Below are 57,671 nucleotides of genomic sequence, written 5' to 3' on the forward strand. Positions count from 1 at the left end.
CGCCGACGGCCGACATCAAGAAGGCGTATCGCAAGCTCGCGCGTGAGCTGCATCCGGATAAGAACCCGGACAACGCCAAGGCCGAGGCGCGTTTCAAAGAGGTCTCAGAGGCCTATGACGTCCTCTCCGACGATGCCAAGCGGCGCGAGTACGACGAGCAGCGTGAGCTCTTCGCCGGCGGCGCCTACCGCGGTGGGTTCCCCGGTGCGGGCGGGTCGGCCGGTCCCGGCGGCGGCTCCTTCGATGTCTCCGATCTCTTCGGGAACAACGGTGGTGGTGCCGGGAATCTCGGTGATCTCTTCGGTGGCCTCTTCGGGGGAGCCGGCGCGACGGGTGGGGGTGCCGGGCGTCAGCGCCCGGCGACCCCGGCCCGTGGCCAGGACGTCAATGCGCAGCTCTCACTCGGTTTCGAGGAGGCGGTCAGGGGAGCCACGCTGCCGCTTCAGTTGAGCGGGCCCGGCGCCTGCCAGACCTGCCACGGAAGTGGCGCCAAGCCTGGAACCGCACCCAGCCAGTGCCCGCAGTGTGGCGGCTCGGGGTATGTGAGTCGCAACCAGGGTGCCTTCGGTTTCAGCGAGCCCTGCCGCGACTGCCAGGGAACCGGACGGGTCATCGACTCGCCCTGCCCGGACTGCCGCGGCACCGGAGCCACCAACCAGACGCGCACCATCACGGTGCGGGTGCCGGCCGGCATCCGGGACGGCTCCAAGCTGCGGGTGGCCGGGAAGGGGATGCCGGGCTCGCGGGGCGGGCCGGCGGGTGACCTCTTCGTCACGGTCAACGTCGGGCCGCACCCGATCTTTGGTCGCAAGGGGGACGACCTCACTCTCACCGTGCCGGTCTCCTTCGCGGAGGCCACGCTCGGAGCCACCCTTCGGGTCCCGACGCTGGATTCGACGGTGGCGCTGAAGTTGGCGCCCGGTACCGCCTCCGGACGGACGCTGCGGGTGCGCGGCCGTGGGGTGAGCACCAAGTCCGGCTCGGGTGATCTGCTGGTGACGGTCGAGGTTGCCGTGCCGACCTCGCTGACCGATGCCGAGCGGGCCGCCCTGACCGCCTACGCCGAGCTGGCCACCGAGGATCCCCGGCCGCAGATCAGCGCGGTGCTCGCTGCGCGGGCAACTCCGGCCGCCGCGAATTCCGCCGCGAATTCCGGTGCCAATTCTTCAGCCAATTCAGCCGATGGATTCACCGGGGCGGAGAGTTAGAAATGTCGCACTCTATGCCGGTTCCGGAGGATGCGCCGGTCTTCGTAATTTCGGTTGCTGCTGAGTTGGCCGGAATGCACGCCCAGACGCTGCGCCAGTACGACCGACTCGGTCTGGTGACGCCGGGTCGCACCGGTGGTGGCGGTCGTCGCTACTCGGCGCGCGATGTGGCGCTGCTGCGTGAGGTGCAGCGCCTCTCACAGGACGAGGGCGTCAATTTAGCCGGGATAAAACGGATCATTGAGCTCGAATCGCACGTCGAGGCGCTGCAGCGGCGGGTGACCGAACTGGCCGACGATCTGCGCCGGATTTACGCGGAACTAGATGCCCGACGCGCTCCATCTACGGCCCTGATGGTCTGGAAACCTACCCGGCGATGACTTTTAGTCCGCCATTGTTAACGTCGTGTGACGTCGGGTAAAAATTAGTGGAGGAAAAGAGGCCTGACCACTTGTGAGCTGGCTTACTCGGCAGTAGCTTCGGTCAGTAGCCGCACGGGGCGGTGAAGCATCGAGACGGTTTGTCCGATTTGGTGCTTAGTATCACCGAAGGAGTAGTAAATGGAGCGCACGCTTATGCGTCGAAGAGCCATTAAGTCAGTTGCGGGGGTGACTGTCGTCGGGCTTGCCGCAGGCGTCACGGCCGCACTCATGGGCGGTGGATCGGCCGCTTCGGCCGCCACCATCAACGCCACCATCAACACCACCTGCACGATTCCGGTCGCTGGGGCCGAGGAGTATGCAGCCAACATCAGCGCCACGATCCCTGACACCGCCAAGGTTGGTGACTCGGTAACGCTGCAGAACTTCAAGATCAGCATCCTGCTGAACGTCGCCACCACCGACGCCCTCCAGATCCTGGGTGCTACCACCCTCGAGGGCTCGATCACCGCCGGCGCCACGCTGACCAACGCGTCCCCGTCGAACCTCTCCATCACGGCCACCGTTCCGGTCACGGCCGTTCCGCAGGACCAGGACGCGAACGGTGACGGCCCGGCCTTCACCATCACGGCCACCGGCCCGTCGCCGACAGCCACGCTGACGTCCGCCGGCACCGCCACCCTGACGGCCACCACGGTCGCCGCGGTCTTCAACCCGAAGAACGCCGCTGGTACGAGCGTCCTGCCGGTTGCCAAGCAGAACATCCCTTGCACCTTCGACAGCGGACAGAGCCTCGTCCTCGGCTCGATCCCGGTCGCGGCTGCCGCCACGCCGACCCCGGTCCCGGTGACGCCGAAGCCGACTCCGGTCGTCACCCCGGCTCCGACGCCGGTCGCCACCCCGGTTCCGACTCCGGTCGTCACACCGAAGCCGACTCCGGTCGTCACCCCGGCTCCGACGCCGGTTCCGACTCCGGTCGTCACGCCGAAGCCGACCCCGGTCGTCACTCCGGCTCCGACTCCGGCTCCGACGCCGGGTGGCGGCACGCTGACCCACATCAACTTCACCGCGAACGGCACGATCGGTCTTCCGACGATCAGCGGTTCCGGCAAGGTTGGACCGGGTCTCGTCTCGACGGACGTCAACCTCAAGGGTGGCACCTTCACCGGTACCACGACCCTGCCTGACATCACCATCAACGGCAGCCTCGCCGGCTTCATCCCGCTGACGATCGTCTCGTCCTTCACCCAGCTCGGCCCGCTGACCGGCCAGCTCGCACCTGGTGCGACTGACCTGACGGCCGACCTGAAGGCGAACCTCGGCGTCAAGTCCGTCAAGGCCCTCGGCATCCTGCCGCTGACCTCGGGCAACTGCACCACCGCGTCGCCGGTGAGCATCCACCTCGCGTCCAACGGCAAGGGCCAGTTCAGCCCCTTCACCGGTGGCACCGTGAGCAGCACCTTCGCGATCGGCAAGCTGGCCAACTGTGGTCTGCTCACCGACATCCTGAACGGGATCTTCCCGGGTAACGCCAACACCCTCACGCTGAACCTGGTCACCCAGGACTGAGTGGGTCCCCGCAAGACACCAGCAAGGCAGTAACAAGTAGTTCGTAACACAGCTAGGCCAACGTGGCCGGCACCAGGACCAGGTCCTCGGTGTCGGCCACGTTGCGTTGTGGGGCCTGCTCGTGTGACCTTCCTCGTGTGACCTTCCTCGCGTGACGCTGCGTACCGACAAAAATAACCTTGTGCAGGCAAAGGTTTACTGGTTGTTCGCTGCTGGAAAAAGAATTAAGAAATACTTCATTTCAATTTGTGAGGGTGGGCACACGGCCGTAGCTTCTCCCTAGGCCGCATGGAGCGGCAGAGCAGCGGGTCAGCCCCAGCATCCCGACTGCTCGGCATTCAAAGGAGAGAACCATGGAACGTCCGCTACTGCGGCGAAGGTTGATCAAGTCGGTATCCGGTGTTGCCGCCGTGGCTGTCGTGGGCGGCCTGGCAACAGCGCTGCTCGGCGGTGGCTCGGCGATGGCGTCATCGATCAGCGCCACTCTGAACACCACCTGCACGATTCCGGTCGCCGGCGCCGAGAAGTACTCAGCCGTCGTCAAGGCGACCGTCCCGGACAGTGCCAAGGTCGGTGACACCGTGCAGCTGCAGAACTTCTCGATCAGCATCCTGCTGAACGTCGCGACCACCGACGCGCTGCAGATCCTCGGTGCGAAGACGCTCGAGGGCTCGATCACCGCCGGTGCCTCGCTCACCAACGCCTCGCCCTCGACGCTCTCCATCACCGCCGCCGTCCCGGTCACCGCCGTCCCGCAGACGACGGACGCCAATGGCGACGGGCCGGCCTTCACCATCACCGCCACCGGTGTCTCGCCGACCGCCACCATGACGTCGGCCGGCACGGCCAAGCTGTCTGCCACCACCGTGAACGCCGTCTTCAACCCGAAGAACGCGGCCGGCACGAGCGTCCTGCCGGCAGCCAAGCAGACCATCCCGTGCTCCTTCGACGCCGGGGACAACCTGCTCCTCGGCTCGATTCCGGTCACCGCCGGTACCGCTGCCACGCCGGTTCCGACTCCGGTTCCGACGGCCACGCCGAAGCCGGTTGCTACTCCGGTTCCGACCGCGACGCCGAAGCCGGTTGCTACTCCGGTTCCGACGGCCACGCCGAAGCCGGTTGCTACTCCGGTTCCGACGGCCACGCCGAAGCCGGTTGCCACTCCGGTTCCGACGGCCGTTCCGACTCCCGCCCCGGTCTCGACGATCACGCACATCAACTTCGCCGCGAACGGCACGATCGGCCTGCCGACGGTCAAGGGCTCGGGCAAGGTCGGTCCGGGTCTCGTCTCGACTGACGTCAACCTCAAGGGTGGAACCTTCACCGGCACCACGACCCTGCCGAACATGAACATCAGCGGAACCGTCTTCGGCTTCGTCCCGCTGACCATGGTGGCCTCGTTCAACCAGGTCGGTACCCTCACCGGCAAGCTCGCCGCCGGTGCGACTGACCTCACCGCGGACCTCAAGGCCAACATCGGAGTCCTCTCCGTCAAGGCCGCCGGCATCCTGCCGCTGACCGTCAGCAGCTGCCACACCGCGGCGCCGGTGAGCATTCACCTCGCCTCCAACGGCAAGGGCCAGTTCAGCCCCTTCACCGGTGGAACCGTGAGCAGCACCTTCGCCATCGGCAACCTCGCCGACTGCGGTGCCCTGACCGGCCTCCTGAACGGGATCTTCCCGGGCAACGCCAACACCCTGTCGCTGAACCTGGTCGCCCAGGACAGTTAATACATAGCAAGACCAATAGTTCGCTAGCCAACGTGGCCGGCGTCGGGACTCAGGTCCTCGGCGCCGGCCACGCTGCGTTGCGGCCGTTGGGAGGGCAGGCGGCGGCCAGTGGATCGAGCCGGTGCGGCGAGGTCGAGGACTGTGACGAGACGTACCGATAAAAATAACCTTGTGCAGGCAACGGTTTACTGGTTGTGGGCGCTATTCGTGGAAAAAAGAAATACTGCATTTCAATTTGTGGGGTCCTTCACCCGGCAGTAAATTCTGTGTAGGCCGCATGGAGCGGCAGAGCGATCGACGACCCCCAGCGTCCGGTCAGCTCTAACACTCGGAGGAGATCCCCCATGGAACGACCGCTACTTCGGCGAAGGTTGATCAAGTCAGTGTCCGGCGTTGCCGCCGTCGGACTGGTAGGCGGCTTGGCGACGGCTCTCATGGGTGGCGGCTCGGCGTCGGCCACGACGATCAGCGCCACGCTCAACACGACTTGCACGATTCCGGTTGCCGGCGCCGAGGAGTACTCAGCCGTCGTCAAGGCGACCGTCCCGGACAGCGCCAAGGTCGGTGACAAGGTGCAGCTGCAGAACTTCTCGATCAGCATCCTGCTGAACGTCGCGACCACCGACGCGCTGCAGATTCTCGGGGCCACGACCCTCGAGGGTTCGATCACCGCGGGTGCGTCGCTCACCAATGCATCGCCCTCGGCGCTCTCCATCACCGCCGCCGTCCCGGTCACCGCTGTCCCACAGACGGTGGACAAGAACGGTGACGGGCCGGCGTTCACCATCACCGCCACCGGTGTCTCGCCGACCGCCACCATGACGTCGGTCGGCACGGCGAAGCTGACGGCGACCACGGTGAACGCGGTCTTCAACCCGAAGAACGCAGCCGGGACGAGCGTGCTCCCAGCGGCCAAGCAGACCATCCCGTGCTCCTTCGACGCCGGGGACAACCTGGTGCTCGGATCGATCCCAGTGAGTGCAGCGGCCACCCCGGTCCCGACTCCGGTTCCGACCGCTGTTCCGACGCCGAAGCCGACGGCTGTGCCGACTCCGGTTCCGACGGCTGTGCCGACTCCGGTTCCGACGGCCGTGCCGACGCCGGTTCCGACGCCGAAGCCGACGCCGGTTCCGACGCCGGTCCCGACCGCCGTCCCGACCCCGGTCCCGACCGCCGTCCCGACCCCGGTCCCGACCGCCGTCCCGACCCCGGTCCCGACCCCGGTCCCGACCGCCGTGCCGACTCCGGTCCCGACCGCCGTCCCGACCCCGGTTCCGACCGCTGTTCCGACGCCGAAGCCGACCGCTGTTCCGACGCCGGTCCCGACGGCAGTACCGACGCCGAAGCCGACGGCTGTGCCGACGCCGGTTCCGACCGCCGTTCCGACGCCGGCTGCTACTCCGGCCCCGACCCCGGCGCCGACCCCGGCCAGCACCGTGACGCACATCAACTTCGCGGCGAACGGGACGATCAGCCTTCCGACCGTCAATGGTTCGGCCAAGGTCGGCCCCGGGCTCGTCTCGACTGATGTGAACCTGAAGGGCGGCACCTTCACCGGCACCACGACGCTGCCGAACATGAATGTCAGTGGGAGCCTCTTCGGATTCATCCCGCTCAGCATGGTCGCGTCCTTCAACCAGGTCGGTCCGCTCTCCGGCCAGCTGGCCAAGGGAGCAACCGACCTGACCGCCGACCTCCAGGCCAACATCGGCGTCGTTTCGGTCAAGGCTCTGGGGATCCTCCCGCTCACCTCTTCGGGCTGCCGCACGGCATCGCCGGTGAGCATCCACCTCGCCTCCAACGGCAAGGGCCAGTTCAGCCCCTTCACCGGAGGCAACGTCTCCGCGAAGTTCGCGATCGGCAACCTCACCGACTGCGGTGCCCTCACCGCGATCCTCAACGCGATCTTCCCGGGCAGCAACAACACCATCTCGCTGACCCTGGTCACCAAGGACAGCTAATCGGGTAACAAGTACAGCTAGCGCCTAGCGGCCGGCATCTCGGAGGAATCCGGATGCCGGCCGCTTTGCTATATCCCGACCCGAAATCCCCCGCGCGAAAACTAGTACCTGGTACTGAAGTGGGCGTCTTGTCACTGCATAGCCGAGTTGTGCGACCTGTGCGAGTTGTACAGTCTCGGTGAAGTTTTACGATTTACCGCGAAATGTCTTGTGACGAGCATTACTACGGAGTAACTTTCGGCCCGTGCCGCAACGGGCGGCCCGGTGAGCAGCCACCTTGGCCGGCTCATTGCGTCATAGGGGAGTCCAGCCAAGATGGAAACTAAAAAGAGAAGACGACTGATCCAGTCGGTGTCAGGCGTCGCAGCCGTAGGGCTTGTCGCCGGATTGGCGACCACGCTCGTCGGGGGCACAGCCGCCTCCGCGCAGTCATTCAACGTGCAGCTGGCCGCAAACTGCACCATCCCGGTGGCCGGGGCCGAGGTGTACCAGGCCACCCTGAGCGCGACCCTTCCTGATCAGATCCACGTCGGGGACACCCTTGGCCTCGGAGACCCGAAGATCAGCATCCTGCTGAACACCGCCACCACTGACGCCTTGCAGATCCTCGGTGCGACCACCCTGCAGGGAACGATCACCGCGTCGGCGCACGTGACCAACGTCGACAAGCCCGACCAGTCGATCACCGCCGAGGTTGCTCCGACTGCCGTGCCGCAGGAAGTGGACGCAAACGGTGACGGGCCGCCCTTCACGATCAGCGCCTCGGCCGTCTCGCCGACCGCGACGGTGACATCGCCGGGCGTCGCCACCCTGACGGCGACCACCGTCAGCGCAGTCTTCGACCCGAAGAACGCCGCCGGCACCAGCGTGCTCCCGGTCGCCAAGCGGAACATTCCGTGCACCTTCGTCGCGGGTCAGGACCTGACCCTCGGATCGGTCACGATCCTGCCGGCCGACACCCCGGCCCCGACTCCGGCCCCGACTCCGGTGGCAACTCCGGTTCCGACCCCGGTTCCGACTCCGGTGGCAACTCCGGTTCCGACCCCGGTTCCGACTCCGGTCGCAACGCCTGTCCCGACTCCGGTGGCGACGCCGAAGCCGACCCCGGTTCCCACCCCGGTGGCAACCCCGGTTCCCACCCCGGTCGCGACACCCGTCCCCACCCCGGTGGCGACTCCGGTTCCGACACCCGTGGTTACCCCCGCGCCGACTCCGGTCGTCACGCCCGCTCCGAGCCTGACGCACCTCGACTTCGACGCCAACGGGACGATCACCCTGCCGACGATCAACGGCAAGGGCAAGGTTGGACCGGGTCTGGTCTCGACCGACGTCAACCTCAAGAACGGGACGTTCACCGGCACCACGACGCTGCCCGACATCACGGTCAACGGCAGCCTCTTCGGGTTCATCCCGCTGACCACGGTCGCCTCGTTCACCGAGATCGGCCCGCTGAGCGGCCAGCTCGCCAAGGGAGCAACCGATCTGGTGGCGGATCTCAAGGCGAACATCGGAGTCAAGTCCGTGAAGGCTCTGGGCATCCTGCCGCTGACTTCAGGTAGCTGCCACACCGCCTCGCCGGTGAGCATTCACCTGGCCTCCAATGGCAAGGGTGAGTTCAGTCCGTTCGAAGGGGGCACCGTCACCTCCACCTTCGCGATCGGAAGCCTGACCGACTGTGGCCTTCTCACCGGGATCCTGAACGTGATCTTCCCGGGACCGAACAACAGCCTCTCGCTGAACCTGGTCACCAAGGACAGCTAGTGCGATTAGCGGCAAAACCCACCAGTTAGGCCTCGGCGCCCGCGGAGAACCCGCGGGCGCCGAGTGTTTACGTACCGATGGGTACGTTTTTCGCCCGGATCCACCGCCAAATGTGACCGTCTGAGAGGGCGTGATCGCTCGGGGTGATGAATCGCTCAATTACCCGTCGTAATCGTCTTCGGAACCTTGTGATCTGCCTTACCCGGCAGTAGCTTTCGAGGGGGACCGCACGGGGCGGTCTGGGTTTGGGTGGAGCAGCGCCCGCCTGCTGGTGGAATAAAGGAGCTAAACATGCAACAACCGCTTATGCGGCGAAGATTGATCAAGTCTGTAGCGGGGGTAACCGCACTCGGTCTGGTGTCCGGCGTGACGATCGCACTGGTCGGTGGCGGTTCGGCCGCCTCGGCACTTGCCATTAACGCCGTCGTCCCGACCACCTGCACCATTCCGGTCGCAGGTGCTGAGGACTACGCAGCCAAGATCACCGCCACGGTGCCGGACGGCGCCAAGGTCGGCGACACCGTGCAGCTGCAGAACTTCGCGATCACCATCACGCTGAACGTAGCCACGACTGACGCGCTGCAGATCCTGGGCGCGACCACTCTCGAGGGCTCCATCACCGCTGGTGCGACCCTCTCCAACGCATCACCGTCTGACCTGGGGATAACTGCGACCGTTCCGGTCACTCAGGTTCCGCAGACGCAGGACGCGAACGGCGATGGTCCGGAGTTCGACATCGTCGCCACCGGTCCGTCGCCTTCGGCGACTCTGACCACGGCCGGGACCGCGGTGCTTACCGCGACGACGGTCGCTGCGGTCTTCAACCCGAAGAACGCAGCGGGCACCAGCGTTCTGCCGGTTGCCAAGCAGAACATCCCTTGCAAGTTCGACGCCGGTGACAACCTGGTGCTGGCCTCGATTCCCGTGAGCCCGGCTGACACGCCGACCCCGGTGCCGACTCCGGTTCCGACCGCCGTTCCGACTCCGGTTCCGACCGCTGTTCCGACTCCGGTTCCGACCGCCGTTCCGACTCCGGTTCCGACCGCTGTCCCGACTCCGGTTCCGACCGCTGTCCCGACTCCGGTTCCGACCGCTGTCCCGACTCCGGTTCCGACCGCTGTCCCGACTCCGGTCCCGACCGCTGTCCCGACTCCGGTCCCGACCGCCGTTCCGACTCCGGTCCCGACCGCCGTTCCGACTCCGGTTCCGACCGCTGTCCCGACTCCGAAGCCGACCACGGCTCCGACTCCGGTCCCGACTCCGGTTCCGACCGCTGTCCCGACTCCGAAGCCGACCACGGCTCCGACTCCGGTCCCGACTCCGGTTCCGACCGCTGTCCCGACTCCGAAGCCGACCACGGCTCCGACCCCGGCTCCGACCGCCACTCCGGCTCCGAACCTGACGCACATCGATTTCAGTGCCACGGGCACGATCGGTCTGCCGACGGTGAATGGGACGGGCAAGGTTGGTCCGGGGACGATCTCGACGGATGTCAACCTCAAGGGTGGTTCGTTCACCGGTACGTCCTCGATTCCGGACATCACGGTGAATGCGTCGCTGTTCGGGTTCATCCCGACGACGATCGTGTCGTCGTTCACGCAGGTGGGTCTGCTCACGGGGCAGCTGGCTGCGGGTGCGACGGATGTGACGGCGGATCTGAAGGCCAACCTCGGCGTCAAGTCGGTCAAGGCCCTCGGTGTGCTGCCGCTGACCTCAGGTAACTGCACGACCGCGTCGCCGGTCAGCATTCACCTGGCCTCCAACGGAAAGGGCGAGTTCAGCCCGTTCACCGGTGGCACCCTCAGCAGCAAGTTCGCCATCGGCAAGCTCGCCAACTGCGGCGCGCTGACCGATCTGCTCAACGCGATCTTCCCGGGCAACGCCAACACCCTCACGCTGAACTTGGTCACCAAGGACAGCTGAGTACCGCCGGCTAGATCAGTGCGGTTGCACTAAGAGCTGCACGAAACGCACGAACCGCTAGGCCAACACGGCCGGCACCCGATTGACTGGGTGTCGGCCGTGTTGCGTTTTCCCGGACACACACGTCCTTCAAATTCAAACTTGAGTGGAATAGGCTCAACTTGGAGTAGGTTTCATTTACCGTGGCGCTCCCGCGCTGCACCCCCGAAATCGTCATTCAGGAGACACCTCAGAATGGATCTCACCACCAGAAGCCAGCAGGCCGTCTCGTCTGCCGTGAAGTCAGCGGCTGAGCGCGGCAACCCGGCGGTCGAGCCGGCGCATCTCGCGCTCGCCCTCATCGAGGACGGCGAGGGACTGACCCGACCGCTCATCACAGCCGTTGGAGCCGACCCGACGCGTCTCAATGGTGAGGTGCTGTCGATTGTCGAGACGCTGCCAGCTGCCTCAGGCCCCGCAGTGGGTGCACCGCAGGCCTCGCGGGCGCTGCTGGCGGTGCTCAATGCGGCCGAGCGGGCCGCCGTCGACCGCGACGACGAGTTCGTCTCCACTGAACATCTGCTCATCGCCTTAGCCACCGTGGGTGGCGTGCTCAGCCAACTGCTCGCCCGCAATGGAGTCACCGCGACCGGCCTCGCCGACGCGCTCACGGCGGTGCGTGGGTCGGCTCGAGTCACCAGTGCCGACCCGGAGGGGACCTTTCAGGCGCTGGCCAAGTACAGCATCGACCTCACCGAACAGGCCCGAGAGGGAGCGATCGACCCGGTCATCGGGCGAGACGTCGAGATCCGCCGATTGATTCAGGTCCTCTCGCGGCGCACGAAGAACAATCCGGTCCTGATCGGCGAACCCGGCGTCGGAAAGACGGCCGTGGTCGAGGGATTGGCTCAGCGAATTGTGGCCGGCGACGTGCCGGAGTCGCTGCGTGGACGGCGGCTGATGTCACTCGACCTGGCATCGATGGTTGCCGGCGCCAAGTACCGGGGCGAGTTCGAGGAGCGCCTGAAGGCCGTACTGAATGAGATCAAGGACGCCGGTGGCCAGATCATCACCTTCATCGACGAGCTGCACACAGTGGTCGGAGCCGGTGCCGGCGGCGACGGGGCGATGGACGCCGGGAACATGCTCAAGCCGATGCTGGCTCGCGGCGAGTTGCATCTCGTCGGAGCTACCACGCTGGACGAGTACCGCGAGTACATCGAGAAGGATCCGGCGCTGGAGCGACGGTTTCAGCAGGTGCTGGTCGGTGAGCCTTCGGTAGAGGACACCATCGCGATCCTGCGCGGATTGAAGGGACGTTACGAGGCCCACCACCGCATCGACATCAGCGACTCCGCGCTGGTCGCCGCGGCCACCCTCTCTGATCGCTACATCACGTCGCGATTCCTCCCGGACAAGGCGATCGACCTTGTCGACGAGGCCGGGTCCCGGCTGCGCATGGAGATCGACTCGCGCCCAGTCGAGATCGACGAACTGCAGCGCGCGGTGGATCGTCTGCAGATGGAGGAGTTGGCGCTCACCCATGAGACCGATCCGGCGTCGGTTGAGCGGCTGGAGAACCTGCGCGCCGAGCGGGCCGATCTCAGCGAGAAGCTGGATGCCCTGAATGCCCGCTGGGAGCGGGAGAAGGCCGGGCTGAATCGGGTTGGGGAGCTGAAGGAGCGTCTCGATGACCTGCGTGGGCAGGCTGAACGAGCCCAACGCGATGGTGACCTGGAGGTCGCGTCGCGACTGCAGTACGGCGAGATACCTCCGCTGGAGCGCGAACTGGAGATCGCGAGCAGCGCCGAGAGCGACACCCTGGTCGACGTGATGGTGAAGGAGCAGGTGAGCGCCGACGACATCGCCGAGGTGGTCGCCAGCTGGACCGGCATTCCGGCCGGCCGGCTGCTGGAGGGGGAGTCGAGCAAACTGCTGCGGATGGAGACCGAACTCGGTCGCCGCGTCGTCGGTCAGGAGGAGGCCGTCCGCGCGGTCTCGGATGCGGTTCGCCGGTCCCGGGCCGGGATCTCCGATCCGGATCGTCCGGCCGGCTCGTTCCTCTTCCTCGGCCCGACCGGCGTCGGCAAGACAGAGCTGGCCAAGGCCCTGGCCGACTTCCTCTTCGACGACGAGCGGGCGATGATCCGCATCGACATGAGCGAGTACGCCGAGAAGCACTCGGTGGCCCGGCTCATCGGTGCGCCACCTGGATACGTCGGTTACGACGAGGGCGGGCAGCTCTCTGAGGCGGTTCGGCGCCGTCCCTACTCCGTCGTCCTCTTCGACGAGGTGGAGAAGGCGCACCCGGACGTCTTCGACGTATTCCTGCAGATCCTGGACGACGGCCGTCTCACCGACGGACAGGGCCGCACGATCGACTTCCGCAATACGATCCTGGTCCTCACGTCCAATCTCGGCTCGCAGGCCCTAGTGGATGACCTGCCGCAGAGTCTGCGGAAGGAGGCGGTCCTGGCAATCGTTCGTGATCACTTCAAGCCGGAGTTCCTGAACCGCCTCGACGAGATCATCGTCTTCTCCTCGCTCTCGATTGAGCAGTTGGCCCACATCGTCGACATTCAGATCGCCGCCCTGGCCGATCGCCTGGCCGGGCGGAGATTGCGCCTGCAGGTCGACGCCGCGGCCCGCGAGTGGCTCGCGCTCAACGGATTCGATCCGCTCTACGGTGCCCGTCCGCTGCGGCGCTTGGTGCAGACCGCGATCGGGGACCAACTGGCCCGGGCGATCCTGGCCGGCGAGGTGCTTGACGGCCAGACCGTCAACGTGGCGTTGGCACCCGATGGAACAGCGTTGACGGTGGCTGCGGCGGCGTGAAACACGCTCGTTGGCTAAAGCGATTACTGACCGTACCTTTACGGAGCGAATTTGTTGGTAAAACTTGCGGATGGGTTCTTGCTGTCTGAGTTACCGCAAAGTAGCTTCGAGTGAGGAACGCCAATGTCGTGACGCCACTCACTAAATCGGTTCGGCCTCTGCAGTAAGGCAGGGGCCGTAGCCGAGTTGGTGTGCCGGCCACGACCAGGGCGTTGCACAGAGACGCTGGCGTCGGGGCACATCGTCTGGGCGCATAGCTCAATCGAGGGGAGAACGAGATGCATCAACCGCTTATGCGGCGAAAAAGCGTCCGAGCAGTGGCTGGGGCCACCGCCTTCGGGCTAGCGGCCGGATTCACGGCCATCCTGTCTGGCGGAGGGGGCGCCGCGTCAGCGGCCACGCTGACCAAGACGATCAACACCACCTGCACGATTCCGGTCGCCGGGGCTGAGGAGTACTCAGCCAACATCAGCGCGACGATCCCGGACAGTGCGGTCGTAGGTGACTCGGTCACGCTGCAGAACTTCAAAATCAGCATCCTGCTGAACGTCGCGACGACGGACGCGCTGCAGATCCTGGGGGCCACCACGCTGCAGGGCACCATTACGGCCGGCGCAACCCTCACCAACGCGACGCCGAGTGACCTTGGCATCACCGCCACCGTGCCGACGACCGCCGTTCCGCAGACGCAGGACGCCAACGGAGACGGCCCGCCGTTCAGCATCACCGCCACCGGTCCTTCGCCGACGGCGGTTCTCACGTCGCCCGGTACGGCGACTCTCACCGCCACCACCGTTGCCGCGTTCTTCGACCCGAAGAACGCAGCTGGCACGAGCGTCCTGCCGGCGGCCAAGCGCAACATTCCCTGCACCTTCGACGCTGGGCAGAGCCTAGTGCTCGGCTCCATCCCGGTGACGGCTCCGACTCCGGTTCCGACTCCGGTCCCGACGGCTGTTCCGACTCCGGTTCCGACTCCGGTTCCGACGGCTGTTCCGACTCCGGTTCCGACTCCGGTTCCGACGGCTGTCCCGACGCCGGTCCCGACGGCTGTTCCGACGCCGGTCCCGACCGCTGTTCCGACCCCGGTTCCGACCGCTGTTCCGACGCCGGTCCCGACCGCTGTCCCGACGCCGGTCCCGACCGCTGTCCCGACGCCGGTCCCGACCGCTGTCCCGACGCCGGTCCCGACGGCTGTTCCGACGCCGGTCCCGACCGCTGTTCCGACGCCGGTCCCGACCGCTGTTCCGACGCCGGTCCCGACCGCTGTCCCGACGCCGGTCCCGACCGCTGTCCCGACGCCGGTCCCGACCGCTGTCCCGACGCCGGTCCCGACGGCTGTTCCGACGCCGGTCCCGACGGCTGTTCCGACGCCTGCACCGGCTGGTCACCATGACTTCACCTTCACTGGCTCGGCCAGTGCGGCTGGTCTGACCATCGGGTTCGGTCCGGGCAAGGCCAGCGTTGACGTCTCCGGCACCGGAGCCGTCACCGGTACCGCTTCGATTCCAACGAAGACGGTGACGGTCTACCTCTACGGCTGGGTCCCGGTCACGATCAAGGTCGCGATCACGCCTGGCCCGGTCAGTGGAACCTTCACTGGCGGAAAGTGGGCCTTCTCGGTACCGGTGAGCGTGTCGATCCCATCGGCGAGTCTCTTCGGAGTCATCCCGCTCATCCCGGCCGGTACGGCCGTCTCCACTGTCTCGCCGTCGACACTGGCGCTGACTCAGGGGTCCGGTCTGAACTTCACTGGCAGCCTCAAGCTGTCGAAGTTCAAGAACGCCGGGGCGGCAGCGCCGATCTTCGACCTGATCAGCGGAACTCCGATCAAGGTCTCCGTCGCACTGAGCCCGAAATAGCGGTAACAAAGGCAATAAATAGCTAGTTATCACCGGCCGCAGCCGGCGGAGTTGGAGAGCGATCTCCGACTCCGTCGGCTGCGGCTTTTACATGGAGTTCTCACGAACAACACCGGATGCCCTTGGTTTCTGGACCTGCTAACGGCAGAATCCGGGACGAAACGCGACCGGCACCAGCTGCTCAATTCATCAATGAGGGGATAGAAGTTATGACGAACTGGAACCCGGGTCCGCCCGAAGAGGATCCCCAGAGCCAGCCGCCGGCCGGGGGTCCCGCTGACCCCAACTACGATCAGCCGGCCCAGGATCCTTACGGGGCGCCGCCCACACCGCCAGCGGCGCCGCCCGCACCGCCGGTTCAGCCGCCGAACCCGTACGGGGAGCCGCCGCAGCAGCCATATGCGCCGCCACCGCCAGTGCAGCCGCCGAATCCCTATGGTCAGCCGCCGCAGCAGCCGTATGGTCAGCCGCCGCAGAACCCGTATGGTCAGCCGGCCCAGCAGCCGAATCCTTATGGTCAGCCGCCGCAGCAGCCGTATGGTCAGCCGCCGCAGAACCCGTATGGCCAGCCGGCCCAGCAGCCGTACGGTCAGCAGCCCTACGGTCAGCAGCCCTACGGCCAGGCGCCGGCTTACGGTGCGCCGTCGCCCGGGTACAGCGGCTACGCGCCGGTCGTTCAGGCCGGCGCCGCGATGGTCGACCTCCCCAACGTCGGTCCGGTTAAGGTAGCCACGGTCGGGCAGCGCTTTCTGGCCCGGTTGATCGACGGCGTCATCTATCTGGTCGTCTTCTTCATCCTCTTCGCCCTCGGCATTGGAAGCGTCAGCAGCTCGACGCACCAGGTCTGTGACACCAATGGGTTCTGCTACGACAAGACCACGACCGCCGGACTGGGTGGGTTCTTCGTCTCGATGGCGATCTTCTTCGTCTTCGCCTTCCTCTACGAATGGCTCTTCATCGGGCTCAAAGGGCAGACCCTGGGGAAGATGGCGATGGGCGTGAAGGTGCTGCGTCAGGACAACGGCGATATTCCCGGCCTCGGGAAGGCCTTCCTACGCCAGCTGATCCCAGGCGTCTCCAGTGCCGTCTGCACACTGCTGGGGATCCTGATGTACGTCTCGGTCTTCTTTGACAACACCGGTCGCAACCAGACCTGGTATGACAAGGCGGCGACGACTCAGGTCATCTATCTGAAGTAGCCGGATGGGCGCACTCCGACTGGGGTGCGCCCATGCAGCCGTACAAGCCAGGGGCGCTAGTTGTCGACGCAGTTGTAGTAGCTGTCAGAGCCGCGACCGAAATCGCTAGCGCACCGGTGCTGGTCGGAGATGACGACAACCGCGGCCACCGTCACCGCCGCCATGGCCAGCGTGCCCAGGATCGCCGTCACGATGCCGCCGATGGCCAGCCCACGCCCGGTGCCGTTCTGCTTCGAACGGCGCAGGCCGATGATGGAGAAGACGAACGCCGGGACGAGCGCGAACAGGTCGAAGACGCTGAAGATCGCCCCTGGAATTGAGACGATCCCGAACACCAGGCCGACGATGGCCATGCCGTTGCTCTGCGGGACCGGGCGCGGGTAGGCGCCATACGGCGGTGGCGGGTAGGCCGCTCCCGGGGGGTACCGCACCCCCGGCGGATATGGCGGCGGCGGACCGTAGGCCGGCACCGTGGAACCTGGCGTTACCGGGCCGTGCGCTACCGGGCCGGGCGTCACCGGGCCGGACGCAGGCGGCCCGTAGTTCGGGTCGAACGGGTCGACATTGCCTGGGGTGCTCATGGTGCTCCGTTGCGGGCGAAGGACAACGCGGCCAAATGCTGGCCGGCGGTGACGAGCTGATGGATGAGAAAGGCGACTGTATCGCCTGGGGTGCGAATTCAGTCCGGGGCTGCTTCGACCCGGGTCCGCCCCGAGTGGGCTAGGCGGAATCGGCGAAGCGATTCGGTCGCCTCAGACGGGTCCTCGACCACGGTCAGCCAACGTAGACTTGCCCGGTGACTCAGACAAGAAGCAAAGTGCCCGGCCCAGCCACACCGGACCCGAAGGCTGCTCCGGACACGATCAAGTACGCCTTCTGGTCCCTCGTCGCCAGCGGGATCTTCCTCGTCATCGGCGCCCTGCTTCGGTTCGGATTCACTGCCGAGATCACCAAGCAGCTGATCGACGCGAACAACCGCGCGAAGACGCCCAAGTCACCTTACGGGCCGGCCGAGATCGCCCATGACCTGCACACGGTTCGGGTCACCGGCATCATCCAGCAGACGATGTTCGCGGTGCTCTTCGTCGTCCTCGGCCTGCAGCTGATGAAGGGGAAGGGCTGGGCCCGCTGGATCATCATCGTGCTCGCCGTGCTCACTCAGATCCCGCTCTACGTCGTCTCGATCGCCGGTCACGGCAGCGTGCTGATCCGGGCCGCCTCCTTCATCACCGGCGCCACCTTCATCGTCGCCCTCGCGCTCATCTTCATCCCGATACCGAGCCGCCGTTTCTTCGCGGCCAACCGCCCGGTACGTGACCCGAACCAGGCGCCGGCCGTCGGCCTGAGCAGCCTCTTCGCCCCGCGCCGACCGCGTTCACCGGCTCCGGCGGCCGTCACCACGTCCGGCGAGAACGGCGGCAAGGTCACGCTCACCAAGAAGGGCACTTCCACCGCGGCAACGGCGTCAGCGGAATCGGTATCAGCGTCGGTTGAGACCAACGTCTCCAAGGCGCGTCCGAAGTCGAAGTCGCGGGTTGCCGAGAAGCCTGTCCAGTCCTCGGCCACCGTCAATCGCGGCAAGACCAAGGGCAGGTAGCGGGTGCCCACCGCGCTCGTCACCGGAGCGTCGGCCGGCCTCGGCGCCTGCTTCGCGCGAGCGCTGGCCGCCGAGGGCAGCGACGTGGTGCTGGTCGCTCGCGACACGGCCCGCCTGCTCACCACCAAGGTCGCTCTCGAGGAGCGCTTCGGGATCCAGGCCGAGGTGCTCTCCGCCGATCTCGGAACCGACGCCGGCGGTGCCGCGGTGGCCGCCCGGCTGGCCAGTGCCGACGCTCCCATCGACACCTTGATCAACAATGCGGGCATCGGGCTATATCAGCAGTTTCTCGAGGCTCCGCTGGCCGACGAGGAGCGGATGCTCGACCTGAACGTCCGCGCGGTCTTGCGCCTGAGCCACGCCGCGGCCGAGGCGATGCTGGCCCGCGGTGGCGGCCTGATCGTGAACGTCTCCTCCGTTGCCGGCTTCCTGCCCCGCGGCGCGGTCGCCACCTATTCGGCGAGCAAGGCGTGGGTGACGATGTTCAGCGAGGCACTGGCCGTCCAATACGCGGGCACCGACCTGCACGTCACCTCGATCTGCCCCGGCTTCACGCACACCGAGTTCCACCAGCGGGCCGACGCCGACATGTCGGGGGTGCCGAAGTGGATGTGGCTGGAGGCGGACGAGGTGGTGCGCGACGGTCTGGCCGATGCCCGAAAAGGTAAGGCGATCAGCGTGCCGAACGCCAAGTACAAGGTGCTGGTCGGCGCCTCGCGGGCGATTCCCCGACCACTGCTTCGCAAGGTGATGGGACGAGGCGGCCTGTGAGTGCAGCGCCGCGAGAGGGAGATCGAGTCTGTGAGTGACCGCGACGAGTTGTTGGCGCTGATCAAGGAGTTGGCCGTGGTCCACGGACGGGTCACTCTCTCCTCCGGGCTGGAGGCCGACTACTACATCGACCTGCGCCGGATCACCCTGCACGCCAAGGCGGCGCCGCTGGTCGGACGCGTGATGCGCGAGCTCACGTCTGACTGGAGCTACGACGTCGTCGGCGGCCTGACCCTGGGCGCCGACCCGGTGGCGACCGCGATCATGCACGCCAGCAACGGCACCGTCGACGCCTGCGTGGTGCGCAAGGCGGAGAAGAAGCACGGCATGCAGCGACGGGTGGAGGGGCCCGAGGTGGCCGGCCGCCGCGTCCTGGTGGTTGAGGACGTCTCGACGACCGGCGGCAGCCCGCTGACCGCCGTCGAGGCGCTGCGCGAGGCCGAGGCGGCCGTCGTCGGAGTCGCGCTGATCGTGGACCGGGGCGCCAGCGGCGCCATCGCCGAAGCCGGGCTGGAGTGCCGCGCGGCCTACTCGCTCGCCGATCTTGGACTGGCTTGACCGAGCCCGAGCGCAACGCCACACCGGATCTCGAGGTCGGAGTCGGGGCGCACCCGTGGCCGTGGCCCGAGGACGAGCGTCTGGACCCGGAGCTGCTGGCCGGCGGTGATCGCCGCAACGTCGTCGACGCCTACCGGTACTGGAGGTTGGAGGCGATAGTCGCCGACCTCGACACCCGGCGGCACAGCTTTGCCGTCGCCATCGAGAACTGGCAGCACGACCTGAACATCGGCACCGTCGTACGTACCGCCAACGCGTTCCTCGCATCCGAGGTGATCATCGTCGGGCGCAAGCGCTGGAACCGCCGGGGGGCGATGGTGACCGATCGGTATCAACACATCCGCCACGTCGCCTCGGCTGAGGAACTACGCGACTACGCCGCCGGGAAGTACAGCATCGTGGCCGTGGACAACGTGCCCGGGGCGACCCCGATCGAGACCACGGTGCTGCCCCGAGAATCCCTTTTGTTTTTCGGCCAGGAGGGCCCAGGCCTGACCGGCGATGCGAAGCTGGTGGCCGACCGGATCTGCTCTATCGCCCAGTTCGGATCGACCCGCTCCATCAATGCCGGAGTGGCGGCCGGGATCGCCATGCACACCTGGATCCGTCAGCACGCGGTCGGGTAATTGCGTTAAAGTGGCTGGTGTGACCGACGTGGTTCTGTATCACCACATTCAGGGACTCACCGACGGTGTCCTCGACTTCGCCGACCAGCTGCGCGATGCCGGGCACACGGTGGTTACCCCTGATTTATATGACGGTGCCACCTTCGACGTCTTCGACGATGGCGTAGCGCACGCCCAGCACCTGGGCTTCGACACCATCCGCGAACGGGGCGTTGCGGCCGCGGCCGCGCTGCCTGAGGCGGTGGTCTACGCCGGGTTCTCCATGGGCGCAATGCCGGCCCAGCAGTTGGCCCAGACGCGCCGCGGCGCGAAGGGGGCGCTGCTGTTCCACTCCTGTATCCCGACCGAGGAGTTCGGCGCCGGTTGGCCGGCCGGTGTACCGGTGCAGATCCACGGCATGGACGCGGACCCGATCTTCATGGACGAGGGCGACGTCGATGCCGCGCGCAGCCTCATCGCCTCGACCAAGGAGGCCGAACTCTTCCTCTACCCGGGCGAGCAGCATCTCTTCGCCGACAGCAGCCTCGCCAGCTACGACGAAGGGGCGGCCGAGCTGCTCCTGCAGCGAACCCTGGATTTCCTGGATTCGGTTTAAGTCCGGCCGGGCTACTCCTGCGTGCGTAGGTAGCGTCCGAAATGCGGCACCGTGAAGGCGATCCGGCCGCGTTGCGCCGAGTAGACCAGCCCCTTCTTCAGCAGCGCGTCGCGCGCCGGCGACAGCGACTGCGCCGGCCGCCCCAGGAGTTCGGCCACCACAGACGTCGAGACGCTGTCGGAGTCGTTCGGGCCGGAGGCTGAGTCGGCGGCGTCGGCCATCGCGCGCAGGTACTCCCGCTCGGCCGGGGTGGCCCGTTCGTAACGGGAGCCGAAGAATCCCACGGCGAGTTCAGCGTCGGCGCTGGGCACCGCGACCGCTACGTCGGCCTCGGTGATCGGCGAGCGGGGCGCGACGTCCCAGACCGCCTTTCCGTAGGCCTGCACGAAGTAGGGGTAGCCGCCGGTTGCCTGATACATCGCCTCGAGCGCCTCGTCGGTGAAGTCACCGTCCTCCTCCTTCGCCGGGTTGCGGAGGGCGGCGTCGGCGTCGGCTCGGGTCAGGCGATCGATGCGGGTGTAGCGGAAGAGGCGTTCGGAGTAGGACTTGTTGGCCGACAGCACCGCCGGCAGGTGGGGTAGTCCGGCCCCGACGACGATCAGCGGCAGTCCCTGTTGGGACACCTCGTGGCAGGCCGCGCAGAGGGCGGAGACATCGTCGGCCTCCAGATCCTGCATCTCGTCGATGAAGATCGCGATGCCGTGTCCGGTGTCTCCGGCCAGGTTGGCTACGTCGGTGAGGAGTTCGACAAGGTCGATCTCGATGTCACCGGAGTCGGCTCGCCCGGCGACGGCGGGTACATCGATGCCCGGCTGCCACCGGGGCGCGGCCTTGCCACCCCGACCGGCCGCCTTAGCCGTGCGGCCTTCGCGGACCTCGCGCTGGGCGAAGCCCTTGAGGACGCCGAGCGTGTGCCGGGTCCCGTCCGGGTCGGCTCCGGCCAGTTCCCGGATCGCCAGGTGCAGCGCAGCGGCCAGCGGTTGACGCATCGGCTGATCCGGCCGGGCCTCGAACTTGGCGGTGCCCCACCCCCGCCGGACGGCAGCGCTGCGCAGCGCGTTGAGCAGCACCGTCTTGCCGACGCCGCGCAGCCCGGTGAGCACGACCGACCGCTCCGGACGCCCGCGGGTGATCCGCTCCAGCACCACATCGAAGAGATCGAGCTCGGCGTCACGACCGGCGAGCTCCGGCGGTCGCTGGCCGGCGCCGGGCGCGTACGGGTTGCGAATCGGGTCCACGATCGCACTTTATCGACGTATCTAGGTCAGACAGAATATTGAGCAAGATTCGGCAATCGTGTCGGCCTGCCGGTTGGTGCCCTAACGAGTTGGCGCCCTACCAGTTCGAGTAGTACCGGACGTAGTCGACCAGCATCGTGGAGGTGGCCGGCGTGGTCGAGTTCGGCGGTCCGGGCCAGTCGCCACCCACGGCCAGGTTGAGCTGGACCACGTGCGGCTTGTCGAACTCCCACTGGTCGGTCGCCGGCAGGCTGGCCTTGGTGATCCGGCCGTAGCGATGCCCGTCGAGGTACCAGTTGATACCGAGCGGGCTCCAGTTGATCCCGTAGGTGTGCCACTCACCTCCTACACCGTCGGCCGGCGAGGTCTTCTTCCCAACGCCGTAGGCGTTGCCGGTGGTGGTCGGGCCGTGCAGGGTGCCGAAGACGGTAGGCATCTTGTTCAGCGCCTCCATGATGTCGATCTCCCCGCTACGCGGCCACCCCTTGGTCAGGATGTCGGTGCCGACGGTCCAGAAGGCCGGCCAGAGGCCCTGACCCTCCGGAAGCTTGATACGCGCGACGACGGCGCCGTACTTGATCGGCTCCAGGCTGGTGATTCGTCCGGACGTGTAGTTGCGGGTGATTCCGTCGGTGCCGGTGTAAGTCTCTCGCCGCGCCGTGATGGCAAGTTGGCCTTTGCCGTTGAGGCTGATGTTGCTGGGGCGGTCGGTGTAGGTCTCGACCTCGTTGTTTCCCCAGCCAGAACCGCCGGTCTGGATCATCCAGAGCTTTGGATCGGGCTGGGATCCGGCCGGCCCGTTGAACTCCTCGCTGTGGTCGAACTTCCACGGCGCTGCGTCCACCCCGCCGGCGGTGGCGCTGATGAAGATTAGCGGCGCAATGGCCAGTGGCAGGAAGAGCCACCTGCGCTTGAATGTCTTTTTGGGCGAAAGGAATTTCATCGGATGTAACTTCCGGATTGTGGTCGGACTCGTCGCCATTCGGCGGTCACGATGACTGTAGTGGCCAGGCTACATGCTGTGAGAGTCCGCGACGAAGGTCACAAGAATTTGGGCGGAGAAGTCGCGGCAGGTGAAATTCAGATCAAGTCGGAGTTGTCATCAGGGGAGACTCCGTGCAATGTGAAATTCAGATCAAGTCTGGCGTCACGCCCGCCGTGGTCACGCCCTATGTTTTGCCGGCGCCGTGGGGACGCCGATCCGGAAGTAGGCCAGCACCAGACGCACCGGCCAGAAGATCGCCAGCGTCATCTTGATGCCTTCGCCCCGCGACTGACGGCCAACGAAACAAGCCAGATAGTTCGCCATGGCGTAGGAGAAGACGGTGGCTACCGCGGCGCCCTCGATGCCGTAGTGCGGAATGAGGATGAAGTTGAGGGCCACATTCACGACCCCGCCGAGAACGTGGCGAATGAGCGAGGACCAGAGAAATCCCTCGACGATGATCCACTTTGAATAGACCGTGCCCATGAATACGAATGGGCAGGCCCAGATATGGATCAGCAGCACGCTGGACGCCGCCGCGAATTCGTGACCGAAAACAATCGGGATCAACGGCGGTCCGATAAGGCTGATGACGACCGCCACGCCCACGCCACACCAGAATGATGTGTCGTAGGAGCGCTGCAGCATATTGTGATACGCCTTGCTCGTCCCGCCCGATTTCTTGCGGACCTCGAGGAGAACCGGCAGTGTCGAATTCATAATCACGACGGGCAGGAAGTAGGCGAGCTCGCTGACGCGCGAAGCGACCGAGTAGACGCCGACGGCGACGGATCCCATCAAAGCCTGGATGATTACCACGTCGGCCCGAAGGTTGACCTGATTCGCCACTCCGGAGAGGGCCAGCAACCAGGACTGGCGAAAGAGTTCGATGAGCGTCTTCACGTGCGGTCGGTGGAGACCGGCGCTATTCGGGTCGCGGAAGTATCTGCGCAGGATCAGCAGGCTCATGACGAGCGCTTCGACGATATTCAATATGACGAATACCCAGAGGTTGTTCCACCACGCGACCGCCATCACCCGGACCACCAGCATGGCCGCCGACGCACCGATGCGAATCACCGCGGTGGCCCGGCTCTCCAGCCTGGCTAGGAACCATAGCTCGGGGGCGTCCAGGGCGCGGGCGAAGAGCATGGTCAGCGACACCAGCGTCACCGCGATCGTCAGCCGATCGCCGCTGGTGAAGCTGATCGCGCCAAGGAAGATGAACGCAACGGCAGCGAAGACTTCGCGGATGAGCAGGATGGCCGACATGGTGGCCGCCGTCCGCTGCTTGTCGTTGACGAACGCCTTCACCGCCAGCCCGCTCAGTCCGGCGGTCATGATGGCGACGCCGATCATGCTCAGCGACACGGCGTAGGAGTAGATGCCGTACTCCCGAACCGGCAGCACCAGCACGAGGAGGAAGCTGACCGCGGAGGTGGCGGCGAGGGACGCGGTCTGCTGAACGGCGTTCCATAGCGAGTTGGTTCTGATCCTGGACGCAGCGCTGGGTTGAGGCCGTTGGCGCGTCGCCGTCAACTGACTCACTTACCCATCGATTCCTTACGCTGAGGGCTGTCGCCAGCCGCCTTCCGTACCGCCGCCTACAGTCCGAGGCATCTTGAGTATGACGCCTCGGCCACTCTTCGGCAGCGCGCGTTTGAGTCGCACCAATGATGCTGCCCGCCCAATCGTGGCGCTGCACGAATGGGTCAGTGCGATTCGTCACTTACCGGCTTTGGCTCATAGCCACGTTTGTCCGACCGTTCACATATTCTTCGATACAGAGGTGCATGTATTTCTAATTGAGATGTGAGTTCACACGCATCGATGTTGGCGCTGCGCCTGCGGCGTAGATCACTATTTCGCCTCGCCGACTGGGTGGAGCCGCGATTAATCGGCATTCCGGCATGAGGTCTGCGTTGGGTATGGTGCGCCCTCTCAGCGCGATTCTCGTTACCGGTAGATAACGGCGTTGTATCCGATGTTCACGCGGTGCTCAGCCGTCGGCCATCCGATCGCGCACGGCGCTGGCCGACCGGTTTCGGAGGGTAGACTCTGCGCTGAATCCGCAAATTACCAGGCGCGCCAAGGGTGTCGCGGCGGTTGACGGGGTTGGGCCGCGAAGGCCAGAGACGGTTGAGTTCAACCGATTTTGGTCGAGAGGCTTTACCGGCGATCGGCGCACAGAACTGGCAACTCGACTGGCACGTCGGAAGGGCTAATCGGAACATGCAGGAATCATGTCTAAGTTAGCGACCCCGCGGCGAGCGCTGCTCGCCGTCTCGGAGCGGTTCAAAATGCGACTGCACCGCTGGTCGACTTCAGGTGGACCGGTTCGGCGCGGGCTCTACTACAGCTTCGGCAGCCGGGCCTTCGCCCGTGAGACTTCGGCCGTCACCGCCGGCATTCGTACCTACAACGACCGGGTCGACGACGGTTTCGAGCTCTACCAGCTGCGTCGTCATATCCACATGCTGGAGAAGGGCCTCACGATGCAGCCCCGACGCGATTCGTTCGCGCTGGACTACATCGAGTCGACGGTCTCGACCTTCCGCAACTTCCCGTACGTCCCGGGCGGAGCCGGCGCGGAGGAGCACGACTGGGCGGCATCCGTTCTGGACGCCTACTTCGAGGCCACCGCCACCGCCCAGGCCCCAGAGATTGCTCGGGCCCGCGAGAACTACCTCTCCAGCCGCGTCGGCCGCGAGGTCGTCGAGCAAGGCCCCCATGAGATGGGTGACGCCATCTCGCCGCTGGCCTACGACCAGCTGGCGCAGCTGGCCCATGCCCGCCGTTCGGTGCGCTGGTACCTGCCCAAGGAGGTCGACTCCGGGATCATCGACCGGGCCGTCGAGGTTGCCCTGGAGTCTCCGACCGCGTGCAACCGGCAGCCCTATGTCTTCTACATCCTCAATGACAAAGAGACGGTGGCGAAGGCCGTCGACATTCCGATGGGCACCCGTGGCTACGGCCACCAGATCCCAGCGCTCGCCGTCATCGTCGGAGATCTCTCCGCGTTCTTCGATGAGCGCGACCGGCATCTGATCTACGTCGACGGCTGCCTGGCCGCGATGAGCTTCGTTCTGGGGCTGGAGGCGCAGGGCGTCAGCACCTGCTGCGTCAACTGGCCCGATATTCCCGAGAAGGAACAGGCAATGGCAAAGCTGCTGGGTCTCGAACCGTTCCAGCGAGTGGTGATGCTCGTCGCGTTCGGGTACGCCGACCCGCAGGGGATGGTCCCCCGTTCGATCAAGGGCCCCCTGGGCGACGCCCGTAAGTACGTCACGCTGTGACCGTCGACATTCGCGGCACCAATGAGAAGAACAAGGGCGCGCTCCTCATGGTCGAGGCCGTCTGCGAACGGCTCGGTCCGCACGCCGAGCTGAGCGCGAATCCGTTCGCCGCCTCGTGGGAGACCCGGGCTCGGCTCGGCCTGCGGCAGACGCTGCATGACTTCAACGCGATCCGGGCGGCGAACGTCGTCGGGGATCTCGTCCCCGGTCGGCTGAAGGAGCGCTATGGGCTGGTCGCGGACAACGACCTCACCGGCATCGTGGACGCATCCGGATTTGCCTATAGCGACTCCTTCGCCCTCGGGCGGCATCGTCGCGAGGCCGTCTACGGGCGGCGCTGGGCCAAGCGCGGCGTGCCGAAGATCCTGCTGCCGCAGGCCTTCGGCCCGTTCAACGACCCGGAGAAGCGCAAGTGGTGTGCCGAAGTCGTCAACCAGGCGACGGTGACCTTCGCTCGTGACGAGAAGAGCCTGGAATACGTGCGAGCCCTCGCCCCGGGGGCCCGCGTCGAGCTCAGTCCCGACTTCACCATCGGCCTCTCGCCGCAGTCCGGCCCGAACGTGCTAAATGGGGCGGTCGCGCTGGTACCCAACCAGAAGATGGTCTCCGAGGGGATCCTCGAGCGGCAGGCCTACCTCGACACGATGGTCGAGCTGGCCCAGGCCGCCCGGGCGCACGGCCTCACCGAGTTGGTGGTTGTGCTGCACGAGGATGACGACGTGAAGCTCGGTACCGACCTCGCCCGTCTGCTCGACTGCCCGCTGCGCCTGCCTGAGCCGCCGCGTGCCCTCAAGCACACCCTGGGGACCGCCTCGCTGGTGATCTCCTCGCGTTTCCATGCGATCGTCGGCGCGTTGTCGCAGCGGGTGCCGACCGTCGCAGTTGGCTGGTCACACAAGTACGCCGAACTGCTGCGTGACTTCGACGTGCCCAACTGGCTCTGGACACCGGGAAGCGCCGCCGGTGACGTGCTCGATGCGGTGCTCAGTGACGGTGAGGCGCTCAACCGTCTCGAGGTTGCGCACAAGACGTTGACCGACCGCAACGACCAGATGTGGGAGACCGTCATCTCCGCGCTCGGGCTGCCGCCCCGTAAGGAATCCACAGGAGTGATCTGATGGCCGGCCCGTCGGTGCTCGTAGCGGTCTGTACCTACCAGCGGGCGCAGCAGTTGGAGGATCTGCTCGACAGCCTGATCCCGGCGATCGCCGGGCACCAGGCCCGGGTGCTGGTGATCGACAACGATTCGAAGCCCAGCTCCGAGGATCTGGTGGCCGCGCACGCGATTCGGGCCGACTACGTCCATGAGCCGAATCCGGGAATTGCCCAGGCTCGCAATGCGGCGATGAGCCGGATGAATGAGGCGGAGTTCATTGCCTTTCTCGATGACGACGAGACGGTCAGCCCGGACTGGTTGGCCCGTCTGCTCGATTGTGTCGAGCAGTTCGGCACCGATGTGGCCACCGGCCCGGTGATCTCGCTCTTCCCGGACGGCGCCCCCTCCTGGATCGTCGACGGCGGTTTCATCCAGCGCTCCCGGATGCCCAGCGGAACCCGGCTTGAACTCGCCGCAACGAACAATGTGCTGATGAACGTGGCGACCCTGAATCGGACTGGAGTCACCCGTTTCGACGTCGACTTCTCCCGCTCCGGGGGCAGTGACAGCGAGTTCTTCTGGCGGCTGCGGCGTAAGGGCGGCACGATCGGCTGGGCCGATGACGCGGTGGTCAGCGAGGAGGTACCGCTGGAACGTCTCACATTTCGTTGGGTGTTCAAGCGAGGCGTCCGCGGCGGGAACGTCTTCGGCCGGCTGATGCGCCGTGAACACGGGCGAATCTACGTCTTCCTGCACGGTGCGGCGCTCGCCGGTTTCGGGGCGCTGCGGGTCTTGCTCGCTGTCGTCACCGGAAAGGGGCGGCGGAGCAAGGACTTTCAGTGGCTCACGCATGGGCTCGGGGTGGCGCAGGCCGCGCTCGGCTCGGTCGTCTACGAATACGACCGAGGCTGAGCCGCCGCCCGCCGAGCACAGCAGTGGCCCAGGCGGACACCTCGATGAGACGTCACACCTGAGCCACTGGTTCGATAGCGCTACCGCTAGCCGAGGTTGATCTTCGTGTAGCCGATGGCCGGGGTGACCCCGCTCGTGGTGCTGGAGTAGACCCGGACGTAGTCGACCAGCATGGTGGAGACGGCCGGCGTCGTGGCGTCCGGTGAACCGGGCCAGTTACCCCCGACCGCGAGGTTCAGCTGCATCAGGTGCGGCTTGTCGAACTCCCAGACCGCGCCGGCCGGCATTGTTGCCTTGGTGATCGAACCGTAGCTCTTGCCGTCGATGAACCAGGTGATGGCGGTCGAGGTCCAGTCGATGCCGTAGGTGTGCCAGGCACCGGCCAGGCCGCCGGCCGGCGACGTCTTCGGTCCGACGCCGTAGACGCTCTGGTGGACGCTATCGGGGCCGTGCAGGGTTCCGAAGACGGTCGGCATCTTGTTCAGCGCCTCCATGATGTCGATCTCGCCGCTGTACGGGTAGCCCTTCGGGTAGATGTCGGAGCCGAGGGTCCAGAAGGCCGGCCAGAGACCCTGACCCTGCGGAACGAACATCCGCGCCTCGATGTAGCCGTATTTCACGGAGACATTGCTGAGCAGGCGAGCTGAGGTGTAGTTGCGGGTGATGCCGTCCTTGCCGGTGTAGGTCTCCTTGCGGGCGGTGATGGCCACGTCGCCCTTCCCGTCGAGGCTGACGTTGCTGGCCCGGTTGGTGTAGGTCTCGAGCTCGTTGTTGCCCCAGCCGCCACCGCCCTGGATGGCCTGCCAGATGTAGGAGCTGGGTGCGGTTCCGGCTGTGCCGGAGAACTCATCACTGACCACGAGCTTGCGCCCGGCGACGTTCGATGAGATCGACGGGACGGGGGTCGGGGTGGGGGTCGCGGTCGCTGTCGTGGTGACCGTCGCAGCACTGGCGGCATTGGACGCCAGCGGGACGAGGGCGAGGAGGGAGATCGGGATTGCGGCCAGAAGTAAAGTCTTGCGGGCGCGCGTCGATGGGTACTTCGAAGAGATGGACATGAGCTGGACTCTCGGGGTTAGGGGGCTGGAGTTCCGCGCTCCCCCGAAGAGCGGCTCCTTAAACGGTAAGCGATTTTTCGCGACCGTGCACGCTGAGTTCGTACCCTTGAACTACCTGTGAGGCTTAGCTAACCCCTTACCAGCAAAGGGCAAACGTGTCATCTCGGCGTGAATTGCGGTCGTCGCCGGTTAGGGCCGGAAGGAGATCCAGTCGACCAGCATCGATGCCTCGTCCGGTGTCTTCGCAGTGGGTGAGCCGGGTAGATCGCCGCCGACCGCTACGTTCAGCAGAAAGCACATAGGCTTCTCGAATACCCATCTTTCATTGGGTTTTAGCTGCGCCGGGACGACGTGTGCGACGGCGACCCCGTCGATCCGGAAGGTGATTTGATCCTTCCGCCGCTCTACGGAGTAGACGTGAAAGGTGTCGGCGTACGACCTCGCCGACGGTTGCTGGTGACTGATCTGCCAAGCTCGGCCGGCCGAAGTCGGGCCATGGACGGTGCTGCCGACCGACATCGCCGCATTGACCGTCTCCATGATGTCGATCTCACCGGACTTGGGCCAGCCGACCTCGGTGATGTCCCGACCGACCAACCAGAAGGCGGGCCAGATACCGGGGCCACTGGGCACCTTGATGCGCGCCGAGAGGATGCCGTAGGTGAATGCGAACGAGTCGTAGCTGTGTAGCCGAGCCGAGGTCCAGTCGCGTTCGGTGCCGTCGGTACCGGTGTAGGTCTCCCGGCGCGCGGTGATGGCGAGATTCCCCTGCCCGTCCAGGGCCGCGTTCTCGGCCCGCGACGTGTAGGTCTGGAGCTCATGGTTACCCCAGCCGGTGCCGCCGAGCTGGTAGCTGAAGAGGCTGGGGTCAGGGAGGGTGCCGGCGGCGCCGCTGAACTTCTCCGTCCACGCCCGGGTGGCCGTCCACTGTGGCGTCGGCGTCGGCGTTGCCGTCGGTGTTGAAGGGCCGCCAGGCGTGCCGTAGGAGGTGGAACTGGTGCCGGTCGCCCGAGAAGTGGGCCCCGGAGCGCCGGACGGCGATTCGGGCACTCCGGGATCGCAGGCGCCGGCCAGGACAGCCGCGAGCAGCGTGCCGCAGATCGTGACGATCGCCCGTCCCGCCCGGCTTGGCCGGCGCTGGGGTCGGGTCACCCTATTCACTCAGCGGGGCTGGGTAGCCGCTGGCAGCTCGTCGAAGAGTTGGTCGAAGATCTTCGTCGTCTCGCCCCAGGAGCGAGGGTCCTGGAAGCGCTGCCCCTTAGCCGCCGGGGCCGCGAGGATCGCTTCCTTCAAGCTGGCCTCACTGCTCGGAGCGACCCAGATGACTCCGTCGTACCCCTCGGCCCCGTCACGCAGGCCGCCGACGTCGGAGAGGATCGTCGGCAGGCCGTAAGCCATCGCGACGTGCAGCGGGCCGCTGGCCGAGGAGCGGGTGTAGGGAAGCACCGCCACATCGGCCAGGGTGAAGAAGTCGGCGACCTCTTCGTCGCTGACGTACCGATTGACCACGGTGATCTTGTCCGCGTTGCGACCCTCCCGGGCCTCGATGATCGGCTGCGACCAGCCCTCCCAGGTCTCGCCCACGATCACCAGGCGCAGCTTGGCGGCCTCGGACGCCTCGAGGGAGTTGAAGGCCGAGACGAGGAACTCCAGTCCCTTGTACGGACGCACTGTGCCGAAGAAGAGCAGCACCGTGGCGTCATCGTCGGTTCCGACGACGTCGCTGCGGGTCGTCTGTGCCTCATGTGCGGAGTCGGCGTAGTGGTCGTAGGGTCCGTGTGGCGCGACGTAGATCGGGCGATCGCCGATCGGGAAGCGCTTGCTCACTGCAGCGAGGTCGTAGTCGGAATGCACGACGAACGAGCTGGCGAGCTGAATTAGCTTCGCGCCGACGAAGTTGAGATAGGCGGCGGCCCCGTTGAATCGGGCTTCGCCGGTGTCCTGAGTTTCGTGGAACTCGATGACGATCCGGGCCCCCATCCGGCGAGCGGCCAGAGCGAGCAGCAGCTGGGAGTGCAGTACCGCGCCGGTCCACCACTGGAAGACCACCACAGTTGGTCGTTCGCGACGCAGGAACCGCAGGGCGCCGATGACGGTGGTGCCCCAGAACCAATCAATGCCGTCATAGACCGGCATCTTCTCGGGATACTCGATCTTGTTGACCCGTTTGCCCACGCGGGTGCGCCCGGGATAGAGCACCTTCGGGATCAGCCGGCGCATCAGGATCGTCGAGACCTCGTGCTCTTCGGCCAATGCGGTGGCCAGGCGGCAGGTGTAGTAGCTGATTCCGCTGGTGAACGCCCAACCCGACCCGACGACACAGACGCGTTCGGGAGCTGGCGTGCTCATCGGAACTCCCTCGCAGTCATGCTGGGTACGCCCTAGTCGCGTCGGATCGCCCGCTGGCGTTGGTTGTCGGTATTCAGTGATGATAGTTGCCGACAGAAGCCCGCGCGCCGCGCACACTGGGAGACTCCTCACGCTGGCCCGGTCAGGAGTGGGCCGCGGCTACAGTCCGTCGCCGGAAATATTCGCCGACTACTATCGCGGCGCGGGTTGCAACCACTCGAGCGACCATTCAGAAGAGCACCCAGAAGAGCACCCGGAAGAGCGAGGTCAAGCGTGCCGCACAAGCTTTATGACACAGCCCGCGTGGCCAGCGAGACGGCCTTCGGCCTGCTTCGGGGTCGGGTCGTCGGGGCGTTGGGCGTGACGCTGGGCCGACGGCCGATCTTTCTGGGCAGCCGGCCCCGTCTGATCGGCAGCGGCCAGATCCGGGTTGGCGATTACCTGCTTGTCTCCGGCGCTACCTGGCGGGTCACCCTCTGCGCCGAGGAGGGGGCAGTGCTGCAGATCGGAGACTGCTGCTTCATCAATCAAGGGGTCACCCTCTCCGCCCGGGAGCGGATCACGATCGGCGACAACGTGATGTTCGGTGACGGTGCGACCGTCCTGGACACCGACTTCCACCAGGTCGACGCCAGCGCTGCGATCAAGACGAGGCCTATCGTCATCGGCGACAACGTCTGGATTTCCCGGGACGTTCTGATCAGCCCGGGCGTCACCGTGGGGGCCGGGAGCGTCATCGCCGCCGGCTCCGTGGTCACCAGGGACATCCCGCCGGGAGTGCTCGCCGCTGGTACGCCGGCCCGGGTGGTGCGCGAGCTCGAGCTTCCCGACGGGTGGGTGCGCCAGGACGTCACCCGCAACAAGCCGCTGCTCAACGCGCTGAGGCGATCCCGTTAGAGATCGGGGCGCTCGTCAGGCATCTGAACCGGCATCTGGATGAGGGCGTCGGCGATGCTCGCGGCCAATCCCTGATCGATGAAGCGGCGGTCATAGGTCACCGACCCGAACATCCGCCGCCCCATCTCGTGAACAACGATTCCCAGCCCGAGATCGCCGATCGGTTGCCCCAGCACCACGGCGTCGATCGGTATCGGAGTAAGCCACGGCAGGCGCCCGACGTAGGAGTAGCTGACGAGGGTGCGTTGCTGCGTATCTGGTTTCCAGCCGGCCCGCGGTGGGCGCCGGCGGCGGGTGCCGGCCGTCATAGCGGCGAGGGTGAGCAGCGGGCGACCCGAATGGGCGAATGCGGTTATCTTCTGGCTGATCTCGGTCGGGTCGCTGCAGTCCTCGATCGGAAGGTATGCACCGGCCGAGAAGTTGCCGGCCCCGAACTTCTTGGAGGGAAGGTAGCGACGGGCATCGGCTACGACGGCGATTCCCGAATGCACATCGAGTTTCGCGTCGCGGGCGGCTTGAATCGCCCGCGACGCGATGATGCCCGGCATCGACGCGTCGGAACAGTTGACTTTGCGCCACTGCTTCATCGCCGGGAGGAACTCCAGTGACGAGACCCGACTCTCGACCGCGATCTGCGGCTCCACATAGCTGCCGGGGCCGGCCGAGGTGAGCGGGATCGGCGGCCGCGGTACCTGTAAGACCTTGCGCAGACGCCTCGGATCACGGCCGTAGTTGTGCCAGAGGGCATCGAAGAGTGGATGCTCGCGACGCTCTGCGGCCGGCGGCAGCGTGCTCAGCTTCTCCGGCTGCAGCAGAAAGAGGAAGAGCGGCCAGACGCTGCCCGCGTCGCCCAGGGCGTGTGAGAAGTGCAGCGCGCACCAGTCCGTACCGATCGCGAGCCGGAACGGCAGCCGTCCGAGGGGGCGGCGCTGGGCGGCCACCGCCACCGCGCCCAGGTCACCGCCGTAGGGCTCGTCGAAGGTTTCGACCAGGGCGTCACAGAACGCCGGCAGGTCAGCCGGCTCGACCAATCCCATCGTGCCGGTCTCGATGTCGAAGAGCTTGAGGAAATGACCGGCCTTCCCAGCCCGAGCGGCGACGAGCAACTGCGCCCGAACCTCGGCCGGATCGGGTGGGATGACCCCGCCGATCGTCCAGACGACATCGTTCTCGCGCCAAGCCAGATCCCGTTTGGAGATACGGGATGCGCTGCGTGCCCTGAACTGGTCCGAACCGGTCGCCATTCGAGATCCTCTTCCGAGCTGGTGAAGTTAGCGGCTAGCCAGTTTAGTCAGATTCCGCCTACTTGGCGCCGGTGAGCTCGAGGCTACTGGCCAGCGCGGAGGTCACCGAGATGGCGAAGTTCGAGCTGATGTGGAACTTGTCAACGTAGGCGACGTGATCGGTGATCACGGTCGGGCAGTAGGTCGAGCACAGCCACGGTGTGGTGTCGACGAACTTCACCCCAGCCTCGCTGGATGCGTCCCGTTCACGGGCCAGATCGGATTGGCTGACCGCCTCCGACGCCGGCGGCGAACACTTCTGAATGTCGTTCGCGTTGGCCGGTAGGCAATCCGACGGATTGGTGTCGGGCACCGGGATATCGCCGAGCAGGGAGACGTTCGGTGTGATGACCTTCAATTCGTTGAGGGTCTTCACCAGCCCGGCCTTCACTGCCGAATCGGCGCCAGACGTAGTCTGCTTGCCGTCGACGGCGAGGGCAACCTGCTCCTCGTTGGCGACGACCACCGCGTCGGGGTGCAGCTTGGAGATGTAGTTCATCGCCGCCGTGTGCCATTGCTTGCAACCGGTGTTCGGCGCGTTCTTCTGGCTGCTCCAGATGAGCGTGTCGGCCGTGGTGCAGGCGGCCTCGGCGACCAGCACGACCTTCCAGCCGTACATGTAGCCGATCGAGTGGAATGCCGGCGTCCACATCCAGGCGTGCGAATCACCGAAGAGAACTACAGTCTTCTTCGCCGCCGGATTGCCCATCGTGCATTCGGGCACCTGGGAGAAGGTGGCGACGCCGATGTCGGTCAGGCAGTTGCCGGCGTACTGCGGTCCAGTGTTCTTCGCGGTGATCTCGTTCGCCGCCTGGGCCGGGAGCTTCTTCACCGCCAGCGCCTTGGTCACAGCCGCAACGGCCTGCGTAGCCGAACCCTCGAGGCCAAGCGCCGTGCCGAGTGCCGTGCCGAGGTAGGTCGAGTAGGAGGCGGAGAGGTGGGTTCCGTCGAAGGACGTCACGGTATTCGCGATGACCGCCGGGCAGATCTTGGTGGTGCACAGCCACGGGACGGCATCCACGTAGCTCACACCCACCTGCTGGGCGGTGGCCGCGTTGGCCGCCTCGTGCTGCAACAGGATTGAGTTGGCGGGCGAGTCGCCACATTTGCTGATGTCACGGCCGTGCTGGGATAGGCACTCCGCCGTGGGCTGAGCGTGGGCGGGGACGTCGGAGAGCACCGCGACGTTGTCCGCGCTCGACTTCAGCGTGGTGAGGCTCTTCTGCAGTCCGGCCTGCCACGAGGTGTCACCGGCGCCGTTCGGCTGGGCCTCGATGTGCTCGCCGACGACCACCAGGCTCGGGTGCAGCGCCTTGATCTGCCCGAGAGCCCACTGCCGCCACTGCGAGCACTGCGGATAGTTGTTCTTGGTGGTCGGATTCAACACCTCGATGTCGGCGACCGGGCAGGACTGCTTGGTGATCACGTACAGGTTGATCGGCGTCCGGGTAGCGATGTTCTCCAGGGCCGGCATCCACTGGGCGGCATGCGAGTCGCCGAAGAGGACGACGGTCGGGGACTGCGACGTGGCGAGATGCTTGCAGATCTTCGACGTCGTTGACTCGATGTTGGCGATACAACCTTCGGCGTAGGCCGGTCCCTTGTCGGACGGCACCAGCAGCAGCGGCACCGTCAGCGGCGATGGGATCTTCGTGTCGTTCGCTGCATCCTTGACGTCGGCCAGGACGGTGTTGGCGGTGGCGGTTCCGGTGTTCGTACCGACCTGCTTCGCGGCGGCGGCGGCCTGCGAGCGAGCCAGCGTGGTACGGCCGTTGTCCATGACGAGAAAGGCATTGGCAAAGGCGATGACGGTGGCGATGGCCAGCAGACCGCAGAAGATGCTGAGGTAGGCCGACTTCAACAGCGGCACCGAGCGCCGAACCGGGCCTTCGATTACGTGGAAGCTGACGAAAGCCAGCAGCAGCCCAGCGAGGGCCAGCAGCAGCTTCTCGAAGACGGTGAGGTTCGGGTAGCGCTCAGTGGCGATCGTGAGAATCGGCCAGTGCCAGAGGTACCACCCGTAGGAGAGCTTGCCGACCCACTGCAGTAGCGGGAAGGTGAGAATCCAGTTGGCTCCCCCTCGGGCGCGGTACTGCCCGCCGATGATCAGCAGGCCGGTGCCGATGACTGGCAATGCGGCCGCCTTGCCGGGGAACGGCGTGGCCGCGGTGAAGTGAACGGCGGCGTAACCGATCATCACGATGCCGATCCAGCCGGCCACGAACGGGATCCACTTGGCCATCCGGGTCGAGGCGAGCGCGACGCCGGAGACCGCAATGAGCGCCCCGATACCGAGCTCCCAGGCCCGGGTGAAGGGCGAGAAGTAGGCGACGGTGGCGTTGCTCGAGGTGGAACTCACGCACCACAGGAAGGAGACGACGCAGAGCCCCGCCGTGATCAGGGTGGTCGGCACCCGGTGCAGCTTCCCGCCGCGACCCAACTTCAGAATCATGAACAGCAGCAGGGGCCAGACGAAGTAGAACTGCTCCTCAACCGCGAGCGACCAGTAGTGCTGCAGCGGCGAGGGCGGAGCGGCGGCACTGAGGTAATTCGTGCCGGTCGCGGAGAAGCGGAAGTTGGCCATGAAGACGCTGGTCCAGATGGCGTCCTTGGCGATACTGGCGATGCGGGTGATCGGCAGGAAGAGGGCCGAAGCGGCCACCGTGGCGATCAGGACAACCGTCGCCGCCGGCAGGATGCGCCGGAATCGGCGGGCGTAGAAGTCGGAGATGGAGATGCGGCCGCCGGTCTCGAACTCACGCACGAGCAGGCTGGTGATGAGGAAGCCGGAGATGACGAAGAAGACGTCGACGCCGACGTAGCCACCGGGAATCGCGGTGACCCCGCAGTGGTAGAGCACGACCAGGGCGACGGCGACGGCGCGCATGCCCTCGACGTCGGGGCGGAAGGTCGGGTGAACCTTGGCCGCCCGGGCTCGCTTCTCCTGCGACCGGGTCATGGTCGCCGTCGTCTGAGAGCTCCCCCCGACGTCCTGTCCATCGACGTCCTGTCCCTCGGTCTCCGGGAGCGTTCCCGGTGAGGGGGTGTTGAAGGCTGATCCGCTGGGCGGCGTCACTTGGCGGCCGTCCCGGTCGGGAAGAAGTTGCTCTTGAAGACGATCACCGAATTCGTCCGGTAATAGGTGCTCCACTTCGGGTCGGCCGACATCTTCTTCTCCAGGTTGGGCAGCGCGTCGTAGGGAAGAATCCCGAAGTACCAGTCGTAGAACTGCATCTGCTTGGTGATGATGAAGTACGTCGGCACGTTGCCGCGGGCCGCGACCAGGGCATTCACCTTCGCGTAGTCGGCATCGGTGGCAAAGTGCGATCCGACCAGGTTGGTCGCGTAGATGGCCTGCTGGTCATAGACGTGATTCCAGCGGGCGTAGTCGACGTATTTGGCGCTGTTGCGCTCCGGCCACACCGGGGCGGCCGAGGTGAGCCAGGCCGGGATCGGGATGTCATTGAGCAGCGCGGTCGACTCCGCCACCTCTTCCTTCGTCATGCGATAGGCGAACCACGCTCCGAAGAGACCCTGGGCGGAGAAGATCGACCAGACGGTCAGCAGCGCGACCATCGGGACGAACCAGAAGCGTCGCTTGGCGGTGAGGAAACTCTCGACCAGCGGCGCGACAAGCAGTGCGCAGCCAGGGAGGGAGAAGAGGAAGACGCGGAAGATCGCCTCGCCGCCGTAGCCCTGGCCACCGAGAATTCCGAAGGCACTGAAGGCGAGCACGGAGGCCGCCATGAACGGCTTTCGCTGCACCATGCGAACGATCGCCGCGATCACCGCCGCGATCCAGAACGACGCACAGAGCACCCGCACCATGCCACTGGTCACCTGCTGACCCTTGATGCCGATTGTCGGCACGTTGGTCTGCGCGTTGGAGATCGGGTCGACGTTCAAGAGGTGGAACTGGGCCGCCGACTCCCAGTTATAGGTGAGGAAGCCGCCGGCGATCACGATGAAGACGATGAACAGCCACCACGGTTTCACCTGGCGGGTCAGGAAGAGCAGCCCGGCGACAGCGATCAGCCAGTAGGGCGTCAATTGATGGGTGACGGTGAGGGCCGAGAAGAGCACGATCATCAGCCAGAGGTAGCGCGGCTGCTTGCGGCTCAGACCGATCAGGGTGACGACGCCGAGGGCCATCAGGAAGGCCGTCCACTGCGGCGAGAAGTAGCCCTGCCCGATCCAGTCCAGGTTCTGCACCAGGAAGGCGACGATGATCGCCGTCATCTTCTTGCAGTCCCAGGCCCGGGCCATGGCGTAGAGGACGCCGACCTCGATGATGTACGCGACCGGGGTGTACCAGTGCGCGATGGTTGTCGCGTTCAGACCGGTGAGATCGGAGAACCATGCGGTAAACGCGAAGAGGCCGGGCCAGTGGTGATAGATATCGACGTCGCGGGCAACCGTTCCCGACTTCTCGATGTAGTCGACGACGGCAATGTGCTTATAAGTCCAGGAGTAATACGGCACTGCGGTCGCCAGCGAAATCGTTACTCGCAGAATCGCCACCGAACAGAATGTCGCGGCCCAGGCGACCGCCGTGCTGCCGGCGCGGACGGCCAGCGCGAAACCGATCGTCGTAAGAATGATCGATGCGACGAAGAATGGCGAGGCGACGGGGAGAAGGCCGTACTGGCTCTCCTTGACGTCGTGCATGCCGGGCATCGAGATGAGCCAGCAGATGAAGGCGGCCGCGACCACCACACCGGAGAGATTGATCCGGCGCAGCAAGGGAGTTCGGGAGCGGACCAGGCGAACCTCAGGTGGCGGCGACGCGTCGGCCGGGCGATCGGTGAGTGTCGTCATCAGACCGTTGCCTCGGGGGAGGCGGTCAGCTCAGGAGCGGCTTCGTCCTCGGGGATGGCTTCATGGCCGGCGGCGGCCCGAGCGTTGCGCGCGCTCTCACCGAAGTGCGAGAGCTCGTACATGAGAATGGAGGCCACGGTGCCGATCTGCAGGGCCAGCATCTGAATCTGTGGGTGCCAGAAACCCTCGAGGGTGGCCAGGTAGCTCACCAGGATGTTCACCGCGACACTCAGCAGCACGACCAAAGCGTTGGAGGCGTAGGTCGGCATGCCCTTGACCCAGACCAGAATCGCCGCACCCGGACCGGCCAGCACGAAGAATCCAGCCGCCGGCGCCTTGATGAAGGTGGGCAGCACCGGGATCAGCGACAGGAGCGCGACGAAGGAGCTAGCCAACGCGAGCTGGGAGAGTCCACAGAACGAATTCCGAAGACTTGTGTGTCGTGTCGTCGCCAAGGAGCTAACTTCCCTTGCAATAGTGAGGCTGTATTAGTCTCGGCCGGCGGAGAACGGCATCAATTGAGGTATTCAATCGTGTCGCCTCTGTGAGAACGCTTAATCCATTCATGGGCGCATGTAATGCGAAGTCGGGGCGCGGCGGCGTAACACTGCTGTCACTTTCAATTGTGACCTGGTGCACACTGCCCACTCTCCGGGTTCGTATTGGTCTCGTCTCTGGATGGCATATTCGAATCATCGAGCTGTGAGTACCTGCATCGAGACCGATTTACCTGCATCGAGACGTCGCGTGCGGACGCGGGATTTCCTCACCATTCTAACTGGGTCTGCTAGGGCCGGGTCACGCCGCGAATGGACATTCGTCACGTTCGCGGGCGGCTACGTCGCGCTGTCAGCGACCGAGCTACCGCGGCATAGGAGTCAGCCTGTGTCTCCAGGCTGAAGTGCATGAGAGCCCGGTTGTGGCCGGCTCGCCCGAACTCGCTGCGTAGCGCCGGCGTGGTGAGCAGGCGCTTCATGTGGCGGGCCAATTCGTCCACGTCGCCGGGTTCGGCCAGTAGGCCGGTGACGCCGTCGAGCACGACCTCCGGGATGCCGGCCACACGGTAGGCGACGACCGGTACTCCGGCCGCCTGAGCCTCCATGATGCCCAGCGGCATGCCCTCGACCATTCCGGGATGGACCAGGAGATCGCAGGCCCGCAGCACCGCCGGAATGTCCTCGCGGCGTCCGGCCAGCAGCACCCGGCCCCCCAGTTCCCCGGCCGACCGTCGCAACTGAGCCGCATACTCCGGAAAAGACGAGGTATCTCCGAAGATCACCGCTCGCCAACCCGGCACGTCCCGTAGCCGGTGCAGGGCAGCGAGGAGGTCCTGGACCCGCTTAACCGGGTCCAGGCGGGTCACCGCGGCGACCAGTACGTCGCCCTCACTCACGCCGAACTCACGGCGCAGTCCTTCGGTAGCGCCGGGATCCGGGGGTGGCGAATCGGTGCGAACGCCATTCGGGATGACGTCGATACGGCGGCGGGTCAGCCGTCCACTGTTCTGCCGGACGGCCTCACTCACCGCGACCGAGGAGTCACCGATCCACACCGCACTCGTCCTGATCGCTCGTCCCAGCCGGTAGGGCAACTCCTCGTGCAGGTGCAGCAGGCTGGGCACCCGGCTAAGGCGTCCAGCCACTGCAACGGTCAGGTGTACGTCGTGGCCGTTGCCGTGCAGGAGATCGAAGTCGCGGGCCACGCGGGCCAGCTGGCCGGTGCTGCGCAGGGCGTCGACGGAGAGGGCGGCCAGCGCGCGAAGGGAGAGGGACCCGTCGGTGCGGGGGGAGACCCCCGGCGCGGTCTGCAGCGTGATGGCCGGGTGGCCCTGGGCCCGCCAGACGTCGCCGAAGTCACTGCGCGGCGGGGTGGCCAGCGTGACCTCGATGCCCCGCTCGGCCAGTGGTTGGGCTAGCTGCAGCAGCACGACCTGCGCCCCCCAGAGGCCGACGGCCCGGTCGAGGGCGAGCACACGAAGTGTCATGCGACCGGTCTGGGTTCCCCGTAGAGTCCGGGGTCGGTGAAAGCTTCTCGGCTTAGCTTTACCCGCAGCCGTCCGGCCAGGTAGACGACGTGCAGCGCTGTGCGCAGCAGCAGCACCAGCAGTTTTCGGGGTTCCCGGCGGACCCCGTCCAGCAGGGCGCTCATCCGGCCGGTGGTGGCCGCGCCGGTGCTGCGCCCGACCTCGGCCGGTGGGTGCAGCGCATTGAGCGCCACCGAGCTCTGGCCGTAGCGGTACCACTGCTCGAAGAGGTCGGTCATCTTGTCGCGCGGCACCCACGACATCAACACCCGACGGTCGGTGGCGAAGCTGCCCTGTGTCTGCTTCAGCACGCGCCAGCAGAGATCCGCGTCGCCGGCGCTGCGCATCCGGCGGAAGCCCCCGACGGCCAGGTAGGTGGCCCGGGTGATGCCGAGGTTTGCCGTCGGGTAGTAGTCGGCTCGCCCCGGTACCCCGATGTAGCCGTCGATGCTGAACGGGTTCAGGGTCGAGGCGATCTTGGCGGCCAGGGTGGGGCCGGATTCGGTCTGCACGTCCGTGCAGGAGAGGACGGCGCCGGGCGTGCTCAACATCGCCCGGTGGCTCTCGATTAGTCCCGGACGGGCCCGGCAGCGACCGTCCACGAAGAGCAGGATGTCGGCCGTCGACGCGATCGCGGCCGAGTGCCGGGCCGCGTACGGGCCAGAACCCACGGTCGGCGTCAGCACTCGCGCTCCGGCGGCCCGGGCCACCGCGGCGGTGTCGTCGGTCGAACCGTCGTCGACCACGGTGAGCAGATCGTCCGCCCCGAGCTGGGGCATGAGTGTGGAGAGGCAGGCGCGCAGGTGAGCCGCCATGTTCTTGACCGGGATGATGATCTCGATGGTCGGGTTCGCCGGGCTCAACTCTGCTTCGACTCCTTGGTCTGCGCGGAAACTGAGGTCACTGAGGCGGGAGCATCCGGGACCTCGGGGACCTCGGGGGCGGTCTTTGGGGTCACGACGTCCGCGCCGGTGCCGTTCAAGCCCAGCAGCGGACGGGCTCGGCCCCCAGATCGCCGGGCCCGCCACAGTGCATAGGGCCCCCGGATGATCCCGGAACGCTCGATCTTGCCGACGTCGGCGAAGAGCTCGTGATGAGTCGTATCGGTCTGCGGAGACTCGACCTTGGTGAGTCGGGCCAGGTACAACAATGCCGGTAGCAGACGACGCAGGATCATCACCAGCGTCTTCGGGTTGACGATCAGCTTGGTCAACCAGGCGCCGAGACCGAGGCCGTAGTCGGCGATCTGCCGCTTCAGGTCGGCGGTGTCGGCGCGGTGCTTGTGCCAGATGACCGCCGCCGGCTCGAAGGCCAGTTCGTAGCCGGCCAGCAGCACCCGGACGAACATGTCGATGTCCTCGCCACCGCCGGTGGGCGACCCGACGCCGAACCCCTCGTCGAAGCCGCCGATCGCGAGCATCGCGTCGCGGCGCACCGCGAAGTTGGCCCCGGTGCCGTACCGACCGACCCGGAACGGGAAGAGCGGTTCGCCGGCCCGCTTCTGCGCGGCCGCGAAGACGTCCTGGGTGCAGCTGTCGGCCCAGTTGAACCGGCTGTCGAAGTACCACTCGGCCGACGAGCCGATCTCGACGGTGGGCACGATTCCGCTGACGCAGGCCACCTTCTCGCCGCGGGCGAAACCGTCGGCGATTCCGTCCAGCCACCAGCGGTCGACCACCACGTCGTCATCGGTGAAGGCGACGATGTCATGCGCGGCGGCCAGCAGGCCGACGTTGCGCGCCCGGGCCAGTCCCTGGATCGGCGCCTCGACCCGGCGCAGCCGCGGGTCGTCGAACTCCTCCACGACCAGGCGCGTCGACGGGTTCTCGGGCCCGTTGTCGACGACCAGCACCTCGTAGTTCGAGTAGCCGAGGGCCAGCGCGTCGGTGAGGGCCGAGCGCAGCGCGTCCGGGCGCGACCGGGTGCAGATCAGCAGACTGATCGGCGGGTCACTCGGACGGGCCGGCGGCGGCGGCGCGGGGGCCAGCGCGCTGATTCGGCGGGCGAGATCGTCGCCGTCGATCAGCCCGTCGACCACCGCGACCTCTACGAATCCCCGGGTCGACCGGCCGTGGCGGACCAGGACGCGGGCGCGGGCGTAGCCCTTCGAGCGGTCCAGCCCGACCAGCCCACTCAGCGTGGTCTGATCGTCGATCTCACCGACCCAGATCGCCGAGGGCCAGGACGCCTCGCCCGTGTCGGAGATCGGCTGCAGCGTCACCGGCAGCGCCTCAGATCCCGGCATGCTGATCCTCCGTGTCGGCTGCCTCGGCACCGGTCGGCTCGATTCGATTGGTCCGCGAGTGTCGCCCCGGCTTCACTCCGCGGGTGCGCCAGCTCCAGATCATGTGGACGGCGGCGCCACTGCTGAGAAAGATCTGGATGCCGAGAACGGTGAACGCTGCGGCCAGCGCGCCGTGACTGGGCACCGTGAGGGCGACCGCGAGGTACCCGCCGACGGCGGCGACCGAGTTGATCGTCAGTACGAACGTCAACTGCTGGCGGGCCTGCTGCAGTGACGACCAGAGCAGATACACCGTGCGCAGCACGGCCGCGACGGCCAGGATCGTGACGATCTCGACGCCGTGCAGATCGAGATAGCTGGCGTTCAGCAGCCGGTACACGTGCGGGCTGAGCGCAACCAGGCAGACGGCGCCGAAGGTCACGATCGGGACGGTGCGGGTCAATGCCGAGCGCACCAGCGCCCATTCGTGATCGCGCCGCGAGGAGGCCTGCACCACCAACGAGATGCCGACCCCGGCGGTCACGAAGTCGAGTACCGCGGTCATGCTCAGCGAGAGCGAGAAGACGGCCCCCTGCCGGGCGCCGCCGAGTGCGGTGACCATGAACGGCAGCAGCGTCAATGCGCCCAGGGTGAGGGCCACCGAAGCAGTGGTGCGGATCGAGAGGCGGCGCAGTCGCTGGCCGGCGACCGCACTGAGTTTCGCGCTGGCCAGTTCGGCGTCGTCGCGGCGGGTGATCCGGCGCAGGATCGGGGCGAAGAAGGCGACGGCGATGGCCGCCGGAATGATCGAGGCCCAGACCACCGAGAGCAGCGTCGCGGTGATGAACGGGAGGATGGCCAGCTTCGCGAGCCCGGCGAACCCGTTCTCGAAGGGCAGCCAGCGGGCCCGCCCGAGGCTCGTCAGCGCGGAGTCCTGAATCGCGAAGAGCGTCCAGACCACGATTCCGACGAAGACCGAAACTGCGGCCAGCGCCGACCCGCGCACCGACGGCAGGAAGGTCGCCGACGCGATGGCGGCGATCACCGCGACCGGCATGCCGTAGATGAAGGCGAGGCGGTACCCCAGACGCACGATCGCCCCCTCCGCTCCCCGGTGGGACGGGATCATCGCGTTCAGGGCGTCGCCGATGCCGGCGGCGATGATCAGCGCCGGCCCGGAGATCGCCGAGAGCAGAGCGGTCTGGACGCCGAGGCGATCCGGGGTGAGAAGTCGGGCGGCCACGGCCCAGAAGATGATCCCGGTGGCGGCGGCGACCAGGGACGAAGCGACCAGTGAGGTGGCATCACGATAGAGCCGGCCGGTCGGTGGGGCGTCATCCACGAGGGCCACATCGACCGCCGCGCTCGGGACGGTCATGCTGACGATCGTCGAGCCCGACGGGCCCGGCTGGCCGCTCGTAGGTACAGCACCGGACCGGCGATCATGCCGCGGGTCTTGTAACGCAGCAGTTCGGTTGGAAAGTCCTCGGGGACCCCGCGCATGCTCACCTCGCCCTTGCCGAAGGCGGTGCGCGCGGCCGACGGGATGAGTGCGAAGAGGGCGAGCAACTGCTTGGGCTCGTAGCGCAGTAGGGCGGTGTAGAACGCGGTGAGTCCGGCTCCGTAGCCGTACATCTGCTTGGTCAGGGCGGCCCAGTCTTCGCGGTGGTAGTGCCGCATCAGGGCGGTGGGCTGGTAGACGACCTTCTCGCCGGCCAGCAGCAGCCGACTGAAGATCAGCGTGTCCTCGCAGCCGCAGGTGAGCGTGCCGGCGCCCATTGCATTGTCGAAGCCCATCGCTCGCATCTTCTCGGTGTTGAAGGCCATGTTCGCGCCCACCCCGAATGGGGGTACCGGAAAGAGCGGGCTCTGCGCGCCCGGCGCCTTGGCGTCGAAGACATCCTGGACGAACCCCCGCCCCTTGCTGTGGCCGCCGTACTGCTCGAACCAGAGCTGTGGCTGAGTGCGCACCTCGGCCGGTATGACGATGCCGCTCACCGCGGCCGCGTTGGGCAGCCGATCGAAGCCGGCCATGATCTCGACCAACCAGTGCGGGTCGGCGGTCTCGTCGTCATCCATCCAGGCGACATACGGACTGGTAACCATGGCGATCGCGCAGTTGCGGGCCCAGGAGAGGCCCTTGCGCGGCTCCACGGTGTAGGTGATGTTGTCGCTCGCCGGGCGGGCGGCGATTCGTTGCCGCGTCGAGTCATTCGGCGGCGCGTTGTCGACGACGAGGACGTCGAAGTTGCGGTAGCGCTGGTGCTGCAGTGAGTCGATCGCCCGGTCCAGGTCGTCGGGGCGGTCGCGGGTGCAGATGACGACGGTGACCTTCGGACCGGAGGTGATCAGGCGTTCCTGATCAGCAATGAATATAGGATCATTCGTGATCTTCGAACCCTCACCGGAGAGGACCGCGTCTGGGTCGCCCCCGTTCGCGGTGACCCGTTCGGCGATGGCCTTGCCGGCCTCGGCGCGGGCCGCTTCGGTGATCGCGTTCACGGTGACTGCGCCGTCGATGAACGGCAACCGGATGAAACCCACTGGTTCGGCGAAGAGCCGCAGCAGAATCCACGCTTCGAGGTAGCTCTCGCCGGCTGGGCGGATGTCGCTGATCGGGTCGGAGAGCTCGCAGTCGAGGATCAGGGCAGGCAGCGGCACGGCGGGGCTTGACGGCATGGGCTCTTCGGCGATGTTTTCATCGGTTGCTGCTGAAGTCATTGGCATCCCGCTAGATCGTCGACCAGACTATTCACAGGACTTTGTGACTAGTTTCACGGCGTTCCTTACCCAATCTGAAGACTCGCTGGCCGATCGCCACCGAAGCTCCAACTGCAGCCGCCGTCACTCCGGCCAGCATGGCGCAGACCCGAGAGAAGGCCCGGCTGGTGTCCCGGAGCTCGTGCAGCACCCCGCGGGGCAGCACTCTTATCAGGTAGAGACGCTCTTCGGAGAGTGTCTCGTCGTCATCCTGAGTGGGAAGGTTCGCCCGCAGGAGAAGTTTACCGTGGCCTTCGGAGTAGCAACGACGCACGAAGAACGCGAACGTGGCGCGTTCGCGGGGTACCGCGTGATGAATGACGGCCTCCGGCACGTACATCCAGTGGCCACCGGAGTAGCGGTGCATGCTGATGCAGAGGCTGGTGTCCTCGGGCTGTGAGGAGGCGGCCAGCTTGCCGAAGGAGGCGAGGAATCCGCCCACGGCCCGGAACTCGGCGGCCCGCACCGCCATGTTGCCGGCCCAGACGTTACGTACCCGCGAGACGGTCTCCGGCATCCCCTCGTAGTGGCCGCCGATGACCCAGGCGAAGACATCGGGGAACCAACTGGGCTTCTCGGTCTCCCAGATCGGTTCGTAGCGGCCGCCGGTGCCGACCACGTCCGGGTCGCTGAAAGGGGCGATGAGGGTGCCGAGCCACTCCGGCAGCGCTACCTCGTCGTCGTCGAGGAAGGCGATAAGCGGGGTGGTCGTATCGGCCGCGCCGGCGTTGCGGGTGGCCGACGCGCCCCGGATGCCCGCGGCGTTGTCGACCACCGATATCTCCGGGAGTGCTTCGCGCAGCCGAGCTGAGAGGGCCGGGTTGTGGTCGACCGCGACGACGATCTTCTCGGCCGGTGTCAACTGCTTCTGCACCGATACGACGGCGTCGAGGATGCTGCTCCAGCGTTCGTCGCTGTAACAGGGGATGACGACGCTCACAGCGGTGCCGAGGCGATCGGGGCTGGGGGTGCGCTCGGCGCTGGCGGCGCGGTCGGGCTCGAGCGTGCTCATCGCGCCCTCCTCATGACCTCACCAGTTGCCCCCCGGCAGCTTGAACCGCGTCAGCGAGACGAAGTTCGTGTCCAGTGCAGGCACTCATTACACGCCGCACTCACAGCCACACGATAGCTTTATTGGCCTCGCCCTGTCGCCCCAGAGCCAGTAGACGACACTTGCATTTCCGCGGTATTGCCACGCCCAGTGCCCCGGCGATCACTGAACCGGACGAAACTCCCGGTCTCGTGGAATCCCTGTGACATCCTTCTCACGAATATGCGGGTCTGACGTTGTACGACCATGATCGACAGGTGCACCAGTCAACTTCGAGGTCGGCTGAGCGGCCCATCGCCGCGGTGCTGCTGGTGCTCGACAGCCTCGCTCTGCTCTACGAGCTGGTCACCCAGGCCCTGGGCGGTCCGGCCGCCTTCTTCGATTTCTTCAGCTACTTCACGATCCTGAGCAATCTCTTCGCGATCATCATGCTCGCCATCATGCTGGGCGACAGCCGGCCGCTCTACTGGGATGTCATCCGGGGGGCGATCACCAGCTACATGGTGGTGACCAGCCTTGTTAATCGGGTATTTCTCACGTCCAGTCCGTTGGACTTCACCAGCAACATCCCGGACACGGTGCTGCATGTGGTCACTCCGCTCGGGGTGCTCTGGCTCTGGTTCGCGTATCCGCCGCAGCGCCGGGTGGCCTACGCCGACATTCGCTACTGGTTCATTTTTCCGATCGTGTATGTGATCTTCATCCTGCTGCGTGGGCCCGGCGCCGGCTGGTATCCCTACTATTTCCTGGATCCTCGGCCAGCCGGTGGCTATGCCCGAGTCGGAATCTCGGTTGCCTTTCTCATGCTTCTCATAGGGCTCGTCATGTTAGTTGTTAACAGCATTGGACGGATACGTCGCCCTCGGTAAGTCTCGATAGACTGGGCGGTACAGGCTCCCGACTGGATGAGAAGGTCATTGATTTCACGAAACGTTGTAACTGGCCTCGGACGGGTCGAAAGGCTCGGACGGCTCGGACGGCTCCGCAGGATCGTCGTGCTGGCGGCTTCGCTTTCGGCGATCGGTGTGCTGCTGTCCGCTTGCGGTTCGTCGGTTCTCAACTCGGGGGTGCCGTCGGGTAGTAACACCTGGGCCAGCGCGCCGGTCGCGTCGGGAACACTGTCGCTGGTTCCGACGACCGCTGCCCCCAGCAGCGGCATCGTGATCACGCCGCTGACCCAGTTCTGCTCGGACGTCTCGGTGAACCAGAACTTCCTCGGTAAGTTTCCGACCACTTCGCAGCAGGCGGCCGACGTGACCTCGATCTGGGACACGATCGGGCGGGAAGCCCCGGAGGCGATCAAGCCGACGGTACTGGCCCTCGCCGCGGTGGTCCACAAGTTCGCTGACGGCACCATCACCGGCGCCGACTCGACTTCGATCGGCAAGAACTTGAGTGCCTTCGCCAGCTGGGTCGGCGACAACTGCGGAACCCTAGGGTCGGCGGCACCGACAAGTTGACTCGCCCTTAGCGATCCGCCGGCGCCCCCGACCAGGGTCAGTGATCCAGGCGGACGGTGGTGATGACCCCGCGGTGGTCGGAGCCGGGCAGGCTCACCGTCACCAGTGACTGGGCCGTCGCCTTGTTGGTCAGCACGTGGTCAATGCCGATCAGCGGCGGATACCAGGTGTCAGCCGGATAGGTACGGGCACCACCGGCACCGGCCTGCTCCCCGGCGTCGTTGTAGCCGTCGCTGAGCAGCTTGCGGAACTGCGCGGTGTCCAGGGTCGCGTTGAAGTCGCCGCCGACCAGCACTCCACCGCCATACGGTGTGGCCGAGTTCTCCAGCAGGGAGAGCAACTTCGGCAGCCGGGCCATGTCCTTGAGCCAGTCGTCGGGTGACTGCGGGAAGGGTCCTGGCATGTGCGTCGCGGCCACAGTGGGGCTGGCTGACTGCCCCGGAATGAGCAGCCGGGCCGAGACCAGGGCGAAGGTGAAGGTGGTGTACTTCTCCCGGTCGGCGAGTGGGTACGCGCTCCACAGGCCGACGCCACGGGCATCCGGTCGGGGATCGACCAGGCTGTAAGGCAGTGCGGCGTCGAGGCCGGCGTTCTTGAGGTTGGCCCGCTCCTGCTTGGTGAGCTCCTCCAGCATGAGGACGTTGACGTGGTGCTCGCGTACCAACCGCACCACGCTGGCCGGGTCGGTGCTGCCCAGACGGAGGTTGCCGGTCATCACGACGATGCGGGGCCCGTGCAGGTAGCCGGCGTCACTGGCCACAAACCGCGGGATCAGGACCGTCGCACCGACCACTGTCACGATCACCGCGAACACGAACGGCCGCAACTGCCGGCGCAGGCCGGTGAGGAGGAGCGCGACCGGGGTCAGGGCGATCAAGTAGCCGGAGAAGGCGGCCAACGCCAGCAACGAGCTGATTCGGAAGCTGAGCCCGTGCAGCAGCAGGCCGAGGACCCCGACGGCGACGAAGCCGTAGTTGACGAGGTGATTCCCGATACGGCGAATCAGCCGGCGGATGCTGCGGTGATCGGGCGGCTGGGTCTGCTTGGTGTGCTTAGGGAGCTGTGGCGGCCGTGTTGGCTTTGTCGGCTGTGTCGACGATGTCACTAACGCTCCTCAGGCAGCGTGCTGGTGCAGCGGGTGCGCCGCAGCATTCAGAGCGCTGAGAGAGACGATAGCGGGCCTGGATTGCCGGCATGTCTCGGAGTACCGCTGCTACTGCGGGCTCAGGCGGCGTCGCGGGAAGCCGTGTCGCGGGTGCCGTGGTTGGCGCTCGAGTGACGCAGGTGGACCAGTGCGGCGACCGGGGAGCGGTGACTGCGATGCGCGAAGCGAGCCCGACGGAATCGGTTACAGACCGTAGCCGAGCACTCGCCACAATCAGATCCCGCCCGGAAGTGCTCGTGGGCGTCGCGTCCGTGGCCACACTTGCAGGTCTGCTCTGCCGTTGCTCTCATCGGGGGGCTCCTCTGGTTTCGTGCGGTCAGCGTCCATGCACGCAGAGCCTGGCCCCCCAGAACCTGGCTTGCATGTTCATAGTAGTGGGGCGTCTTAACGCTGTCCACACGTCTCAGGGCACTCTCAAAGAGTCGGCAGGGTGAGGATCTCCGCCCCCGAATCGGTGACTACGAGGGTGTGCTCCCACTGGGCCACCCAGGAGCCGTCCTTGGTCAGGACGGTCCAGTCGTCGTTCCAGATGATCCAGTCGATGCCACCCAGGGTGAGCATCGGCTCGATCGTGAAAGTCATCCCGGGCTCGAGGATGGTGGTCGCCCGTGGCTCGTCGTAGTGCAGGATCGTCGGCTTGGTGTGGAAGCTCGGGCCGACTCCGTGGCCGGTGTAGTCGCGGACCACTCCGTAGCCGAATCGCTTGGCGTAGGACTCGATCACGCGTCCGATGACGCTGACCGGGCGGCCCGGCGCCACAGCTTTGACCCCACGCATCATCGCCTCGTGGGTCCGCTCGCCGAGCAGGCGCACCTCCTCTGACGGGGTTCCGGCGAAGTAGGTGGCACAGGTGTCGCCGTGAACGCCGCCGATGAACGCGGTGATGTCCACCTTCACCACATCGCCGTCGTTGAGCTCGCGGGAGTCCGGGATGCCGTGACAGATGACCTCGTTCACGCTGGTGCAGAGCGACTTGGGGTAATGCTTGTAGCCCAGCGTCGAGGGGTAGGCGCCGTGGTCCAGGACGAATTCGTGGCCAATCCGGTCCAACTCGTCGGTGGTGACTCCGGTGGCGACGTGGCGCCCGACCTCGACCAACGCGTCGGCGGCGATCCGGCCGGCGATCCGCATCGCCGCGATGGTCTCGTCATCCTTGACCATCGGGTCGTCATAATCCTGCTGAGCAGTCGTGGTGCGGCCGAGCTGGTCGACATAGTGCGGGCGCGCGATCGAGGCCGGCACGGAGCGACGCGGTGAGATGGTCGCGGGCTGGATCGGGGTGCTCACAGACATATGCCCATTCTGCCAGCGCTGACGGGCGGCAATCCGCGTGCGAGCGGGTGGGGCAGCACTAGGATCGGTCTGTGGCGGCGCGGTCTCGCCGACGTCGAGCCGTAAGCCCGTCTGACTTCGTCCGGGAGACGCGCATGAGTCGCACCATCGTGGCATCGATCATGATCTTCGTAATGCTCTTCGGCGTCTTCACCGGCATGATCGTCGCGGCGCATTACGGCAATAGTGGTCCGGCCTGCTACCCCGTGGTCGAGCACAGCGACTGGATGCTCGACCAGGAACAGCAGTGCTGACCCGGTTCGCCGAGCCCGAGTGGCTCGCCCCGATCAGACCTCGATGACGGTCGGGACGAGCATCGGCCGGCGCCGGTAGGTACGGTCGACCCAGCGCCCGACGCTTCGACGGATGGCCCGCTCCAGCGCCTCGGAGTCACGCGTTCCGTCGGCCACCGCCTTCTCGACGACGCTGACCAGTTCGGCCCGAATCGGATCGAGACCGGCCGGGTCGTCGGTGAAGCCGCGGGCGTAGATCTCGGGGCCGAAGACGACCTTCCCGGCGAGCATGTCCACCGCCACCAGGATGGAGATGAACCCCTCCTCGCCGAGAATGAGGCGATCCTTGAGCGCGGCGTCGGTGATGTCCCCGACGGCGAGACCGTCGACGTAGACGTAGCCGACCGGTACCGTGCCGACGAGCGTGGCGACGCCGCCGACCAGATCGACCACGGTGCCGTCCGGGGCGATCATGATGTGCTCGTCGGTCATCCCGGTTGAGCGCCCGATCGCCGCGTGCGCGCGGAGGTGACGCCACTCGCCGTGCACCGGCATCAGGTTCTTCGGACGTACCGCGTTGAGCAGGTAGCGCAGCTCGCCGGCCGGGGCGTGACCGGAGACGTGCACCAGGGCCATCGACTTATGAACGACCGCCGCGCCCAGACGGGCCAGGCCATTGATGACCTGACCGACGGAGTTCTCGTTGCCCGGGATGAGTGAGGAGGCCAGCAGGATCGTGTCATCGGGAACGACGGTGATGAGCGGATGCTCATTGTTGGCCATCCGGGAGAGCGCCGAGAGCGGCTCGCCCTGCGATCCGGTCGAGATGAGCAGCGTCTTGGAGGCCGGGAGGTCGCCGATCTGCTTGATGTCGATCAAGACGCCGTCGGGAACCTTGAGCAACCCGAGATCGCGGGCGATACCCATGTTGCGCACCATCGAGCGCCCGACCAGGGCCACCTTGCGGTTGGAGGAGACCGCCGCGTCGAGAACCTGCTGGACGCGGTGCACGTGCGAGGCGAAGCAGGCGACGATGATTCGGCCGCGGGCCTTCGTGATGACGTCGGCCACCACCTTGCCGACGTCGAGCTCGGACGGGATGAAGCCGGGTACCTCGGAGTTGGTGGAGTCCGACAGCAGCAGGTCGACCCCCTCGTCGCCGAGTCGGGAGAAGCCCGGGAGGTCGGTGAGGCGGCCGTCCAGCGGCGTCTGGTCCATCTTGAAGTCACCGGTGTGCAGGACCACCTGGCCGCCGACGTGAATGGCGACGGCGAGCGCGTCCGGGATCGAGTGGTTGACCGCGAAGAACTCCAGCCCCCAGTCGCCGATCTGTTCCCGGTCGGTCTCGCGCACCTGCTGCAGGACAGGACGAATCCGGTGCTGCTCCAGCTTCGCGGCCACCAGGGCCAGCGTCAGCCGGGAGCCGATGATCGGGATGTCCTTGCGCTCGCGTAGCAGGTAAGGCAGGGCGCCGATGTGATCCTCGTGGCCGTGGGTGAGCACCACGGCGTCGATGTCCTCCAGCCGCTCGCGAAAGTACGACCAATCGGGCAGGGTGACGTCGATGCCAGGTGAGTTCGTCTTCCCCAGCAGCATGCCGCAGTCGACGACCAGCAGGCGGCTGGGCCCCTTCTCCGGCTGGTACTCGAACATGGTCATGTTGCGGCCGACCTCGCCGATCCCGCCCAATGCGACGATGCGCAGAGTGCCGCGTTTCAGTGGCGGGGGAGCATCTTTGTCGCGCTTTCGATCGTTGGGCACATGTCGAGGCTATCTTCCGGGCCCCGAGCGGTTAGCGTTACCCCGATCATCAGCGACCTGAGGAGCCCCTTGAACTACGCCTTGGACACCAGTCAAGCTCAGAAGCTCGGTATCGGAGTCATCGTCGGGGTGATCCTCCTCGGCCTGCTTCTCAGCTTCGTCGTGACCGCGGTCGTCGGCCGGATCATCATCCTGGCCCTGGTTGTCGGCGCCGGGTTGTTCATCTGGCATCAGCGCGAGGACATCGCTGCCGCGGCCCGAAAATGCGACGCGACATTCCTCGGCGTGCACTTGACGCCGACCGATCCCCAGATCAAGGCGCAGTGCGTCAAGGTCGCGAACCCCTGACCGTTTCCGTCCGCTATTGGAGCTGAGCCGTCCCCTATTGGAGCTGGGAGTGGCTAATGCCGCCGATCAATGTCACCTCGGTGGCAGAAATGAATTCGGCCCGCCGGAGCGAATTGCTCCAGCGGGCCGAACCGTACGTGCGAATGCTGCGGACTAGTCGCAGCGATCAGGCAATCTCTTCGGCCTCTTCGACCGACGCTGGCTCGTTGTCGGCGCCGACCGAACGACGGCGAGCCGTCTCCAGCTTGCGGATAGCGGCGACCTCACGCGCCATCCGGCGCGCGCTGCCCTTCTCCTCAAGGATCGTCTTGAGGACCCGCAGGCCGTCCCGGATCGCGTTCAGGTTGCTCTCGCCATGGATCCGGCTGCGCTCAACGCTCGGCACCTCGTGCACGGCGAGCTTAGCGGCGGCGATACGGCAGTTCAGGACCGTTTCGATCTCAAAGCCATCGCCCCACATCATCCCGGAGGCGTTCGTGACCGCGATGTCCGGATCCGGCAGGTCCACCGAGTCGAGGATGTCGCTCCAGAAGGCGTTGTACCCGTAGCAGAGATCGGTGTACTTGGTCTTGAGTAGCAGATTGGTCAGGATGTTGAGGCCTTTGTTGCCCCCGCTGCGGTAGCGAGTGATGTCGTGGCTGCCGCCGCCGTCGCAGAACCGGCTGCCCTTGGCGAAGTCGGCGCCGCGTACGAGCGTCTCGATGTAGGCCGGGATCTCGGCTGGGTCGGCCGAACCGTCGGCGTCGAACATGACAATCACATCGCCGGTGGCGGCCCGGAAGCCACAGACCAGCGCATTGCCCTTGCCCTTACGGGTCTGGTGAATAACGCGAATGCTCGGCATCACCCGCAGCGCCGTCTCGATCGTGCCGTCCGTCGAGTTGCCGTCGACCAGGATGACTTCGTGGACCTCGGGCAGTTCAGGCAGAACCATCTCTAGGTTTCGGGCCTCGTTGCGGGCCGGAATCACGATCGAGATCGTTGGATTCGGCTTAGCTATCCGGAGCTGCGTGCTCATTCGTTCCCCTTAGACTTCGAGCGCGGGCGCTGATAGAAGGCGGCATTCCCATATTGGTCAGAGCGTCTTGACACAGAATCTAGAGCCTATCGGTTTCGTTTTGATTGCAAGAACTTGAACTGCAGTCGCGCATCCGGTGAAACACTCACTTTGTGGCGGATACTCGCGTGATACGCACCACGTGATGTAGCGTCCGCGAGTACAAACTGGGGGCTGCGCTGGGGTAGTAGCCAAAAATTATTGGTTCATCCAACCTGTCCGCTCGGGAGATCATCATGGGCAAGGCAACCGCGAGATGTAGCTGTGGCCATGTCAGGGCGAGTCACACGCATTACCGCCGTGGTACCGACTGCAGCAGTTGCCCAACGGGTGTCTGCCTGCGGTTTCGCCGCCAGAGTTACCTGAGACGTCTTGTCCCATGGATTGGTAACCCGTCATCGATCCCAGCACACCAGGAGCAGCAGGTCAATCGAACAGAGACCACGCACGGCCGCTCATCAGGCTGAGAGCCCCGTAGCTACAGGCCTACGGCGCATCCGAACCAACCTGCACGCGACTCTTGTTGCGGTTGCGCAGGTAGTGGATGAGGGTGGGCAGGAGGGACAGGATGACGACGGCCATGATGATGTAGTCGAGATACTGCTTGTTGTCCTGGACGAACTGGAACTTGCCCAGCTGGTGGCCGATGATCAACATGGAGTCGGTCCAGAGAATGCCACCGATGACCGAATACAGCACATAGAGACTGAAGCGCATCTTGCCGACACCGGCCATGACGCTCGCGACCGTGCGAACGACGGGTACGAATCGCGCCAACACGATGGTCCAGCTGCCGAAACGATTGAAGAACCGCTCGGCCTTGGTCACGTACTCGGGGCTGAAGAACTTCGAGTCGGGCTTGTCGAACACCTTCGGGCCGGCCCGGTAGCCGATCCAGTACCCGACCAGATTGCCGATGAACGCGGCGATCGGGGCCACCACCAGGAACTTCCAGAGTGGGTCGTTCAGGGTCCCGATCGAGATCGAGATTCCCGCCGAAAGAAGCAGCGTGTCGCCAGGCAGGAAGAAACCGACCAGTAGGCCAGTCTCGGCGAAGAGGATGATCGCCAGCCCGATCAGCCCGAACTTGTTCAGCAGCGTGCTCGGGTCGATCGGGTTTGCCAGCACTGTCTGACCGGTCACAGCGTGCGCGGCCAGCGGCGCAGCAAAAGAAAGCATTCTGGAAGTCTACGAAAGATCTGCCGGCTTTTCGTCCGCACGTGAAATCGGCGTGGGGCGTCCGCCCGATTTTGCGAGGTTACCGTTCAGTCGGAACTGACCTCGACGTCCTTCCAGAATGCGATGCGATCGGTGATCTCGGCGGCCGCTTCCTTGGGCCTCGGGTAGTACCAGGCGGCATCGGTGGAGGTCGTACCGTCCACGGTCACCGAGTAGTACGACGCGGTCCCCTTCCAGGGGCAGATCGTATGAGTGTCCGACGCAGTAAGGACATCCGCGCTGACGTCGTCCTTCGGAAAGTAGTGATTGCCTTCGACTATCACGGTGTTCTCGCTCTGTGCGATCACCGTGCCGTTGAGCGTTGCCCGAACCGTCATGTGACTTCCAATCGATGCATCCCTCGGCCTCATCGGCCCTCCTTGGAGCAACGCCGACTGTGTCAAGGTTCATTCCGTGGCGTTTCGAGTTGCGCTGGCCGACCGGTTGTGAGTGGAGGGGTCAGCTCAGGTGATAATTGCAGCGTAAGCAATGCCCCGACCTACCTCTGACCCTTCGTGCAGTTCTCTGGAGAGCCATATGCCGATCGCAACCCCGGACGCCTACGCCGACATGCTCGACCGCGCCAAGCAGGGCGGCTTCGCCTACCCGGCCATCAACTGCACGTCATCGGAGAGCATCAACGCGGCCCTGCGCGGGTTCGCCGACGCGGGAAGCGACGGCATCATCCAGTTCTCCACCGGCGGGGCCGAGTTCGGCTCCGGTACCGGGGTGAAGGACATGGTCACCGGCGCGGTCGGGCTGGCCGAGTTCGCGCACGTCGTCGCCGCGAAGTACCCGATCACGGTCGCGCTGCACACCGATCACTGCCCCAAGGACAAGCTCGACAGCTACGTCCGACCGCTCATCGCCATCTCCCGTGGGCGGGTCGACTCGGGCCAGGCGCCGCTCTTCCAGTCGCACATGTGGGACGGCTCGGCCGTGCCGCTGGATGAGAACCTGCAGATCGCCAAGGAGCTGCTGGCGGCGGCTTCGGCGGCCAAGATCATCCTCGAGATCGAGGTCGGCGTCGTCGGCGGCGAGGAGGATGGCGTCGAGGCCGAGATCAACGAGAAGCTCTACACGACCGATCAGGACTTCCTGGAGACGCTGGATGCGCTCGGAGCCGGCGACCAGGGTGCCCGGTATCTGCTCGCTGCGACCTTCGGCAACGTGCATGGCGTCTACAAGCCGGGCAACGTCAAGCTGCGCCCGTCGGTGCTGCAGGACGGCCAGGCGGCGGCGGCGGCGAAGCTCGGGTTGCCGGCCGGCTCCAAGCCGTTCGACCTCGTCTTCCACGGTGGGTCCGGCTCGGACCTGAGCGATATCCGGGACGCGCTCTCCTACGGTGTGGTGAAGATGAACGTCGACACCGACACCCAGTACGCCTTCACCCGTGAGATCGCCGGGCACATGTTCACCAACTACGACGGCGTGCTGAAGGTTGACGGCGAGGTCGGCAACAAGAAGGCCTACGACCCCCGCTCGTACCTCAAGCTGGCCGAGGTCGGGATGGCGGCCCGCATCGGAACGGCCTGCGAAGACCTCCTGTCGGCCGGCAAGTCCCTCGGCGCGTAAGCCACCGTTGGGACCGTCCGAACGTTCGACCGTCCGACCCGTCCGTGAAGGTCCTGCACACTGCGTACCCCGGTGCGCAGGGTGCAGGACCTTCGCCGGCATCCTTCGACCTGCCCACCGAACCTCCTGCAATTTGGGGGTCCCGGTACTCAAGGCGCAGAACCTTCGCCGCGGCCGGCGCCGGGTCAAGCTGGCAGCTGTAGCGCCTCGCGCAGTTGCGCGGCCACGTACCTGGGCTCGGTCCTGACCACCACGCTCGGAAATCGCAGAATCACCGACCCTGATATGGCGAGGGCGTTCTGCCGCAGTTGATCGGCGATCCAGTGCTGTGCATTCAGGTGAATCGCGCCGTCCACCTCGACGATGACCCGTGTCCCATCCCGGCGGACCCACTCAGCGTCCAGGTATCGGCGACGTCCAGTGGCGTCGACGCGCACCGCCTGATGTTCGGGTAGCGGAAGTCGAAACCGCCGGCAGAGCGCGAGGAAGTCGATTTCGCTGAGCGCTTCGGTCCCTTGGCCGATGTCGTCGATGGCGTGAGCCAGTACAGCGTGGTGCCGCGTCGTCGGTGCTGCTGCGAGGGATCGGTGCAGGGCGTCGGTTTCGGTAACGCGCTGCTGCACCGCCGCCGCGAGGATGGCGCAGGCGTGCCGCGGAGAGCGCATGCCTGAGGCCGCCACGATGAGCGCCGGGGCAGGTCGGTGTAACAGTTGGGTCTGGGATAGCTGCTGGCGTCGCCAATCGGCGACGAAGTGGACGACGGCCGCAATCTCGGGCAGCGGCCGGATTCTGGCGCCGCGCGGCACAAGCACGTGCACCTCGTCTCGATGCCAGCCGGTGAGCCCGTGCTGCTCGGCCGCGGTGAACGAGGTCGCGACGCATCTGGGCCCGTGGTGCAGGACGACGGCGCGCACCCGCTCGTCAGCGGTGAGCAGTGAGTTGTGCTGGACGACGACCCTTCCGATCCGCTGCCAACGTCTG

General features: G+C 66.0%; 49 protein-coding genes (2 of these 49 cut by a window edge). 24 read left to right on the top strand and 25 right to left on the bottom strand.

The window, feature by feature from the left end; all coding sequences use genetic code 11:
* From dnaJ to CPH63_RS05335, 10 genes are all read left to right on the top strand, one after another.
* On the top strand, positions 1–1,208 hold the 3' portion of the coding sequence (gene dnaJ, locus CPH63_RS05280) for a molecular chaperone DnaJ (RefSeq protein ID WP_096301886.1). 61 nt of this gene lie to the left of the window's left edge; only the last 1,208 of its 1,269 coding nucleotides appear in the window; its start codon lies beyond the left edge, outside the window; the stop codon is at positions 1,206–1,208.
* A 2-nt stretch (positions 1,209–1,210) separates the two neighbouring features.
* Positions 1,211–1,588 (top strand): heat shock protein transcriptional repressor HspR, encoded by a 378-nt coding sequence (locus tag CPH63_RS05285; RefSeq protein WP_096301887.1) that lies wholly within the window; start codon positions 1,211–1,213, stop codon positions 1,586–1,588.
* A 228-nt stretch (positions 1,589–1,816) separates the two neighbouring features.
* Complete coding sequence (locus tag CPH63_RS22080) at positions 1,817–3,157, top strand: DUF6801 domain-containing protein (protein WP_157749298.1); 1,341 nt, start codon at positions 1,817–1,819, stop codon at positions 3,155–3,157.
* A gap of 353 nt (positions 3,158–3,510) precedes the next feature.
* Positions 3,511–4,887, top strand: a complete 1,377-nt coding sequence (locus CPH63_RS05295) for a DUF6801 domain-containing protein (protein WP_157749299.1) — start codon at positions 3,511–3,513, stop codon at positions 4,885–4,887.
* 383 nt (positions 4,888–5,270) lie between these two features.
* Positions 5,271–6,848, top strand: a complete 1,578-nt coding sequence (locus tag CPH63_RS22715; protein WP_197704585.1) for a DUF6801 domain-containing protein — start codon at positions 5,271–5,273, stop codon at positions 6,846–6,848.
* A 351-nt stretch (positions 6,849–7,199) separates the two neighbouring features.
* Entirely contained in the window at positions 7,200–8,609 is a 1,410-nt protein-coding gene (locus CPH63_RS22085) for a DUF6801 domain-containing protein (protein ID WP_157749300.1), read from the top strand.
* Between the two features lie 291 nt (positions 8,610–8,900).
* On the top strand, positions 8,901–10,532 hold the full coding sequence (locus tag CPH63_RS22720; RefSeq protein ID WP_197704586.1) for a DUF6801 domain-containing protein: 1,632 nt from the start codon (positions 8,901–8,903) through the stop codon (positions 10,530–10,532).
* Between the two features lie 234 nt (positions 10,533–10,766).
* Complete coding sequence (gene clpB / locus CPH63_RS05325) at positions 10,767–13,346, top strand: ATP-dependent chaperone ClpB (RefSeq protein WP_096301891.1); 2,580 nt, start codon at positions 10,767–10,769, stop codon at positions 13,344–13,346.
* Between the two features lie 278 nt (positions 13,347–13,624).
* A complete protein-coding gene (locus tag CPH63_RS22725; RefSeq protein WP_197704587.1) occupies positions 13,625–15,205 on the top strand; it encodes a DUF6801 domain-containing protein in 1,581 nt (526 codons plus the stop codon).
* Between the two features lie 209 nt (positions 15,206–15,414).
* A complete protein-coding gene (locus CPH63_RS05335; protein ID WP_096301892.1) occupies positions 15,415–16,404 on the top strand; it encodes an RDD family protein in 990 nt (329 codons plus the stop codon).
* A 56-nt stretch (positions 16,405–16,460) separates the two neighbouring features.
* Here the strand turns inward: CPH63_RS05335 and CPH63_RS05340 are convergent, their stop codons facing one another.
* Positions 16,461–16,985, bottom strand: coding sequence for a DUF4190 domain-containing protein (locus tag CPH63_RS05340; protein ID WP_096301893.1), 525 nt, complete (start codon positions 16,983–16,985; stop codon positions 16,461–16,463).
* A gap of 215 nt (positions 16,986–17,200) precedes the next feature.
* Here CPH63_RS05340 and CPH63_RS05345 point away from each other — a divergent pair, with 215 nt between their 5' ends.
* The 5 genes from CPH63_RS05345 to CPH63_RS05365 are packed head-to-tail and all read left to right on the top strand — an operon-like array spanning position 17,201 to position 20,551.
* Positions 17,201–18,001: a hypothetical protein gene (locus CPH63_RS05345; protein ID WP_157749301.1), complete on the top strand. Its 801-nt coding sequence runs from the start codon at positions 17,201–17,203 to the stop codon at positions 17,999–18,001.
* 3 nt (positions 18,002–18,004) lie between these two features.
* Entirely contained in the window at positions 18,005–18,772 is a 768-nt protein-coding gene (locus CPH63_RS05350; RefSeq protein WP_096301895.1) for an SDR family oxidoreductase, read from the top strand.
* Between the two features lie 30 nt (positions 18,773–18,802).
* Positions 18,803–19,330 (top strand): orotate phosphoribosyltransferase, encoded by a 528-nt coding sequence (gene pyrE / locus CPH63_RS05355; RefSeq protein WP_096304965.1) that lies wholly within the window; start codon positions 18,803–18,805, stop codon positions 19,328–19,330.
* Positions 19,327–19,956, top strand: a complete 630-nt coding sequence (locus CPH63_RS05360) for an RNA methyltransferase (protein ID WP_096301896.1) — start codon at positions 19,327–19,329, stop codon at positions 19,954–19,956. Before pyrE ends, CPH63_RS05360 begins: the two co-directional genes overlap by 4 nt.
* Before the next feature lie 19 nt (positions 19,957–19,975).
* Entirely contained in the window at positions 19,976–20,551 is a 576-nt protein-coding gene (locus CPH63_RS05365; RefSeq protein WP_096301897.1) for a dienelactone hydrolase family protein, read from the top strand.
* An 11-nt stretch (positions 20,552–20,562) separates the two neighbouring features.
* Here the strand turns inward: CPH63_RS05365 and CPH63_RS05370 are convergent, their stop codons facing one another.
* From CPH63_RS05370 to CPH63_RS05380, 3 genes are all read right to left on the bottom strand, one after another.
* Entirely contained in the window at positions 20,563–21,789 is a 1,227-nt protein-coding gene (locus CPH63_RS05370) for an ATP-binding protein (protein ID WP_096301898.1), read from the bottom strand.
* Positions 21,790–21,886: 97 nt separating this feature from the next.
* Positions 21,887–22,732, bottom strand: coding sequence for a glycoside hydrolase family 16 protein (locus CPH63_RS05375; RefSeq protein WP_157749302.1), 846 nt, complete (start codon positions 22,730–22,732; stop codon positions 21,887–21,889).
* Positions 22,733–22,951: 219 nt separating this feature from the next.
* Positions 22,952–24,322: a flippase gene (locus CPH63_RS05380; RefSeq protein WP_096301900.1), complete on the bottom strand. Its 1,371-nt coding sequence runs from the start codon at positions 24,320–24,322 to the stop codon at positions 22,952–22,954.
* A 695-nt stretch (positions 24,323–25,017) separates the two neighbouring features.
* Here CPH63_RS05380 and CPH63_RS05385 point away from each other — a divergent pair.
* The 3 genes from CPH63_RS05385 to CPH63_RS05395 are packed head-to-tail and all read left to right on the top strand — an operon-like array spanning position 25,018 to position 28,078.
* Positions 25,018–26,070 (top strand): nitroreductase family protein, encoded by a 1,053-nt coding sequence (locus CPH63_RS05385; RefSeq protein ID WP_096301901.1) that lies wholly within the window; start codon positions 25,018–25,020, stop codon positions 26,068–26,070.
* Positions 26,067–27,188: a polysaccharide pyruvyl transferase family protein gene (locus tag CPH63_RS05390; protein WP_096301902.1), complete on the top strand. Its 1,122-nt coding sequence runs from the start codon at positions 26,067–26,069 to the stop codon at positions 27,186–27,188. The genes CPH63_RS05385 and CPH63_RS05390 overlap by 4 nt, the downstream gene beginning before the upstream one ends.
* Positions 27,188–28,078: a glycosyltransferase family 2 protein gene (locus CPH63_RS05395; protein ID WP_096301903.1), complete on the top strand. Its 891-nt coding sequence runs from the start codon at positions 27,188–27,190 to the stop codon at positions 28,076–28,078. Before CPH63_RS05390 ends, CPH63_RS05395 begins: the two co-directional genes overlap by 1 nt.
* A gap of 86 nt (positions 28,079–28,164) precedes the next feature.
* Here the strand turns inward: CPH63_RS05395 and CPH63_RS05400 are convergent, their stop codons facing one another.
* The 3 genes from CPH63_RS05400 to CPH63_RS05410 form a co-directional block, all read right to left on the bottom strand.
* Positions 28,165–29,136, bottom strand: a complete 972-nt coding sequence (locus tag CPH63_RS05400) for a glycoside hydrolase family 16 protein (protein WP_096301904.1) — start codon at positions 29,134–29,136, stop codon at positions 28,165–28,167.
* A 189-nt stretch (positions 29,137–29,325) separates the two neighbouring features.
* On the bottom strand, positions 29,326–30,288 hold the full coding sequence (locus tag CPH63_RS05405) for a glycoside hydrolase family 16 protein (protein WP_157749303.1): 963 nt from the start codon (positions 30,286–30,288) through the stop codon (positions 29,326–29,328).
* A 9-nt stretch (positions 30,289–30,297) separates the two neighbouring features.
* The gene (locus CPH63_RS05410) at positions 30,298–31,485 is read right to left on the bottom strand and encodes a glycosyltransferase (RefSeq protein WP_096301906.1); all 1,188 of its coding nucleotides are present in this window, start codon (positions 31,483–31,485) and stop codon (positions 30,298–30,300) included.
* A 273-nt stretch (positions 31,486–31,758) separates the two neighbouring features.
* On the opposite strand from CPH63_RS05410, the gene CPH63_RS23115 reads away from it, so the two are divergent.
* The gene (locus tag CPH63_RS23115) at positions 31,759–32,382 is read left to right on the top strand and encodes an acyltransferase (RefSeq protein ID WP_157749304.1); all 624 of its coding nucleotides are present in this window, start codon (positions 31,759–31,761) and stop codon (positions 32,380–32,382) included.
* Here CPH63_RS23115 and CPH63_RS05420 read toward each other — a convergent pair.
* The 10 genes from CPH63_RS05420 to CPH63_RS05465 form a co-directional block, all read right to left on the bottom strand.
* The gene (locus CPH63_RS05420; protein ID WP_096301908.1) at positions 32,379–33,626 is read right to left on the bottom strand and encodes a hypothetical protein; all 1,248 of its coding nucleotides are present in this window, start codon (positions 33,624–33,626) and stop codon (positions 32,379–32,381) included. The two genes, CPH63_RS23115 and CPH63_RS05420, sit on opposite strands and share 4 nt — an antisense overlap.
* Before the next feature lie 58 nt (positions 33,627–33,684).
* Entirely contained in the window at positions 33,685–36,741 is a 3,057-nt protein-coding gene (locus CPH63_RS05425) for an acyltransferase family protein (RefSeq protein ID WP_096301909.1), read from the bottom strand.
* On the bottom strand, positions 36,738–38,483 hold the full coding sequence (locus tag CPH63_RS05430) for a hypothetical protein (RefSeq protein ID WP_096301910.1): 1,746 nt from the start codon (positions 38,481–38,483) through the stop codon (positions 36,738–36,740). The genes CPH63_RS05425 and CPH63_RS05430 overlap by 4 nt, the downstream gene beginning before the upstream one ends.
* A complete protein-coding gene (locus CPH63_RS05435) occupies positions 38,483–38,938 on the bottom strand; it encodes a hypothetical protein (RefSeq protein WP_157749305.1) in 456 nt (151 codons plus the stop codon). Before CPH63_RS05435 ends, CPH63_RS05430 begins: the two co-directional genes overlap by 1 nt.
* 365 nt (positions 38,939–39,303) lie before the next feature.
* On the bottom strand, positions 39,304–40,467 hold the full coding sequence (locus CPH63_RS05440; RefSeq protein ID WP_096301912.1) for a glycosyltransferase family 4 protein: 1,164 nt from the start codon (positions 40,465–40,467) through the stop codon (positions 39,304–39,306).
* The gene (locus CPH63_RS05445) at positions 40,464–41,369 is read right to left on the bottom strand and encodes a glycosyltransferase family 2 protein (RefSeq protein ID WP_096301913.1); all 906 of its coding nucleotides are present in this window, start codon (positions 41,367–41,369) and stop codon (positions 40,464–40,466) included. The genes CPH63_RS05440 and CPH63_RS05445 overlap by 4 nt, the downstream gene beginning before the upstream one ends.
* Positions 41,366–42,751: a glycosyltransferase family 2 protein gene (locus CPH63_RS05450; protein WP_096301914.1), complete on the bottom strand. Its 1,386-nt coding sequence runs from the start codon at positions 42,749–42,751 to the stop codon at positions 41,366–41,368. Before CPH63_RS05450 ends, CPH63_RS05445 begins: the two co-directional genes overlap by 4 nt.
* Entirely contained in the window at positions 42,738–44,108 is a 1,371-nt protein-coding gene (locus CPH63_RS05455; RefSeq protein ID WP_096301915.1) for a lipopolysaccharide biosynthesis protein, read from the bottom strand. The genes CPH63_RS05450 and CPH63_RS05455 overlap by 14 nt, the downstream gene beginning before the upstream one ends.
* Positions 44,105–45,451, bottom strand: a complete 1,347-nt coding sequence (locus CPH63_RS05460) for a glycosyltransferase family 2 protein (protein WP_157749306.1) — start codon at positions 45,449–45,451, stop codon at positions 44,105–44,107. The genes CPH63_RS05455 and CPH63_RS05460 overlap by 4 nt, the downstream gene beginning before the upstream one ends.
* A gap of 31 nt (positions 45,452–45,482) precedes the next feature.
* Entirely contained in the window at positions 45,483–46,502 is a 1,020-nt protein-coding gene (locus tag CPH63_RS05465; RefSeq protein ID WP_096301917.1) for a glycosyltransferase family 2 protein, read from the bottom strand.
* A gap of 296 nt (positions 46,503–46,798) precedes the next feature.
* Here CPH63_RS05465 and CPH63_RS05470 point away from each other — a divergent pair, with 296 nt between their 5' ends.
* Both CPH63_RS05470 and CPH63_RS05475 read left to right on the top strand, forming a co-directional pair.
* Complete coding sequence (locus tag CPH63_RS05470; protein WP_096301918.1) at positions 46,799–47,410, top strand: Pr6Pr family membrane protein; 612 nt, start codon at positions 46,799–46,801, stop codon at positions 47,408–47,410.
* A gap of 126 nt (positions 47,411–47,536) precedes the next feature.
* Positions 47,537–48,001, top strand: a complete 465-nt coding sequence (locus CPH63_RS05475) for a hypothetical protein (protein ID WP_096301919.1) — start codon at positions 47,537–47,539, stop codon at positions 47,999–48,001.
* A 37-nt stretch (positions 48,002–48,038) separates the two neighbouring features.
* On the opposite strand, the gene CPH63_RS05480 is transcribed toward CPH63_RS05475, so the two are convergent.
* From CPH63_RS05480 to map, 3 genes are all read right to left on the bottom strand, one after another.
* Entirely contained in the window at positions 48,039–49,106 is a 1,068-nt protein-coding gene (locus tag CPH63_RS05480; protein WP_096301920.1) for an endonuclease/exonuclease/phosphatase family protein, read from the bottom strand.
* 119 nt (positions 49,107–49,225) lie between these two features.
* Complete coding sequence (locus CPH63_RS22090; RefSeq protein WP_157749307.1) at positions 49,226–49,456, bottom strand: hypothetical protein; 231 nt, start codon at positions 49,454–49,456, stop codon at positions 49,226–49,228.
* Between the two features lie 124 nt (positions 49,457–49,580).
* The gene (gene map, locus CPH63_RS05485; protein WP_096301921.1) at positions 49,581–50,459 is read right to left on the bottom strand and encodes a type I methionyl aminopeptidase; all 879 of its coding nucleotides are present in this window, start codon (positions 50,457–50,459) and stop codon (positions 49,581–49,583) included.
* A gap of 134 nt (positions 50,460–50,593) precedes the next feature.
* Here map and CPH63_RS22095 point away from each other — a divergent pair, with 134 nt between their 5' ends.
* Positions 50,594–50,752, top strand: coding sequence for a hypothetical protein (locus CPH63_RS22095; RefSeq protein ID WP_157749308.1), 159 nt, complete (start codon positions 50,594–50,596; stop codon positions 50,750–50,752).
* Positions 50,753–50,785: 33 nt separating this feature from the next.
* Here CPH63_RS22095 and CPH63_RS05490 read toward each other — a convergent pair whose 3' ends face one another.
* Positions 50,786–52,492, bottom strand: a complete 1,707-nt coding sequence (locus CPH63_RS05490) for a ribonuclease J (protein WP_241895820.1) — start codon at positions 52,490–52,492, stop codon at positions 50,786–50,788.
* A gap of 69 nt (positions 52,493–52,561) precedes the next feature.
* On the opposite strand from CPH63_RS05490, the gene CPH63_RS05495 reads away from it, so the two are divergent.
* Positions 52,562–52,840, top strand: coding sequence for a hypothetical protein (locus CPH63_RS05495; RefSeq protein ID WP_096301922.1), 279 nt, complete (start codon positions 52,562–52,564; stop codon positions 52,838–52,840).
* 166 nt (positions 52,841–53,006) lie between these two features.
* Here the strand turns inward: CPH63_RS05495 and CPH63_RS05500 are convergent, their stop codons facing one another.
* The 3 genes from CPH63_RS05500 to CPH63_RS05510 all read right to left on the bottom strand — a co-directional run bounded on the left by CPH63_RS05500 (position 53,007) and on the right by CPH63_RS05510 (position 55,453).
* A complete protein-coding gene (locus CPH63_RS05500) occupies positions 53,007–53,858 on the bottom strand; it encodes a glycosyltransferase family 2 protein (protein ID WP_096301923.1) in 852 nt (283 codons plus the stop codon).
* Between the two features lie 525 nt (positions 53,859–54,383).
* Positions 54,384–55,076 (bottom strand): DedA family protein, encoded by a 693-nt coding sequence (locus tag CPH63_RS05505; RefSeq protein ID WP_096301924.1) that lies wholly within the window; start codon positions 55,074–55,076, stop codon positions 54,384–54,386.
* An 86-nt stretch (positions 55,077–55,162) separates the two neighbouring features.
* A complete protein-coding gene (locus tag CPH63_RS05510; RefSeq protein WP_096301925.1) occupies positions 55,163–55,453 on the bottom strand; it encodes a DUF427 domain-containing protein in 291 nt (96 codons plus the stop codon).
* A gap of 199 nt (positions 55,454–55,652) precedes the next feature.
* Here CPH63_RS05510 and fbaA point away from each other — a divergent pair, with 199 nt between their 5' ends.
* On the top strand, positions 55,653–56,690 hold the full coding sequence (gene fbaA, locus CPH63_RS05515; protein WP_096301926.1) for a class II fructose-bisphosphate aldolase: 1,038 nt from the start codon (positions 55,653–55,655) through the stop codon (positions 56,688–56,690).
* Between the two features lie 185 nt (positions 56,691–56,875).
* On the opposite strand, the gene CPH63_RS05520 is transcribed toward fbaA, so the two are convergent.
* On the bottom strand, positions 56,876–57,671 hold the 3' portion of the coding sequence (locus CPH63_RS05520; RefSeq protein WP_096301927.1) for a DUF559 domain-containing protein. The gene runs 119 nt beyond the window's last position; only the last 796 of its 915 coding nucleotides appear in the window; its start codon lies off the right edge, out of view; its stop codon occupies positions 56,876–56,878.

Source organism: Jatrophihabitans sp. GAS493 (genome assembly GCF_900230215.1).
In the GTDB taxonomy this organism is placed as follows: domain Bacteria; phylum Actinomycetota; class Actinomycetes; order Mycobacteriales; family Jatrophihabitantaceae; genus MT45.

What these genes read in the sequence shown, in the direction of transcription:
- CPH63_RS05285 (WP_096301887.1), top strand. Translation starts at nt 1,211, where the DNA reads ATGTCGCACTCTATGCCGGTTCCGGAGGATGCGCCGGTCTTCGTAATT.
- CPH63_RS05295 (WP_157749299.1), top strand. Translation starts at nt 3,511, where the DNA reads ATGGAACGTCCGCTACTGCGGCGAAGGTTGATCAAGTCGGTATCCGGT.
- CPH63_RS22720 (WP_197704586.1), top strand. Translation starts at nt 8,901, where the DNA reads ATGCAACAACCGCTTATGCGGCGAAGATTGATCAAGTCTGTAGCGGGG.
- clpB (WP_096301891.1), top strand. Translation starts at nt 10,767, where the DNA reads ATGGATCTCACCACCAGAAGCCAGCAGGCCGTCTCGTCTGCCGTGAAG.
- CPH63_RS22725 (WP_197704587.1), top strand. Translation starts at nt 13,625, where the DNA reads ATGCATCAACCGCTTATGCGGCGAAAAAGCGTCCGAGCAGTGGCTGGG.
- CPH63_RS05335 (WP_096301892.1), top strand. Translation starts at nt 15,415, where the DNA reads ATGACGAACTGGAACCCGGGTCCGCCCGAAGAGGATCCCCAGAGCCAG.
- CPH63_RS05340 (WP_096301893.1), bottom strand. Translation starts at nt 16,985, where the DNA reads ATGAGCACCCCAGGCAATGTCGACCCGTTCGACCCGAACTACGGGCCG.
- CPH63_RS05375 (WP_157749302.1), bottom strand. Translation starts at nt 22,732, where the DNA reads ATGAAATTCCTTTCGCCCAAAAAGACATTCAAGCGCAGGTGGCTCTTC.
- CPH63_RS05385 (WP_096301901.1), top strand. Translation starts at nt 25,018, where the DNA reads ATGTCTAAGTTAGCGACCCCGCGGCGAGCGCTGCTCGCCGTCTCGGAG.
- CPH63_RS05395 (WP_096301903.1), top strand. Translation starts at nt 27,188, where the DNA reads ATGGCCGGCCCGTCGGTGCTCGTAGCGGTCTGTACCTACCAGCGGGCG.
- CPH63_RS05400 (WP_096301904.1), bottom strand. Translation starts at nt 29,136, where the DNA reads ATGTCCATCTCTTCGAAGTACCCATCGACGCGCGCCCGCAAGACTTTA.
- CPH63_RS05410 (WP_096301906.1), bottom strand. Translation starts at nt 31,485, where the DNA reads ATGAGCACGCCAGCTCCCGAACGCGTCTGTGTCGTCGGGTCGGGTTGG.
- CPH63_RS05420 (WP_096301908.1), bottom strand. Translation starts at nt 33,626, where the DNA reads ATGGCGACCGGTTCGGACCAGTTCAGGGCACGCAGCGCATCCCGTATC.
- CPH63_RS05430 (WP_096301910.1), bottom strand. Translation starts at nt 38,483, where the DNA reads ATGACGACACTCACCGATCGCCCGGCCGACGCGTCGCCGCCACCTGAG.
- CPH63_RS05440 (WP_096301912.1), bottom strand. Translation starts at nt 40,467, where the DNA reads ATGACACTTCGTGTGCTCGCCCTCGACCGGGCCGTCGGCCTCTGGGGG.
- CPH63_RS05450 (WP_096301914.1), bottom strand. Translation starts at nt 42,751, where the DNA reads ATGCCGGGATCTGAGGCGCTGCCGGTGACGCTGCAGCCGATCTCCGAC.
- CPH63_RS05455 (WP_096301915.1), bottom strand. Translation starts at nt 44,108, where the DNA reads ATGACCGTCCCGAGCGCGGCGGTCGATGTGGCCCTCGTGGATGACGCC.
- CPH63_RS05460 (WP_157749306.1), bottom strand. Translation starts at nt 45,451, where the DNA reads ATGACTTCAGCAGCAACCGATGAAAACATCGCCGAAGAGCCCATGCCG.
- CPH63_RS05465 (WP_096301917.1), bottom strand. Translation starts at nt 46,502, where the DNA reads ATGAGCACGCTCGAGCCCGACCGCGCCGCCAGCGCCGAGCGCACCCCC.
- CPH63_RS22090 (WP_157749307.1), bottom strand. Translation starts at nt 49,456, where the DNA reads ATGAGAGCAACGGCAGAGCAGACCTGCAAGTGTGGCCACGGACGCGAC.
- map (WP_096301921.1), bottom strand. Translation starts at nt 50,459, where the DNA reads ATGTCTGTGAGCACCCCGATCCAGCCCGCGACCATCTCACCGCGTCGC.
- CPH63_RS22095 (WP_157749308.1), top strand. Translation starts at nt 50,594, where the DNA reads ATGAGTCGCACCATCGTGGCATCGATCATGATCTTCGTAATGCTCTTC.
- CPH63_RS05500 (WP_096301923.1), bottom strand. Translation starts at nt 53,858, where the DNA reads ATGAGCACGCAGCTCCGGATAGCTAAGCCGAATCCAACGATCTCGATC.
- CPH63_RS05505 (WP_096301924.1), bottom strand. Translation starts at nt 55,076, where the DNA reads ATGCTTTCTTTTGCTGCGCCGCTGGCCGCGCACGCTGTGACCGGTCAG.
- CPH63_RS05510 (WP_096301925.1), bottom strand. Translation starts at nt 55,453, where the DNA reads ATGACGGTTCGGGCAACGCTCAACGGCACGGTGATCGCACAGAGCGAG.
- fbaA (WP_096301926.1), top strand. Translation starts at nt 55,653, where the DNA reads ATGCCGATCGCAACCCCGGACGCCTACGCCGACATGCTCGACCGCGCC.